This is a genomic window from Campylobacter sp. GB48 (assembly GCF_049221845.1).
Taxonomy (GTDB): Bacteria; Campylobacterota; Campylobacteria; order Campylobacterales; family Campylobacteraceae; genus Campylobacter_D; species Campylobacter_D lari_C.
On sequence record NZ_JBMJAR010000002.1, the window covers coordinates 57,672 to 113,939 of the forward strand.

At 28.7% G+C, this 56,268-nt stretch carries 67 protein-coding genes (2 of these 67 running past the window's edge); 20 read left to right on the forward strand and 47 right to left on the reverse strand.

Features of this window, described 5'->3' with window-relative positions:
• The 3 genes in view from ACOTVC_RS01645 to ACOTVC_RS01655 are tightly spaced (at most 10 nt apart) and all read left to right on the forward strand, a layout consistent with a single transcriptional unit that may run on beyond the window.
• Nucleotides 1–377, forward strand: the end of a protein-coding gene (locus ACOTVC_RS01645; protein WP_421627535.1) for a Ppx/GppA family phosphatase. It extends 583 nt beyond the left edge of the window; the window shows 377 of its 960 coding nt (coding positions 584–960); its start codon lies off the left edge, out of view; the stop codon is at nt 375–377.
• Between the two features lie 10 nt (nt 378–387).
• Entirely contained in the window at nt 388–831 is a 444-nt protein-coding gene (locus ACOTVC_RS01650; RefSeq protein WP_257929191.1) for a GatB/YqeY domain-containing protein, read from the forward strand.
• A complete protein-coding gene (locus ACOTVC_RS01655) occupies nt 828–1,481 on the forward strand; it encodes a DNA/RNA non-specific endonuclease (protein WP_421627537.1) in 654 nt (217 codons plus the stop codon). The genes ACOTVC_RS01650 and ACOTVC_RS01655 overlap by 4 nt, the downstream gene beginning before the upstream one ends.
• 30 nt (nt 1,482–1,511) lie before the next feature.
• Here the strand turns inward: ACOTVC_RS01655 and dnaK are convergent, their stop codons facing one another.
• Genes dnaK through ACOTVC_RS01670 form a run of 3 tightly spaced genes read right to left on the reverse strand, consistent with a single transcriptional unit; the run spans nt 1,512 to nt 4,685 of the window.
• Nucleotides 1,512–3,374: a molecular chaperone DnaK gene (gene dnaK / locus ACOTVC_RS01660; protein ID WP_039641669.1), complete on the reverse strand. Its 1,863-nt coding sequence runs from the start codon at nt 3,372–3,374 to the stop codon at nt 1,512–1,514.
• 22 nt (nt 3,375–3,396) lie between these two features.
• A complete protein-coding gene (grpE, locus tag ACOTVC_RS01665; protein WP_087690630.1) occupies nt 3,397–3,906 on the reverse strand; it encodes a nucleotide exchange factor GrpE in 510 nt (169 codons plus the stop codon).
• Nucleotides 3,903–4,685 (reverse strand): HrcA family transcriptional regulator, encoded by a 783-nt coding sequence (locus ACOTVC_RS01670; protein ID WP_087690632.1) that lies wholly within the window; start codon nt 4,683–4,685, stop codon nt 3,903–3,905. The genes grpE and ACOTVC_RS01670 overlap by 4 nt, the downstream gene beginning before the upstream one ends.
• A gap of 239 nt (nt 4,686–4,924) precedes the next feature.
• Here ACOTVC_RS01670 and ACOTVC_RS01675 point away from each other — a divergent pair, with 239 nt between their 5' ends.
• Complete coding sequence (locus ACOTVC_RS01675) at nt 4,925–5,056, forward strand: hypothetical protein (RefSeq protein WP_256374638.1); 132 nt, start codon at nt 4,925–4,927, stop codon at nt 5,054–5,056.
• Here the strand turns inward: ACOTVC_RS01675 and ACOTVC_RS01680 are convergent.
• The 5 genes from ACOTVC_RS01680 to ACOTVC_RS01700 are packed head-to-tail and all read right to left on the reverse strand — an operon-like array spanning nt 5,045 to nt 9,509.
• Nucleotides 5,045–5,674: a hypothetical protein gene (locus tag ACOTVC_RS01680; protein ID WP_214116630.1), complete on the reverse strand. Its 630-nt coding sequence runs from the start codon at nt 5,672–5,674 to the stop codon at nt 5,045–5,047. The genes ACOTVC_RS01675 and ACOTVC_RS01680 overlap by 12 nt on opposite strands.
• Complete coding sequence (locus tag ACOTVC_RS01685) at nt 5,671–5,907, reverse strand: hypothetical protein (protein ID WP_039626390.1); 237 nt, start codon at nt 5,905–5,907, stop codon at nt 5,671–5,673. Before ACOTVC_RS01685 ends, ACOTVC_RS01680 begins: the two co-directional genes overlap by 4 nt.
• The gene (locus tag ACOTVC_RS01690; RefSeq protein ID WP_039618500.1) at nt 5,891–6,943 is read right to left on the reverse strand and encodes a DHH family phosphoesterase; all 1,053 of its coding nucleotides are present in this window, start codon (nt 6,941–6,943) and stop codon (nt 5,891–5,893) included. The genes ACOTVC_RS01685 and ACOTVC_RS01690 overlap by 17 nt, the downstream gene beginning before the upstream one ends.
• A gap of 9 nt (nt 6,944–6,952) precedes the next feature.
• Complete coding sequence (flhA, locus tag ACOTVC_RS01695) at nt 6,953–9,112, reverse strand: flagellar biosynthesis protein FlhA (protein WP_214116626.1); 2,160 nt, start codon at nt 9,110–9,112, stop codon at nt 6,953–6,955.
• Nucleotides 9,105–9,509: an Rrf2 family transcriptional regulator gene (locus ACOTVC_RS01700; protein WP_214116624.1), complete on the reverse strand. Its 405-nt coding sequence runs from the start codon at nt 9,507–9,509 to the stop codon at nt 9,105–9,107. The genes flhA and ACOTVC_RS01700 overlap by 8 nt, the downstream gene beginning before the upstream one ends.
• 183 nt (nt 9,510–9,692) lie before the next feature.
• Between ACOTVC_RS01700 and rpsO the strand changes: the two genes are divergently transcribed.
• Nucleotides 9,693–9,965 carry a 30S ribosomal protein S15 gene (gene rpsO, locus ACOTVC_RS01705; protein ID WP_039618506.1) on the forward strand — a complete coding sequence of 91 codons (273 nt, stop codon included), beginning with the start codon at nt 9,693–9,695 and terminating at the stop codon, nt 9,963–9,965.
• Nucleotides 9,966–10,156: 191 nt separating this feature from the next.
• On the opposite strand, the gene ACOTVC_RS01710 is transcribed toward rpsO, so the two are convergent.
• From ACOTVC_RS01710 to ilvC, 5 genes are read right to left on the reverse strand one after another with little or no spacing between them, the layout of a single operon-like run.
• On the reverse strand, nt 10,157–11,050 hold the full coding sequence (locus ACOTVC_RS01710) for an RsmB/NOP family class I SAM-dependent RNA methyltransferase (protein WP_214116622.1): 894 nt from the start codon (nt 11,048–11,050) through the stop codon (nt 10,157–10,159).
• Nucleotides 11,037–11,423, reverse strand: coding sequence for a Holliday junction resolvase RuvX (ruvX, locus tag ACOTVC_RS01715; protein ID WP_214116620.1), 387 nt, complete (start codon nt 11,421–11,423; stop codon nt 11,037–11,039). Before ruvX ends, ACOTVC_RS01710 begins: the two co-directional genes overlap by 14 nt.
• Nucleotides 11,420–12,187 carry a DNA-processing protein DprA gene (locus ACOTVC_RS01720; RefSeq protein WP_214116619.1) on the reverse strand — a complete coding sequence of 256 codons (768 nt, stop codon included), beginning with the start codon at nt 12,185–12,187 and terminating at the stop codon, nt 11,420–11,422. The genes ruvX and ACOTVC_RS01720 overlap by 4 nt, the downstream gene beginning before the upstream one ends.
• Nucleotides 12,174–13,241: a divergent polysaccharide deacetylase family protein gene (locus ACOTVC_RS01725; protein WP_421627539.1), complete on the reverse strand. Its 1,068-nt coding sequence runs from the start codon at nt 13,239–13,241 to the stop codon at nt 12,174–12,176. The genes ACOTVC_RS01720 and ACOTVC_RS01725 overlap by 14 nt, the downstream gene beginning before the upstream one ends.
• 1 nt (nt 13,242) lies before the next feature.
• On the reverse strand, nt 13,243–14,265 hold the full coding sequence (gene ilvC / locus ACOTVC_RS01730; protein ID WP_421627541.1) for a ketol-acid reductoisomerase: 1,023 nt from the start codon (nt 14,263–14,265) through the stop codon (nt 13,243–13,245).
• A 107-nt stretch (nt 14,266–14,372) separates the two neighbouring features.
• On the opposite strand from ilvC, the gene ACOTVC_RS01735 reads away from it, so the two are divergent.
• The 6 genes from ACOTVC_RS01735 to ACOTVC_RS01760 all read left to right on the forward strand — a co-directional run bounded on the left by ACOTVC_RS01735 (nt 14,373) and on the right by ACOTVC_RS01760 (nt 19,232).
• Nucleotides 14,373–16,313, forward strand: a complete 1,941-nt coding sequence (locus ACOTVC_RS01735) for an RNB domain-containing ribonuclease (protein WP_087685036.1) — start codon at nt 14,373–14,375, stop codon at nt 16,311–16,313.
• Entirely contained in the window at nt 16,306–17,271 is a 966-nt protein-coding gene (gene holA, locus ACOTVC_RS01740; RefSeq protein ID WP_421627543.1) for a DNA polymerase III subunit delta, read from the forward strand. Before ACOTVC_RS01735 ends, holA begins: the two co-directional genes overlap by 8 nt.
• Nucleotides 17,272–17,361: 90 nt before the next feature.
• On the forward strand, nt 17,362–17,736 hold the full coding sequence (gene rpsF / locus ACOTVC_RS01745) for a 30S ribosomal protein S6 (protein WP_012661658.1): 375 nt from the start codon (nt 17,362–17,364) through the stop codon (nt 17,734–17,736).
• 3 nt (nt 17,737–17,739) lie between these two features.
• A complete protein-coding gene (locus tag ACOTVC_RS01750) occupies nt 17,740–18,267 on the forward strand; it encodes a single-stranded DNA-binding protein (protein WP_039641693.1) in 528 nt (175 codons plus the stop codon).
• An 11-nt stretch (nt 18,268–18,278) separates the two neighbouring features.
• Nucleotides 18,279–18,539: a 30S ribosomal protein S18 gene (rpsR, locus tag ACOTVC_RS01755; protein WP_039618521.1), complete on the forward strand. Its 261-nt coding sequence runs from the start codon at nt 18,279–18,281 to the stop codon at nt 18,537–18,539.
• 51 nt (nt 18,540–18,590) lie between these two features.
• Nucleotides 18,591–19,232 carry a MarC family protein gene (locus tag ACOTVC_RS01760; protein ID WP_039641695.1) on the forward strand — a complete coding sequence of 214 codons (642 nt, stop codon included), beginning with the start codon at nt 18,591–18,593 and terminating at the stop codon, nt 19,230–19,232.
• Here ACOTVC_RS01760 and ACOTVC_RS01765 read toward each other — a convergent pair.
• From ACOTVC_RS01765 to fliW, 5 genes are read right to left on the reverse strand one after another with little or no spacing between them, the layout of a single operon-like run.
• Nucleotides 19,208–19,636, reverse strand: a complete 429-nt coding sequence (locus ACOTVC_RS01765) for a hypothetical protein (RefSeq protein WP_039641697.1) — start codon at nt 19,634–19,636, stop codon at nt 19,208–19,210. The genes ACOTVC_RS01760 and ACOTVC_RS01765 overlap by 25 nt on opposite strands.
• Nucleotides 19,633–20,361 (reverse strand): type II secretion system protein, encoded by a 729-nt coding sequence (locus ACOTVC_RS01770; protein ID WP_421627546.1) that lies wholly within the window; start codon nt 20,359–20,361, stop codon nt 19,633–19,635. Before ACOTVC_RS01770 ends, ACOTVC_RS01765 begins: the two co-directional genes overlap by 4 nt.
• On the reverse strand, nt 20,345–20,641 hold the full coding sequence (locus tag ACOTVC_RS01775) for a hypothetical protein (protein WP_087685030.1): 297 nt from the start codon (nt 20,639–20,641) through the stop codon (nt 20,345–20,347). The genes ACOTVC_RS01770 and ACOTVC_RS01775 overlap by 17 nt, the downstream gene beginning before the upstream one ends.
• The gene (locus ACOTVC_RS01780; RefSeq protein ID WP_039641701.1) at nt 20,638–21,366 is read right to left on the reverse strand and encodes a pyrroline-5-carboxylate reductase; all 729 of its coding nucleotides are present in this window, start codon (nt 21,364–21,366) and stop codon (nt 20,638–20,640) included. Before ACOTVC_RS01780 ends, ACOTVC_RS01775 begins: the two co-directional genes overlap by 4 nt.
• Nucleotides 21,366–21,761 carry a flagellar assembly protein FliW gene (gene fliW, locus ACOTVC_RS01785; RefSeq protein ID WP_012661666.1) on the reverse strand — a complete coding sequence of 132 codons (396 nt, stop codon included), beginning with the start codon at nt 21,759–21,761 and terminating at the stop codon, nt 21,366–21,368. Before fliW ends, ACOTVC_RS01780 begins: the two co-directional genes overlap by 1 nt.
• Before the next feature lie 176 nt (nt 21,762–21,937).
• Between fliW and bamD the strand changes: the two genes are divergently transcribed.
• Nucleotides 21,938–22,594: an outer membrane protein assembly factor BamD gene (gene bamD / locus ACOTVC_RS01790; protein WP_039618532.1), complete on the forward strand. Its 657-nt coding sequence runs from the start codon at nt 21,938–21,940 to the stop codon at nt 22,592–22,594.
• Nucleotides 22,594–24,972 (forward strand): endopeptidase La, encoded by a 2,379-nt coding sequence (lon, locus tag ACOTVC_RS01795; protein WP_039641703.1) that lies wholly within the window; start codon nt 22,594–22,596, stop codon nt 24,970–24,972. The genes bamD and lon overlap by 1 nt, the downstream gene beginning before the upstream one ends.
• Nucleotides 24,973–24,986: 14 nt before the next feature.
• Here the strand turns inward: lon and ACOTVC_RS01800 are convergent, their stop codons facing one another.
• From ACOTVC_RS01800 to ACOTVC_RS01850, 11 genes are all read right to left on the reverse strand, one after another.
• The gene (locus tag ACOTVC_RS01800) at nt 24,987–26,366 is read right to left on the reverse strand and encodes a methyl-accepting chemotaxis protein (protein ID WP_421627550.1); all 1,380 of its coding nucleotides are present in this window, start codon (nt 26,364–26,366) and stop codon (nt 24,987–24,989) included.
• Nucleotides 26,367–26,370: 4 nt separating this feature from the next.
• Nucleotides 26,371–26,862 carry a PAS domain-containing protein gene (locus ACOTVC_RS01805; protein WP_039641706.1) on the reverse strand — a complete coding sequence of 164 codons (492 nt, stop codon included), beginning with the start codon at nt 26,860–26,862 and terminating at the stop codon, nt 26,371–26,373.
• Nucleotides 26,863–26,945: 83 nt separating this feature from the next.
• The gene (locus tag ACOTVC_RS01810; protein WP_039641708.1) at nt 26,946–27,437 is read right to left on the reverse strand and encodes a PAS domain-containing protein; all 492 of its coding nucleotides are present in this window, start codon (nt 27,435–27,437) and stop codon (nt 26,946–26,948) included.
• Nucleotides 27,438–27,483: 46 nt separating this feature from the next.
• Entirely contained in the window at nt 27,484–28,695 is a 1,212-nt protein-coding gene (ilvA, locus tag ACOTVC_RS01815) for a threonine ammonia-lyase (RefSeq protein WP_214116898.1), read from the reverse strand.
• Nucleotides 28,696–28,697: 2 nt separating this feature from the next.
• Nucleotides 28,698–29,057 carry a CoA-binding protein gene (locus ACOTVC_RS01820; RefSeq protein ID WP_052241448.1) on the reverse strand — a complete coding sequence of 120 codons (360 nt, stop codon included), beginning with the start codon at nt 29,055–29,057 and terminating at the stop codon, nt 28,698–28,700.
• Between the two features lie 68 nt (nt 29,058–29,125).
• Nucleotides 29,126–30,298: an MFS transporter gene (locus ACOTVC_RS01825; RefSeq protein WP_421627552.1), complete on the reverse strand. Its 1,173-nt coding sequence runs from the start codon at nt 30,296–30,298 to the stop codon at nt 29,126–29,128.
• A gap of 11 nt (nt 30,299–30,309) precedes the next feature.
• Nucleotides 30,310–30,732, reverse strand: a complete 423-nt coding sequence (locus ACOTVC_RS01830) for a winged helix DNA-binding protein (protein ID WP_214116784.1) — start codon at nt 30,730–30,732, stop codon at nt 30,310–30,312.
• A 54-nt stretch (nt 30,733–30,786) separates the two neighbouring features.
• A complete protein-coding gene (trmA, locus tag ACOTVC_RS01835) occupies nt 30,787–31,827 on the reverse strand; it encodes a tRNA (uridine(54)-C5)-methyltransferase TrmA (protein ID WP_214116782.1) in 1,041 nt (346 codons plus the stop codon).
• Nucleotides 31,828–33,540: a Na+/H+ antiporter NhaC family protein gene (locus tag ACOTVC_RS01840; protein WP_214116781.1), complete on the reverse strand. Its 1,713-nt coding sequence runs from the start codon at nt 33,538–33,540 to the stop codon at nt 31,828–31,830.
• 16 nt (nt 33,541–33,556) lie between these two features.
• Nucleotides 33,557–34,303 carry an SDR family NAD(P)-dependent oxidoreductase gene (locus ACOTVC_RS01845; protein ID WP_214116780.1) on the reverse strand — a complete coding sequence of 249 codons (747 nt, stop codon included), beginning with the start codon at nt 34,301–34,303 and terminating at the stop codon, nt 33,557–33,559.
• Nucleotides 34,300–35,547: an ankyrin repeat domain-containing protein gene (locus ACOTVC_RS01850; protein ID WP_214116779.1), complete on the reverse strand. Its 1,248-nt coding sequence runs from the start codon at nt 35,545–35,547 to the stop codon at nt 34,300–34,302. Before ACOTVC_RS01850 ends, ACOTVC_RS01845 begins: the two co-directional genes overlap by 4 nt.
• A 110-nt stretch (nt 35,548–35,657) precedes the next feature.
• On the opposite strand from ACOTVC_RS01850, the gene ACOTVC_RS01855 reads away from it, so the two are divergent.
• Together ACOTVC_RS01855 and ACOTVC_RS01860 are read left to right on the forward strand one after the other, a co-directional pair.
• Nucleotides 35,658–36,110: a methylated-DNA--[protein]-cysteine S-methyltransferase gene (locus ACOTVC_RS01855; protein WP_214116778.1), complete on the forward strand. Its 453-nt coding sequence runs from the start codon at nt 35,658–35,660 to the stop codon at nt 36,108–36,110.
• A 1-nt stretch (nt 36,111) separates the two neighbouring features.
• Nucleotides 36,112–36,990: an EamA family transporter gene (locus tag ACOTVC_RS01860; protein ID WP_214116777.1), complete on the forward strand. Its 879-nt coding sequence runs from the start codon at nt 36,112–36,114 to the stop codon at nt 36,988–36,990.
• Here the strand turns inward: ACOTVC_RS01860 and truA are convergent.
• From truA to ACOTVC_RS01900, 8 genes are all read right to left on the reverse strand, one after another.
• The gene (gene truA, locus ACOTVC_RS01865) at nt 36,944–37,678 is read right to left on the reverse strand and encodes a tRNA pseudouridine(38-40) synthase TruA (protein WP_421627556.1); all 735 of its coding nucleotides are present in this window, start codon (nt 37,676–37,678) and stop codon (nt 36,944–36,946) included. The two genes, ACOTVC_RS01860 and truA, sit on opposite strands and share 47 nt — an antisense overlap.
• Entirely contained in the window at nt 37,678–38,703 is a 1,026-nt protein-coding gene (locus ACOTVC_RS01870) for an LptF/LptG family permease (RefSeq protein ID WP_421627558.1), read from the reverse strand. Before ACOTVC_RS01870 ends, truA begins: the two co-directional genes overlap by 1 nt.
• Nucleotides 38,700–39,449 carry a prepilin peptidase gene (locus ACOTVC_RS01875; RefSeq protein WP_257929203.1) on the reverse strand — a complete coding sequence of 250 codons (750 nt, stop codon included), beginning with the start codon at nt 39,447–39,449 and terminating at the stop codon, nt 38,700–38,702. Before ACOTVC_RS01875 ends, ACOTVC_RS01870 begins: the two co-directional genes overlap by 4 nt.
• Nucleotides 39,446–40,114: a polyprenyl diphosphate synthase gene (uppS, locus tag ACOTVC_RS01880; protein WP_421627560.1), complete on the reverse strand. Its 669-nt coding sequence runs from the start codon at nt 40,112–40,114 to the stop codon at nt 39,446–39,448. Before uppS ends, ACOTVC_RS01875 begins: the two co-directional genes overlap by 4 nt.
• Before the next feature lies 1 nt (nt 40,115).
• Complete coding sequence (locus ACOTVC_RS01885) at nt 40,116–40,736, reverse strand: hypothetical protein (RefSeq protein ID WP_421627561.1); 621 nt, start codon at nt 40,734–40,736, stop codon at nt 40,116–40,118.
• On the reverse strand, nt 40,733–41,896 hold the full coding sequence (coaBC, locus tag ACOTVC_RS01890) for a bifunctional phosphopantothenoylcysteine decarboxylase/phosphopantothenate--cysteine ligase CoaBC (RefSeq protein WP_421627563.1): 1,164 nt from the start codon (nt 41,894–41,896) through the stop codon (nt 40,733–40,735). The genes ACOTVC_RS01885 and coaBC overlap by 4 nt, the downstream gene beginning before the upstream one ends.
• A complete protein-coding gene (gene glmU, locus ACOTVC_RS01895; protein ID WP_421627565.1) occupies nt 41,893–43,185 on the reverse strand; it encodes a bifunctional UDP-N-acetylglucosamine diphosphorylase/glucosamine-1-phosphate N-acetyltransferase GlmU in 1,293 nt (430 codons plus the stop codon). Before glmU ends, coaBC begins: the two co-directional genes overlap by 4 nt.
• Nucleotides 43,186–43,293: 108 nt before the next feature.
• Nucleotides 43,294–43,740, reverse strand: a complete 447-nt coding sequence (locus ACOTVC_RS01900) for a hypothetical protein (RefSeq protein WP_039641740.1) — start codon at nt 43,738–43,740, stop codon at nt 43,294–43,296.
• 95 nt (nt 43,741–43,835) lie between these two features.
• Between ACOTVC_RS01900 and fliP the strand changes: the two genes are divergently transcribed.
• The 5 genes from fliP to ACOTVC_RS01925 all read left to right on the forward strand — a co-directional run bounded on the left by fliP (nt 43,836) and on the right by ACOTVC_RS01925 (nt 50,134).
• Nucleotides 43,836–44,570 carry a flagellar type III secretion system pore protein FliP gene (gene fliP / locus ACOTVC_RS01905; protein ID WP_039641742.1) on the forward strand — a complete coding sequence of 245 codons (735 nt, stop codon included), beginning with the start codon at nt 43,836–43,838 and terminating at the stop codon, nt 44,568–44,570.
• Between the two features lie 9 nt (nt 44,571–44,579).
• Nucleotides 44,580–45,491, forward strand: coding sequence for an AEC family transporter (locus ACOTVC_RS01910; protein ID WP_214114791.1), 912 nt, complete (start codon nt 44,580–44,582; stop codon nt 45,489–45,491).
• 8 nt (nt 45,492–45,499) lie between these two features.
• Entirely contained in the window at nt 45,500–47,248 is a 1,749-nt protein-coding gene (locus ACOTVC_RS01915; RefSeq protein WP_214114792.1) for a bifunctional anthranilate synthase component I family protein/class IV aminotransferase, read from the forward strand.
• Nucleotides 47,245–47,811 (forward strand): anthranilate synthase component II, encoded by a 567-nt coding sequence (locus ACOTVC_RS01920; RefSeq protein WP_214097537.1) that lies wholly within the window; start codon nt 47,245–47,247, stop codon nt 47,809–47,811. The genes ACOTVC_RS01915 and ACOTVC_RS01920 overlap by 4 nt, the downstream gene beginning before the upstream one ends.
• A 94-nt stretch (nt 47,812–47,905) precedes the next feature.
• Complete coding sequence (locus ACOTVC_RS01925) at nt 47,906–50,134, forward strand: autotransporter outer membrane beta-barrel domain-containing protein (protein WP_421627569.1); 2,229 nt, start codon at nt 47,906–47,908, stop codon at nt 50,132–50,134.
• Nucleotides 50,135–50,186: 52 nt separating this feature from the next.
• On the opposite strand, the gene ACOTVC_RS01930 is transcribed toward ACOTVC_RS01925, so the two are convergent.
• The 10 genes from ACOTVC_RS01930 to ACOTVC_RS01975 form a co-directional block, all read right to left on the reverse strand.
• Nucleotides 50,187–50,513 (reverse strand): Spx/MgsR family RNA polymerase-binding regulatory protein, encoded by a 327-nt coding sequence (locus ACOTVC_RS01930; RefSeq protein ID WP_192865900.1) that lies wholly within the window; start codon nt 50,511–50,513, stop codon nt 50,187–50,189.
• On the reverse strand, nt 50,510–51,850 hold the full coding sequence (locus ACOTVC_RS01935; RefSeq protein ID WP_421627571.1) for a class II 3-deoxy-7-phosphoheptulonate synthase: 1,341 nt from the start codon (nt 51,848–51,850) through the stop codon (nt 50,510–50,512). The genes ACOTVC_RS01930 and ACOTVC_RS01935 overlap by 4 nt, the downstream gene beginning before the upstream one ends.
• 95 nt (nt 51,851–51,945) lie before the next feature.
• Nucleotides 51,946–52,113, reverse strand: a complete 168-nt coding sequence (locus ACOTVC_RS01940; RefSeq protein WP_214116411.1) for a hypothetical protein — start codon at nt 52,111–52,113, stop codon at nt 51,946–51,948.
• A 134-nt stretch (nt 52,114–52,247) separates the two neighbouring features.
• A complete protein-coding gene (rplS, locus tag ACOTVC_RS01945) occupies nt 52,248–52,604 on the reverse strand; it encodes a 50S ribosomal protein L19 (RefSeq protein ID WP_012661698.1) in 357 nt (118 codons plus the stop codon).
• A gap of 11 nt (nt 52,605–52,615) precedes the next feature.
• Nucleotides 52,616–53,320 carry a tRNA (guanosine(37)-N1)-methyltransferase TrmD gene (gene trmD, locus ACOTVC_RS01950; protein WP_087685007.1) on the reverse strand — a complete coding sequence of 235 codons (705 nt, stop codon included), beginning with the start codon at nt 53,318–53,320 and terminating at the stop codon, nt 52,616–52,618.
• The gene (gene rimM / locus ACOTVC_RS01955) at nt 53,317–53,841 is read right to left on the reverse strand and encodes a ribosome maturation factor RimM (protein ID WP_421627574.1); all 525 of its coding nucleotides are present in this window, start codon (nt 53,839–53,841) and stop codon (nt 53,317–53,319) included. The genes trmD and rimM overlap by 4 nt, the downstream gene beginning before the upstream one ends.
• Nucleotides 53,831–54,076 carry a KH domain-containing protein gene (locus ACOTVC_RS01960; RefSeq protein WP_012661701.1) on the reverse strand — a complete coding sequence of 82 codons (246 nt, stop codon included), beginning with the start codon at nt 54,074–54,076 and terminating at the stop codon, nt 53,831–53,833. The genes rimM and ACOTVC_RS01960 overlap by 11 nt, the downstream gene beginning before the upstream one ends.
• Before the next feature lie 2 nt (nt 54,077–54,078).
• The gene (rpsP, locus tag ACOTVC_RS01965) at nt 54,079–54,306 is read right to left on the reverse strand and encodes a 30S ribosomal protein S16 (RefSeq protein ID WP_012661702.1); all 228 of its coding nucleotides are present in this window, start codon (nt 54,304–54,306) and stop codon (nt 54,079–54,081) included.
• 71 nt (nt 54,307–54,377) lie between these two features.
• Nucleotides 54,378–55,715: a signal recognition particle protein gene (gene ffh, locus ACOTVC_RS01970; RefSeq protein ID WP_214116413.1), complete on the reverse strand. Its 1,338-nt coding sequence runs from the start codon at nt 55,713–55,715 to the stop codon at nt 54,378–54,380.
• A gap of 64 nt (nt 55,716–55,779) precedes the next feature.
• Nucleotides 55,780–56,268 carry the 3' portion of a pseudouridine synthase family protein gene (locus ACOTVC_RS01975; RefSeq protein ID WP_214116414.1) on the reverse strand. 264 nt of this gene lie beyond the right edge of the window, so only the last 489 of its 753 coding nucleotides appear in the window; its start codon lies beyond the right edge, outside the window; the stop codon is at nt 55,780–55,782.

The following is a 56,268-nucleotide window of genomic DNA, read 5'->3' on the forward strand; positions in this document are numbered from 1 at the left end:
CGCATTTAAAACAACTTGCCTTAAAAGCTTTTGATCTTAGTAAAGATATAAAATTAAAAGGAAAATTTTTCATACTAAATTCAGGAGTACCTACCACACTTTGTGCTTATAAACAAAACATAAAATACAAAGATTACCTAGAAGAAAGTGTAAATGGTAAAATATTCAAACGCAAAGATTTTTTTGATTTTGCATTAAAAATTTGGAATTTAGAACAAGAAAAAGCTAAAATTTATCTTGGAGAAAATAGAAAAAAATACCTCATAGCAGGCTCAATGATACTTTTTGCTTTATTTAATAAGCAAAAGCTCATTGTGATTGATGATGGTGTTAGAGAAGGTGTATGTATAGCACATTTTAAAAATATCAAATTTTAAAGGAGAAAAAATGAGTTTAAAAAATCGAATTTTAGAAGATATTAAAGAAGCTATGCGCAATAAAGATGACTTTAAAAGAAACACTTTAAGAACGCTTAATGCTAGCTTTAAACAAATAGAAGTTGATGAGAGAATTGCGCTTAGTGATGAAAGAATATACAAAATCATTGCGAGCGAGATTAAAAAACGAAATGAAGCAGCTTTAGCTTTTTCTAAAGGCTCTAGAGAGGATTTAGCACAAAAAGAACTCCAAGAAGTAGCTATTTTAAGTGCTTATTTACCAAAACAACTTAGCGATGAGGAATTAGAAAGTGAGCTAAAAAAACTTATAGAAAAATTACAAATTAACTCTTTAAAAGAACAAGGTATTTTGATGAAAGAAGCTAAAGCAGCTTTTGGCGCGAGCGTTGATGGTAAAAGACTTAATGAAATGGTAAGAAAGCTTTTAGCATGAAAAAAGTTTTGACACTTTGCGCCTTAGCTTTAAGCTCTTTTGCTTATACTCAATATGAATTGCATCCTAGCTTTAAAGCTTATTTTAAAGATTGCTCTTTATTGATGGATAAATATTATTATATTAATTGTTATGATTATAATTATAAAGGCACTAAGGCTATTGCTTATAAACTAGAAGCTAAAATTTTAAATCAAGGACACATCAAAAAACGCCCAAGATTTCAAGAAGATACCAATATACCTAAAAAATACAGAACTTATTGGGAAGATTATCTAAGAAGTGGCTATACAAGAGGGCATGTCGTGCCAAATCAATCTATGAATGCAACCCCACAAGCCCAACTTAGCACTTTTTTAATGAGCAACATAACTCCGCAAAAAAAAGATATTAATGCAGAAATTTGGAATGAAATCGAACAAAGAGAAAGATATTTGGCAAAGAAAAATAAAGAATTAGAAGTCTTAAATTTAGTACTTTATGATGATAACCCAAAACACATTAAAAACAATATAGCCATTCCTAGTTTTTATGTCAAAATTCTTAAGACTAAAAATTTCAGTGAATGCTATAAAGTTCCAAATAATGATAATTTTGCAAGATTTAATAGAAATTATTTTAAGGAAGATTGTAAAAAATATATTGATTAAACTAGAAGCACAAGGCTTCTAGTTTAGTTTTTACTCAACTTCAGCATCGATTACATCATCGTCTTTTTTCTTTTGAGCGTTTGGTTCTTCTTTTTTGTACATATTTTCTGCTAATTTATGAGAAACTTCGCTTAAAGCTTTCATTTTGCTTTCAATTTCTTCTTTAGAAGCATTGGCATTTTTCAATGTCTCTTTTAACTCATCTAAGGCTTTTTGAATATTTGCTTTATCATCATCGCCTACTTTATCTCCAAGCTCACTTAAAGATTTTTCTACTTGATGTACTAAGCTATCAGCAGCATTTCTAGCTTCTACCGCTTCTTTGCGTTTTCTATCTTCTTCTTTGTGAAGCTCTGCATCTTTTACCATGTTGTTGATTTCTTCTTCACTTAATCCACTTGAGCCTGTGATTTTAATCTCTTGAGCTTTACCCGTAGCTTTATCTTTTGCACTAACTGTTAAAATACCATTTGCATCTATATCAAAGGTTACTTCAATTTGTGGCATGCCGCGAGGTGCTGGTGGAATTCCTTCAAGATTGAAATTTCCTAAAGATTTATTATCACGGCTAAATTCTCTCTCACCTTGTAAAACATTGATAGTAACTGCGCTTTGATTATCTTCAGCAGTTGAGAAAACCTGTTCTTTTTTAGTTGGTATAGTTGTACCTTTTTCAATGATTTTAGTCATCACACCACCTAAAGTTTCAATACCCAAAGAAAGCGGAGTAACATCAAGCAATAATACATCTTTAACATCGCCTTTAATAACCGCACCTTGAATTGCCGCACCTATTGCAACAACTTCATCAGGATTTACTGATTTATTAAGCTCTTTTCCAAAAGCTTTTTTAACTTCTTCTTGTACTAGTGGAACACGAGTAGAACCACCCACCATAACGATTTCTTTTACTTCATTTTTGTCAAGTCCTGCATCTTTTACTACTTCGTTAATTTTACTAATAGTTTCAGCAACTAAACCATCAATCATACTTTCAAATTTAGCTCTTGTTAGAGTTTTAGTTAAGTGTTTTGGACCACTTGCATCAGCTGTGATAAATGGTAAATTAATATTAGTTTCATTAGCTGAACTTAATTCTTTTTTAGCATTTTCAGCTGCTTCTTTTAATCTTTGTAAAGCCATTACATCATTTTTAAGATCAATACCTGTTTCATCTTTAAACTCATTTGCTAAAAAGTCGATTAATTTATTATCAAAATCATCACCACCTAAAAATGCATTACCACCAGTTGCTAAAACTTCTACAACATTATCACCTGTTTCAAGTACGGTAACATCAAATGTACCACCACCTAAATCATAAACTACAATTTTTTCACTTTCTTTTTTATCAAGTCCATAAGCCAAAGCTGCTGCAGTTGGTTCATTAATAATTCTTAATACATTCAATCCTGCAATTTGCCCTGCTTCTTTTGTAGCTTTTCTTTGTGCATCATTAAAATACGCAGGAACGGTAATAACCGCATCTTCTACTTTTTCACCCAAGAAAGCCTCTGCATCTTCTTTTAATTTCATTAAAACTTTCGCTGAAATTTCTTGTGGAGTATAAATTTTACCTGCTATTTCAATCGCACAAGCCCCATTTCTTTCTGTGATATGATAAGGTAAGCGATTTTTAGCTTCTTTTGCTGCCTCTTCATTGATCATTAAGCCCATAATTCTTTTTATAGAATAAATAGTTTTTTCAGGATTAGTTACAGCTTGACGCTTAGCGCTATCTCCAACTAAAACTTCACCTTTATCTGTAAAAGCAACTACCGAAGGAGTAGTATTTTTACCTTCTTTATTTGGGATAACTTTACTCTCACCTCTTTCATACACACTCACACAAGAATTTGTTGTACCTAAATCTATACCTATAACTTTTGCCATTTTTAATCCTTTTTATTAAATTTTATTTTGCAACACTAACTTTTGCTGATCTAATTACCCTATCATTCATCATATAGCCCTTTTGTAAAAGTTGGACGATATGATTGCTTTCATAATCAGCGCTTTCAACATGAAACATCGCTTCATGTAAATTTGGATCAAACTCACCATTTGCTTCTATAACTTTAACCATATGTTTTTCAAGTTTTTTCAAAAGCAAGTCTAAAGTGTTTTGAACCCCTTCTTTGATTTTTAAACTTAATTCATCATTAGCTTCTACATTAATAGCCGCCTCTAATGCATCAACTACATCAAGCAAATCTTTAGCAAAACTTTCATTTGCATAAATTGTTGCTGAAATTTTTTCTTTTTCCATTCTTTTTTTGATATTTTCAAATTCAGCATTTGCTCTTAGATAAGTATCTTTTAACTCATTATACTCTGCTTGAAGTTTTTCTAATTCATTGTTTTGATTTTCTGAATTTTCCACTGCTTCTTCTTGCATTTGCTCATTTTGCTTTTCTTCACTCACGCAGCCTCCTTTATAATATTTAACATTGTTTTAAAATCAGAATACACACTACCAGCAAAAACCACATTAGATTCTTTACCTAAAAATGCACCCTTAAGCTTTAATCCCATAAAACCCTCTTCAAACAAAGGATCAAATTGCAATTTATCGTTAAAATAAAATCCAATTTGAGGAGATAAAAGCTTAGCAAATTCATCATTTTGATAAATTTGATAAGCTTTACTCTCATTATATCTATAATAAACCATAGCTTCTTTTAGCATAGCTATCTTCTCTAATAACTCTTTAAACTCAACTCTAAAAGCTAAATTTTCAATACTCTTTAGATCGAGCCCTACAAGTCTTTGCAAAAAAATAAAACTATCTTGACTAAATCTTAAAACCAACTCATTTTGTCCAAAATCAAGTATGATAAATTTATCATTAACCTTAGTAATATCTTGCAAAATAAGCTCATCACCACCATAAACTAAGGTATAAATTTCAAACTTATCAAGCAAAAACTCTAACAAGGCAAGATCATTAATCACAATCTCATTTTCGCAAAGTTGCTCATACCAATAAGCCTTCATAGCACTAAAAGTTGGTATGCGACCACTGCTAATATGAAGTTGTGTTAATACACCTTCATCACTTAATTTTTTAAAATAAACTCTTATAGTAGAAGCAGGTATGCTAACTTTATGATTTAATTCATTAGAACCAACAGGATTATTACCCTCTAAATAGGTCTCAATGATGGTTTTTAAAATTAAATCTTTTTTACTATAAGACTTCACTACAAAACCTTAGTTATTTATTTTAGCACTCAATGTTTTTAAGTGACAAAATAATTATACAACTTTAGTATAATAATGTCAAGTTATTTTTAAATAAAAATATTTAAAATTATTTAGTCTATATAACTAAAGTTTATTTAGCCATTTATATATAATATATAAAAACTTATTTTTCAGTTTTTTTAAAAGAAAAGATAATATAATTGCGTCTAGCAATATTTTTTAAAAGGTTTACAATAATGAAAAATCTTACTTTAAGAGAAAAGCAAGATCTTGAAGCTTATGTGTTTTCCAATATAGAAAGAAAAAAAATGGCTTTAAGTAGAATTTTAAAGTTGTATTATTTAAGATTTTTTAGATTAGTTTTTTAATTTATATTTTCTCATACCCTCTTTTGTGAAAGATAAGTCTTTAAAATCAGGGGATGAGATTAACTCCATACAAGTTTTATCCAAATTTTCCATTCCACTTACTTGCATACTAGCTTGCAAATTTTCATCTAAATATAAATTAAAAATTATACAAGCTTGATTATTAACCTTGTAAAGAATTTTTCCACCTTTTTTCTCATCTAGTTCATACGCTTGTAGTTTATCATTTTTACTCATTTTCTTAATTTCGTTTGCAAAAGATTGATGTAAGGTATAATAAATCATAAAATCACGCATTATATTTTTAATATCAATAATTTCTTTTCTTAATTTTGATAAATCTTTAGTGTATAAACTTATAAATTGCGCATTTAAGTATTCATTTAGACTTTTTTCGTTTAAATTTTCACACAATGGATAAATTTTAACCACAAAAGCCTTATTTTTAGCAAGCACTATATCCACACAAGCTTGTTTGTTTTGTTTGTATTCTAAAAATAAAGCTTGACTTGAGCTTAAATTTAGCGTGTTTTGTTTATTGTAAGCAAAATCACTTAAATCTTCATAGATATTTGCATAAGAAAAAATTCCCATAAAAAGCAATAATAAAATTTTCATTCAAATAAATCTTTATGATGATTTTTTAAGTACTCTACTACTTCTAAGATCTCATCAACTCCTTCTTTTTGAGTATTTTGACAAACCTCATCAATACAATCAATATAAAGTCCAATTGCTTTTTCTAATTTTGCTCTTTTTACCCCAGCAAACAAAAGCATTGCCTCTAAAACTATGCTTAATTCATATTGTAAATTTTCTATTTCTTCTTTAAAATCATGATTTGTTTTCATTATTTTCCTTTAATTCTTTGCTTTTAATCAAATCCACAAATTGTGCTTTTATGAAATCATAATTAGAGCTATCTTTATACGCAGCAAACAATCCACCGCTAGCATTTTTATGCCCTCCCCCATTGACCAAGCTTTTAGCCATCAAACTCACATCGATTTTATTATTTGCTCTAAAACTTAAGGTTTTTCTTGAACTAAGATCAACAAAAAAATCAAAATCAGGATTTTGCATTAAAAAATCATTTCCAATTACAGAAGTATTGCCTATATTTGAAGTTAATAAACCTTTACTTCCTTTATAAAATACACTAAATTTTTCCTTATTTACACTTAGTCTTTCTACCACAAATTTAGAAATTAAATTGCTTAAGGTGTCATCATTTTCTTTTTTAAAAAAAGATTTTTTTAAACCATGCAAATCATCATCTAAATTAATATGAGCATTTTTTTGGTGAATGTATTTTCTACAAACATCAAAAAGATAAAAAAGATATTTAATATTTTCTTGTGCAAACATTACTCTATTGATTTCTTTTGCTCCAGAAACCATACCAAGCAATACTTTTCCAAGTTCAAAATTCTCATCTTCACTCAACCAAATATCTACTGCATTTACTACATCTACAAATTCTGACAAAGCTTTATTTTCGCCATAACATTTACTAAAAAAATCATAAACAATCTTAGTAGCACATCTTTTATCATCTAAAAAATACCAAGGATATTTTTGCATACATTCTAAGCCACTTTGATGATGATCTAAAAGTAAAAGTTTGATTTTTTTACCTTCTATGGCTTTTTGAAAATCTTCACATTGACTTAAAGTTAAATTTAAATCCGTGATTAAAATCACAAATTCTTCATTAGGATTTTGCTTTAAATCTTCCTCTATATTTTTAAAAATCACATTAAAATTTTCATTAATCTCTTTACCATAATTAGAATTATAAAAATAACAATTCTTAAAATAAAAATCTAGCACATACTGACAAGCATAGCCATCTAAATCTGTATGTGAAAGATGATAAATTTTCATATTTTTCCTTTATAAATTATCAACTTTTATGATACCTTCTGTTTCAAATTTGGTATTTTCTGCAATCTCAGCAAAACTTAAAACCGTAATATTAATACCAAAATTAGAACAAATATCAGCAATGAATTTTCTAAGTTGTGGCTCAACACAAAGCAAGAAAGGTTTAATTCTTGTATTTGCCACACTTGCAAGTTCAGCTTTTAAAGCTTCTACTAAAGCGCCAGTTTGAGCTACATTTATCATTAAATGATACGAACCATCTTTAAACTGCACATGCTCCATTAATTTTGCAGCCGCAGCAGCATCAAAAATATAAAAGCTAATTTGTCCTTTTTCATCCACATATAAATTTGTAATCGCTCTTGCCAAAGAAGCCCTTACATGCTCAATAATCATATCCAAACTCTTACTTACTTCAGCTATATCACTAATTGATTCTAAAATTGTAAGCATATCTTTAATAGGAATATGCTCTTTAAGTAAAGCTTTTAAAACTTTTTGGATTAAACCTATACTAGCAACTCTTAAACAATCATCTACTACAATAGGATAATCATTTTTGATTTTATCTAATAGATTTTGAACCTCTTGTTTAGTTAAAAGTTCTGAAGCATTAGCTTTTATAAGCTCACTCATATGGGTTGAAATGACACTTGCTGGATCAATTACAATATAACCATTTAGCGTTGCCTCATCTTTTAAAGATGATTCTATCCATAAAGCATCAGAATTAAAGGCAGGTTCTTTAGTAGCTATACCCTCGATAGGTTCAGTGATAAATCCACTATCCATAGCCAGATATTTATCTGGATAAATTTCAGCACTAGCTATACCCACACCTTTGAGTTTAAAAGTATATTCATTTGGTTTTAATTGCAAATTATCTCTAATTCTAATTTTTGGCATTAAAAAGCCTAAGCTTTGAGCTATACTGCGTCTTGTTGATCTAATACGCTCTGTTAATTCACTTTCTGCTAATTTAATAAGTCCATAGCCTAATTCTAATTCTAAAATTTCTAATTTTAAAATATCTGTGATTTTATTTTCTTCTTCTTTTAAAATTTCTTCCTCACTGCGTTTTTGAGGCTTAGCTTGCTCTTGTTCATCAGCTTCTTGGGATTTTTTAGCCGAAATTGTATTGATTTGAATTTTACCTTCTTGTACTTGTTTTATCATATAACCAAGTCCCAAAAACACTAAAGCCATAAAACCCAAAGAAAAGTGTGGTAAACCAGGTACTAAAGCAAAAATAAATAAAACAAAACCTACAATTAATAGGGTTTTATATTCCCCTAAAAGCTGATTAATAGAACCTTCAGCAAAATTATCCTCATCTTTACTAGCACGCGTGATGATAATTGCAGTTGCTGTTGAAGTTATAAGTCCAGGAATTTGAGAAACAAGCCCATCACCTATTGTTAATATAGTATAAGTTGAAGCACATTCTCCAAGCTCCATATCATGCTGAAAATAACCTATCATAAACCCACCAATTAAATTTACAATGGTGATAATAATCCCAGCAACAGCATCCCCTTTTATAAATTTAGAAGAACCATCCATCGCTCCATAAAAATTTGCTTCAGCTATGATTTCTTGGCGTCTTGCGCGTGCAGTTTTTTCATCAATCAAACCCGCATTTAAATCCGCATCAATAGCCATTTGCTTACCTGGCATTGCATCAAGAGTAAATCTTGCTTGAACCTCAGAAACCCTTGTACTACCTTTGGTTACAACCATAAAATTAATCAAAACCAAAATACAAAAAACAACCATACCTATAACATAATTACCACCAACAACAAATTCTCCAAAACTTGCCACTATATCACTAACAGCAGTTGGACCTTGATGACCCTCACTCAAAATCATACGCGTTGTAGCAATATTAAGTGAAAGCCTAAAAAGCGTAATAATTAAAATCAATGTTGGAAAAGTTGTTAAATCCGTAGGCTTTGGTATATACAAAGAAATTAAAATAATTAAAACTGAAATTGCAATACTTAAAGCAAGAAAAAAGTCTAAAACTATACTTGGTAAAGGTACTATAATAATTGCTAAAATTGCAATAATTACAGCTACTATGGTTAAACTTTTTGCCTTTAAAATAGGTGCAACAAGCGGAGCAACCCAAGGCAATACTAAGCTAAAAATATCTCTTTTAGCCATTATTTTGAATAATATCCTCTAAAGTAATAGAAACTAAAAAATCATCGATTTTGTTTTGAAGTTTCACCAAAACTGGCATAATTTTACAATTATCCTCTTTTTGAGAAGGACAAATTCCATTACTACATTCAAAGACATTAATGGATTTTTTCTCTACGCTATTAATAATTTCTTTTAAAGTGTATTCACTTGGCTTTTTAACAAGCATAAATCCACCTTTAGCACCCTTATAAGATTTTAAAAGTGCGTCTTTAGCAAGAGCTTGTAAAATTTTTGCTAAAAAACTTTTAGGTATATTTAAGACATTTGACATAGTATCTACATCTTGTGGTTCTTGAGATTTTGCTATATGAATTAAAGACAATAAAGCATATTCGCTAGCTTTAGTAAATAACATTTGTTCCTTTCAAGTTATAAATATAATATTATTTTTGGTTATTAATAAAAATTTTTATTATATCAAAAATAAGTATCGATAAATATTAAATTTCATATTTTTTAAATTTCAGCATTTTTTTTGGTTTTTTAGTTATAATTACATCTTTTAATTTAAATATAAATACCGCTCAGGAGGTCTATTATGGCTTTAGATTCGGCTAAAAAAGCAGAAATAGTTGCAAAATTTGCTAGAAAAGAAGGAGATACGGGTTCTCCAGAAGTTCAAATCGCACTTTTAAGTGCAAGAATTTCAGATTTAACAGAACACTTAAAAATCTACAAAAAAGATTTCTCTTCTCGTTTAGGTCTTTTAAAGCTTGTTGGTCAAAGAAAAAGACTTTTATCTTATCTAAAAAGAAAAGATTATCAAGCTTACACTAAATTAATCAGCGAATTAAACCTAAGAGATAAATAAGCCTCGTGCTTATTTATCTTCTTTATATATTTTTTATTATATTTATTTACTACTATTTTAATTTAAGTTTTCAAAATTTTGATATTTTATTCACAAGAGTTTCACAATGTGATTTTAGCTTCTAAGCACCTAAAAATAGCACTTTAAGTTTTGTGAATAAAAATATTTTTCACATTTAATTTTATTGATTTTTAAAGTTTTTTCACTTTTGCTATAAAAAAACCATCCGCATAGTCATCCGGTAAAACTCTTTTGGCAAATGATAAATCAAATTCATCACTCTTTGCACATATAAAATCAACATTAGCTAGATTAAAATCAAGCAATTCTAATTTAAAATTTTCATTTCTTAATGCATTTTCTAAAACCGCTTCATTTTCTTCTCTTAGAAATGTACAAGTACTATACACTAATTCCCCACCATGTTTTAAAGCTAGCAATGCTGAGTGTAGAAGTTTTTTTTGTAAATTTGCAATTTGCTTAATTTCTTTTGTGTTTTTTTGGATTTCAAAACCCATTTTTGCAAAAGTTGAGCAAGGCGCATCAAGTAAAATTTTATCAAATTTCAAAGGACAAGCTTTACCTATAGTACGTGCATCTTTTAAGAAGCATTTTGCAATTTTAACTTGATAATTTTCCATAGTTTTTTTTAAGGTAAAAAAACGTGTTTTAGATAATTCACAACTTGCTAAATAACCCTCATTTTGCATGAAATTAGCTAAATTTAAGCTTTTTCCACCAGGAGCTGCACACATATCTAGCACATTCTCACCAGCTTTAACACTTAAAGTTTTAGCGCATAAGTACGAAGAGTAATTTTGTATATAAAACTTACCCTCATTAAAAGCTTTCATTGAGCTTAGTTTGCTTTTGAAGATACTTGGAATTTTATAACAATTCAGATCAATTTTTTCAAATTCTATATTTTCATTATTTAAAATTTCTTCTAATTCATCATTATCAATAAGCAAGGAATTTCTAAAAATATTAATATATTTTTCTTGACTAAAGCTTTGAAGGATTTGTTCTTTTTGCTCTTTTGTATAAATTTCATCTAAAGCTGTATTTAAATCAAGCAAGGCCATAAAAATCCTTTAAAAACAAATACGCAGCCAAAGAATCAAGTTTGCCATCTTTTTTCTTTAAATTCACCATGCCAAGTTCTTGTGCATTTTTAGAACTAAAACTCTCATCGACAAAAAAAACTTCTTTGTCAAAATCAAGTAAAGATATGAAATGCTCTATCCTTTTTCGCATTTCATCCTCGCTAGATCCACCTAAAGGAACTCCTACCACCAAAGTATTTACATCATACTCTTTGATGTACTTTTTTACCTCATTTGCTGCTTGATTGCGATTTTTTCTAATAATAGCTTCAAGTGGCATAGCTATACTTTTATTGATACACAAAGCAACACCAATACGCTTTAAGCCTATATCTAATGCTAAAGTTTTCACAAGCAAGCTCTTATTTTCACTCCAGATATTTCTACCAAACCCTCAAGTTCATATTCATAAACTCTATCACCAAATTTTTTTAAAACTTTTTCTAAATCATCTTCATGTTTTAAAAAACTTAATAAATTATCTTCGCTTTGCTCTTGATGAAACTCTCCAAACATTTTTACAAATTCATCAAAATCATGAATTAAATTTACCTTTTTTGTGGCTAAAAGCAAATTTGTTCCTTCGCTTTCATTTTTCCTATGAGGTAATACATATATAGGTTTATTCATACTTAAAGCAAGTCTTGCACTTTGCATAGAACCACTTTTTAAATCAGCCTGGGCTATTACAACAACCTCACTTAAAGCAATAATAAGTCTATTTCTTAATAAAAAATCATAAGGCTTTGCCTTATAATTTCCTTCATTTTCACTTAAAGCCAAAGCATTTTCATAAATATTTAAAATTTCATTTGTGTTTGCTTTTGGATAAATCTCATCAAGCCCATTAGCAAATATAGCTATGGTTTGAGGATAGGCTATTTTAGCTGCTTGGATATCCACCCCTAAAGCCCCGCCACTTACTACACAAACCTTAGCTTTTTTTAACAAAGTCACCAATTCAACAAGACAATTTTTAGTATAAACACTCATTTTTCTAGAACCTATAATAGCCACTTTTCTAGCATTTAAAAGCTCTAAATTGCCTTTATAATAAATCTTTGAAGGCGGATTTAAAAGATTTTTAAAATCTTCAATATTCTCAATAAATTTCATTTAAATACACAAGCTCAACTGAATTTAACAAATCTTTACTTTGCACCAAGGCCTTAAAAGTCTTTTCTCTTGGATGACCAATAGCGATAGCAAAACCTTTCTTTTTTGCCTCTTCTACTGCTTGTTTGAGTTGATTTTTAATATATGTTATATCATCTTCATTATCTAAAAAAACATCTCTAGCTATATAAGGCTGATTAAACTGACTTGTTAAGTTTTTGGCTTTAGAATTTCCTATGGTTCTTGAATCAACAAAAATAAAATCATTTTGCTTAAAGGCACTAAATAATTTTTCCATAGCCTGTTTATTTGCAGTAAATAAACTTCCTGTATGGTTGTTAATAAATTTTACTTTTGGAAATTGCTCTTTTACAAAAGCTACGCGTTTGCTTATTTTTTGTATATCATCACTAGGGTACAAGGTATTTAATTCTGCCTTGTCATATTTTATAGCAGCAAGGGGCAAATGCACCATAAAAAAGTCAAAATCCTTTGCAAACTCAGCTGTATAAGGATGGCGTTTATCAGGTGGAAAAAAAGATGGGATTAATTTTAAATTTGTTTTTTTAAGCATATCTACATGAGTGTGACTTGCCATATCATCTATAATAATTGCTAGACGAGGTTTGCTATTTTTTTGTACTAAGATTTGAGTTTTATTATCCTCATTTTTATCTGATATATTTTGCTTTTTATTGATTAATTCTTTGCTTGTATTTTGATCTATTACTTCTAAAATTAAAGTTTGATTATCCTCTTTAGTTTGATTTAACTCTGTATTTACAGGGTTTAAATTTAAAATTTCACTAATATTTTTATCTAAAAATTCTAATTTTTCATTTTCTAAAGTCAAATTTATATCATTAAAACTAAAATTATTTTCTTGTTCTTTTGTAGGTGGTAATGGTTCTTTTTTAACTATGATTTGATTATAGTCTAAGGTTTTATTTTCTTCTTTTTTTAAAAACAAAGCTCCAAATGCAAAAAGAAAAATTCCAAACACAATAAGACAAAGCGCTAGAAGCACTTTGTATTTTTTATTTATAGTTTTCAAATTAGTTTTTATCTTTATCAACTAATTTTTTAGCGCTAATCCAAGGCATCATAGCGCGAAGTTCGCGTCCTGTTTTTTCTATCAAAGAATCATTCATTAATTTACGCTCTGCGTGCATTCTTGCAAAATTTGCTCTTCTTTCTAAGATAAAATCTTTAGCAAAACTTCCATTTTGTATGTCTTTTAAAACACCTTTCATAGCCTCTTTGGTTTCTTTGGTAATAATCTTAGGTCCTGTGATATAATCTCCATATTCAGCTGTATTAGAAACAGAATATCTCATATCAGCAATACCACCTTGATAAATCAAATCTACAATTAATTTCATTTCATGCAAACACTCAAAATACGCCATTTCAGGCTCATACCCTGCTTCAACTAAGGTTTCAAAACCAGCTTGGATTAAAGCACTAAGTCCTCCGCAAAGCACTGCTTGCTCACCAAATAAATCTGTTTCGGTTTCAGCTTTAAAAGTCGTTTCTATAATACCTGTTCTACCACCGCCTATAGCACTAGCATAACTTAAAGCTAAATTTTTAGCATTTTTACTTTCATCTTGGTGGATAGCAATTAAACAAGGAGTACCCCCACCTATACTAAATTCATGTCTTACAGTATGACCAGGAGCTTTAGGAGCTATCATAATCACATCTATACCTTTTGGAGCAACAATTTGTCCATAGTGGATATTAAATCCATGTGCAAATGCTAGAGTTTTACCTGCCTTTAATTCAGGTTTAATCTCCTCATTAAAAATTTCACTTTGAATTTCATCAGGAGCTAAAATCATAATCAAATCTGCTTCTTTAGTAGCTTCTTTTACACTTTTTACTATAAAATTTGCTTTTTGAGCTTTTGCCCAACTTTGTCCACCCTCTTTTAAGCCTATGATCACTTCTACGCCACTATCTCTTAAATTCATAGCATGAGCATGACCTTGAGAGCCAAAACCTATAACAGCTACTTTTTTTGATTTTATTATATTAATATCACAATCTTTATCATAATAAATTGATACAGCCATTATGCACTCCTAAAATTAAAATTAAAGCAAAGATTATAACTAAAAAATATAAATTTAATCCTTTTATGATAAAATTTAAGTTTTGAAAAATTACTATAAAGAGTCTTATGAAAGAATTATTTAATCAACTAAGTTATGGTCTCAATGCTGATGAAATTACCAATAAAAACAAGCAAATAATTAGAGAATTATTAACTTGTGATATTATTAAATTTTATAAAAACAAATACTATTTAAAAGATGGCTTTACTTTTGGTAAGATTGATATTTCTGTTAATGGAACGGGATTTTTAGAAAGTTTTGATCCTGCTTTTAAGCGTGATTTGCTCATAGAAAATAAAAATTTAAAAGGAGCAAATTATGCTGATATAGTTGTGGCAAAATTACTCCCTCTTAAAAAAAAGCGTCCAAGTGCTAAAGTTATTTTAATACTTAAAAGAGCCCATGAAACTTCTTTGGTTATGACTAAAAAATACGGCGAAGCAGTCCTTGGAGTAAATATTCAAACAGGACTTACATGTGCCTTAAAAGCCTCTCAAAAATCCTTAAAAGCTCTGCCTTTAGGAACTATTTTAAAAATAGAAAATCATGATAATAATATCACTGAAGTGATAGGGCATATTGATGATGATTTTGTGGATGAAAAAATTTCCTTAGCACTTTTTAATAAAAATGCAATTTTTGATAATTTATGTGAAAATGAAGCAAAAGCTTATGGAGATAAAGTTGATGCAAGTATGTATCCATCAAGAAAAGATCTTAGAAATTTAAATTTTTGCACCATTGATCCAATTGATGCGAAAGATTTTGATGATGCAATTTATTATGATAAAAATGAACATGCCATTTATATAGCCATAGCTGATGTAAGCGCTTATGTGCATGCTTATAGTGCTATTGATAAAGAAGCAAGATCAAGAGGTTTTTCGATTTATTTTCCTCATATTGCTATACCTATGTTGCCAAGAGCTTTGAGTGAAAATATTTGCTCACTAAAACCTAATGAAGATAGGTTAGCATTTTGTTTTAAAATAAGTTTAGATCAAAACAATGAAGTGATTAAAGAAGAGCTTTTTGAGGCTATTATTAACTCAAAACGCTGTTTTAATTATGATGAAGTTGATGAGTATTTACAAACGCAAGAAGATTTAGGTACGATTAACTGGCTTTATGAAGTTTTTAAAATCACTCAAAATTTACGTAAAAAACGTCTAAAAAATGCTTGTGAGTTTAAAACCCAAGAACTAAGAATGACTTTAGATGAAAATAACAAACTCATAAAAACACGCCTTGAAAATGACACTGCTTCGCATAATTTAATCGAAGATTGCATGCTTTTAGCCAATAAAGCTGCAGCAAAACTCATTGATATAGGAGTTTTTAGAAATCACTTAAGTCCTGATTATAAAAAAATAGATCAATTACTAGCTGATCTTTCAACACTTAGTATAGATATTAATCCTAAAAATAATGTCATAGAATTATTTAAAAACATTCAAGTCTTAGCAAATGAGCTAGATATAAGAGAAGAAGTAGATAGGCTCATCATCAAAGCTCAAAAAAAGGCAGAATATTCTAGTGAAAATGCGGGACATTTTGGCTTAGGTTTTGATAAATATACACATTTTACAAGCCCTATTAGAAGATATTCTGATCTTATTTTACATAGACTTTTAAAGGCTAAAATCAACAATGACGAAAAAATGTTTAATTATTTGCTTTTAAACATACAAAGCACTTGCGAGGAATTAAGCTTATTAGAAAGAGAAGCAGATAAAGTTGCTTGGCATTTCATGGATAGAAAATTTGCAAGATGGGCAAAGGAAAATATAGGAAAAAGATTTAAGGCTTTAGTAGTAGAAAATCAAAGTTCATTGCAAGTAAAATTAAATGATGAAATTAAAGGAGCTTTGATCACCACCATAGGCTCAAGGGCAAATTTATTAGAAAATGTAGAAGTAGAAATCGCTGAAGTGGATATTGTCAGTGCTAAAATTGTTGGCAAAATCACCAAGCATTTTAGTTTAGAAAGAAACCAAAATGTATAAAAATCAACTCCAAAGCTTGCTTAATGGCAATAGTTTTCCTAATTATTTCTTGCTTTATGGAGCGGATAATTTCCAAATAGAACTTTATGCTAAATTTATTAAAGACAAATACTCTTTTGATGAGAGTTTAAGATTTTATTTTGAAGAATATGATTTTAAGCAAGCCTATGATTATTTATCTAATGCTTCTTTATTTAGCGAGAGAAAACTATTAGAAATCAAAACTCAAAAGAAAATCCCAAGTAAAGAACTCAAACAGCTTTTACAGCTTTGTCAAAATTCACAAGATAATTATTTTTTACTTGAAATTTATGATGAAAGCTCCAAACAAAGTGAAGTGGAGAAAATTTTTTCTAATAATTTTTGTAGATTTTATAAAGTAAATTCGGCCAAAGAAGGTATGGAATTACTAGCTTTAAAAGCTAAAGAGTTAAATATTAACATCACTCAAAATGCCCTTTATACTCTTTTTTATAATTTTAATGAGAATTTATATTTAGCAGCTAATGAGTTAAATAAATTTAGTGGTTTAAATATCGATGAAAAAATTATTCAAGAGCATTGTTATAGCTTAAGTACTATTAGCTTTGAAAGTTTTTTTGATAAATTAATGCAAAAACAAGATTTAAGAAACGAACTTGAAAATATTTTAGAAAATTATAATGAAATAGCATTGATTAATGCCTTATATGCAAATTTTTCTAGACTTTTTAAAATTGCATTACATGTTAAAATTTATGGAAATTTAGACTTAAAAGAAATTTTAGGCTATGCCCCGCCTATTTCTGTGGCACAAAATCTTCAAAAACAAGCTCTTATGATCAAAATATCACAATATAAAAATATCTTTTTAATACTTTGTAATTGCGAATATGAATTAAAAAAGAATTCTAAAATAGAAAAAAAAGAGTTTTTAATCGCAACTCTTTTACAACTTAGCTCCATATTAAAAAGTTAAATTAAGAAAACTTATGGTAAAATAAAATTTGCATTTTATGCAAATCCTTGCCTAAAAATTTTAGGCTTTATATCCATAAGGAGAAATTAAATGAGACATTATGAAGTTTTATTCATATTAAAACCGACACTTACAGAAGAAGAAGTAAGTGCTAAGTTGGAATTCGTAAAAGAAGTCCTTACAAAAAATGGCGCAGAAATTGAAAGCGTAGTTCCAATGGGAACAAGAAAACTTGCGTACAAAATTAAAAAATACGAAAGAGGAACTTATTTTGTGATTTATTTCAAAGCTCCTACAAATTTAATAGCAGAGCTTGAAAGGGTATTAAGAATCACTGAAGAAGTAATTAGATTTTTAATCGTAAAATATGAAAATAAAAAAGAAATTGCGGCTTGGGAAAAACTAAGCAAAGGTATCAAACAAAATAAAAAAGAAATCAAAGCTAGTGAAAGTACAGAAGGCTAATTAATGTTTAATAAAGTCGTTTTAGTAGGTAATCTTACAAGGGATATAGAGATGCGCTATGCTCCATCAGGTAGTGCGATAGGCTCTTCTGCTATAGCTGTAACAAGAAGATTTAGTACAAATACAGGAGAAAAAAGAGAAGAAACCTGCTTTATCGACATTAGTTTTTTTGGTAGAACAGCAGAGATTGCTAATCAATACCTTAACAAAGGTAGTAAAGTTTTAATTGAAGGTCGTTTGAGATTTGAGCAGTGGAGTGATCAAAATGGACAAAATAGATCAAAACACAGTATTCAAGTTGAGAATTTAGAAATGTTAGGTTCAACTGTACAAAATAACCAACAAAACAATTTTGACAATCAAAATTATGGTTATAATCAAAATTTTAACCAACAACAAAGTTTTGATCCTTATGCTCAAGTGCAAACTAGAACAAACCCATCTAATACTTATCAAAATCCTCAAAAAGAACCCTCTATGAAGGAAATTGATATTGATAAATATGATGATGATACAGAATTACCATTTTAAAGGAAAAAATCATGGCAGAAAAAAGAAAATATTCACGTAAATATTGCAAATATACTGAAGCTAAAGTTGATTTTATCGACTATAAAGATACAGCATTATTAAAACATGCTTTATCAGAAAGATTTAAAATCATGCCACGTCGTTTAACAGGCACTAGCAAAAAACACCAAGAAATGGTTGAAGTTGCTATTAAACGTGCAAGACATGTAGCACTTATCCCTTATATCGTAGATAGAAAAGAAGTTGTTACTAATCCTTTTGAGGGACTATAATTATCAAATCAATCCCAAGCTTTTAAGCTTGGGAAAATAAAAGGTTGTTTTATGTTTTCAGATATAGAATCTGAAATTTATATTATCTTGCTTGCTTCTGTTGCTATTATAGCAGTCTTAAATCCTTTTGGAAATCTTCCTCAATTTCTTGCAATGACTGAGGGCTTAGATGCTGATACGAGAAAAAAACTTTTTAGAAATATCATTTATACTGCATTTTGTATTGTTTTAGTTTTTTTACTTTCTGGACCATTTATCATGAAATATTTATTTAAAATAGATATTAATGATTTAAGAGTTGCGGGTGGTTTGATTTTAATCATTATGAGCACTAAAAACTTACTTTTTACTCCATCAAGTTCTCAATTTCAACATTATCAAGGATTAAGTCATAAAGAATTATTGAAAAAAAGTATAGTCCCAATGGCATTTCCTATGCTAGTAGGCCCTGGAACACTTTCTACTATAGTGGTTATTTCAGAAGATCAAAATTTAGCTATAGCTATAGCTTCTGTATTGCTTACCTTTGCTTTTATTTTTGCTTTATTCCACTTTTCAGCTACCATTGAAAAAGTCATAGGAAAGCTCGTGCTTTATGTTTTTTCACGTATTGCTTTAGTTTTTATTATGGCTATGGGAGTAAAAATGATAGCTATTGGAGTTCAAACTTACATCCAATCTAATTTAGGATAAACAAAAAAACTTTTTTGTAAAAACACTTCTTCATTTACTGCTTTATTGTCATTTAATAACACGCTAATATTTACCGCTATAATGCTTTTTGCATTAGCATCATTTGCTATCAATTTATATCCTTTACACTCACCCAAAGGATAAGCATAATCAATTCGTATTTTTATATTATTATATTCAAAATTATATTCATTTAAGCATTCTTTACCCTCTAAATAGGCTTGATGTAAAAAATATTTAGAAAGCTCTTTTGCATCATGAAGTAAAATCTTCCCTTGGGTATAAAGAGTTAAATCTTTCATAATTCTTGGAGAATATGAAGAAATTTTTATTACAAATGCCATAACAAAAGAGATAAATAAAATAAAAGATATTGCATAAACCATAGCAAACGATTTTTTCATAAAAACATCCACTTAGATAAGCATTCATTTTTGTTTTTATCACATATTAAAACTTTTAGCGCCTTATCATCTTGCTTGAAAATAAGCTTTGAAATATTTTGAGCTAGTAAAAAAGATCGTTTGTTATGATTTAAATCATCTATTTGCATATAAATATTCTCATTTTCCAAATACACCCTAATATAAGAATATAAAATAGTATAAAATCCGCTAAATTTCTCATTAAGAAAATGTATTTTCTCCCTATCATTCACCAATGCTTTATAAATTTTTGAATTTTGTATATCAAAAAAATACATATAATCATTAGCATATATTTTTAACTTTTTTTCACTATGCATATCTTTATAATTACTTAAAATTCCTTTAGAACTTCCATTTTCTATAAAATGTAAATTGCTTTTTGGACTAAAAAAACTTTCATTGTTTTCTAAAATAATGCCACTAAAGTTTAATTTTTTCAATGATAAATCATAAAAAATATCATCATTTGCACTCATATAGCACTCAAAAGAACTACTTGTCAATGTCGCATTTAAACAAGAATGATAAATTTTTTCCATACTAAGCAAAGTTTGGTTTAAATTTAAAAATACTGTGTTGGAATTTTTAATTTTATAACTATGATTATAAAGATATATGGCCGGATTGCTTAAGATAGCAATCAATACACCCAAGATAACAATGCTTAGTGCAAGCTCTAATAAACTAAAAGCTTTTTTCATCTATAAAAGCTTCTTTGTAGGATAAATCTTTTATTTTTAAAGATTTGAGTTTAAACTCATCACTAGTGTATTCTAAAAAGTTATAAGTATTTATATTTATTTCTTTTGCCTTATATGAAGGATTTTGCATGAATAATTCTTTTTCTTCATTAAAAAGGATTTGATTTTGCCATATAATATTTAAAGATTTATTTGCAAATATAAGATAATAAGATCCAAAAACAAAAGATAAAATTACAATACAAAAAGCAAGCTCTAGGAGACTAAAAGCTTGCTTCATTTGTTTAAACTTGCATTAAAAGCTTCAAAAAAAGCACCGCGCAAAGCTCTTTTTTCTAAAGCCTCAACTCCTCTTATAGTTACCCCTGCTGGAGAACAAATTTTTTCTTTGATAATAGCAGGATGTGTATGGTTAAACAAAGCACTAAAGCTTTCAAAACAAGCGCGAGTAAGCTCATAACTAAGCTCATTTTTTAAACCATTTTTAACACCTGCATTTACTAAACTTTCTGCTACCAAAGCCAAAAACGCAGGAGCGCACCCACTTAAAACCATAGCCACATCAAATTCTTTTTCATTTTGCAAACTTATGGCTTTACCAAAAGTATTTAACAAAGATAAAATTTCATCTTTATATGAATCATTTTCCATCAAATACGCAGTCGCTGAGGCTTTAAATTCAGCTGCTGTATTTGGCATGATTTTTATATAATTTTGCGCATTAACACAATGAAGTTGCTCAAAAGTAGTATTTGCTAAAACTGAAATAAGCCATCTTGCCTTGCCTTTTAATTTAACAGCTACTTCTTCTAAAGCATAAGGTTTAAATGCTAAAATAACATTTTTATCTTCTAAATCAAATTCTTCATAAGATAAAACTTCTAAATTTAAGCTACTAGCTTTTTTTAAATCCCTAGCAACAATAACTACTTTATAAGTATCTTTCAAACCTTTAGCTATAGCACTTGCCATAGCACCATTTCCTAAAATATAAATTTCAGACATTATTTTGTTTGTTTAATAAAAGCTGAAATCTTTTCAGATTGAAAATAATTAGGATATTTACTTGTATCTAAAATCACTTGCACTAAAGAATTATTATCATAATTCATCACAACAGGTGCTAAAAAATTCACAGTAGATTCTTCTAATGGCTCATTAATAGCCACTATAACAAATACACCAAAATTAGTTTGTTCATTTAAAGCTAATAATTCTTGATAATAATCAGGTACTTCAAAATCATAATCAGGACGGATCATATAAGGATCAATCATTACAAAAGAAAAATCTTTACCATCAAGGCTTTTAAGTCTATAAAAAACCTCATCTATTTTGTAAAAGTTCATATTTTTGGTATCTTCAAACCCCAAAATAGGACATTTAACTTCTAAGTTCATTTTGCCTCCTAAAATCTATTGACTAAGAAATTACAACTCATAAAGCAATTTTAGTTCCAACTTTTTCAATTGTGCTAATTAAAACTTTTTGATTATAATTTTAATTTAAAAATTAACATTTTCATAAACATAAAAACACTATAATTATAAACTATATAAATTTATAAGGTAACATCATGAAAAAACTTTTTATTTTTTCGCTTATTATTGCAGGTTTATTTTTAGGAGCATGCAGCTCAAAAAAGGCTGAAGATTTATATAATCTAAGTTCAATGGAATGGTATCAACAAATTATAAAAGATTTACAAGAAAAAAATCTTGAAGCAGCTGATAAACATTATACATCAATGGCAGCTGAGCATATTGCTGATCCATTATTAGAACAAACTTTACTTATATTAGCCCAAGCTCACATTAGTGAAGAAGAATACGAAATGGCAAATTTTTATCTTGATGAATATTTAAACAAATTTGGTGACTCAAAAAATGTAGCTTATATAAGATATTTAAAAATCAAAGCCAAATTTGACTCTTTTGCTGTACCAAATCGCAACCAAGCGCTAATGCTAAAAACAATAGAAGAAATCAATGAATATAATCAAAATTACCCTAATGTGCAATATAATGATTTAATTGATACCATGCTTACCAAATTTAATCTTGCAGTTTTTTACCTTGATACAAGCATAGCAGAGTTATATGAGAAAAAAAATAGAGAGCAAAGCTATGAGATTTATAAGCAAAAAATAGAAAATTCCGATTTTAATAAAATCGATATGATTAAACCAGAACTTCCATGGTATAGAAAAATATTTGAAGAAGGTATAATGTAATGAAATTAGAAAACACTCAAAACTATCCAACAAAACTTCCCGTTCTTGTGGAAGATGAACTTTTTTTATACCCTTTTATGATAACACCGATTTTTTTAAATGATATGCAAAATATTAAAGCCTTAGATACTGCTTTGCAAAATGAAAGCATGATTTTTGTAGCACCATCTAAGATTGAAGGCGGACGTGGTTTTGATGATATTTATAACTGCGGGGTAATAGGAACTATAATGAGAAAAGTTCCATTGCCTGATGGTAGAATTAAAATTTTATTTCAAGGTTATGCTAAAGCTAAGATTGTTGAAAGAATTTCAGATGATCCCTTACTTGCTCTAGTTGATTTAATCCACCAAGAACCATTATGCAGTACAAAAAAAGAAGCAATCATAGAAGTAGTAAGAGAAAAAGCTAAAGCTTTGTCTACTGTAAGTCATTATTTTCCACCCGATCTTTTAAGAACCATAGAAGAAGATGTCGAGCCTAGTAGAATTTGTGATTTAATACTTAATTCTATTAAAATCAAAAAGCAACAAGCGTATGAATTTTTCATCGAAACTAATTTAGAAACCAAACTTTTAAATTTAATTGATTATTTAGCTAAAGAAATTGAAGCAAACAAAATTCAAAAAGAAATCAAAAACAAAGTTCATTCTAAAATAGATAAAGTTAATAAAGAATATTTCCTAAAAGAACAACTCAAGCAAATTCAAAGAGAGCTTGGAAGTGATATACAAAAAGAAAGCGAAGTAGAAGAATATAATAAAAAATTAGAAAAGAAAAAAACTTTTATGTATGAAGAAGCTTATAAAGAAATCAAAAAACAAATTCAAAAATATGAAAGAATTCATCAGGACAATTCAGAAGCTTCTATGGTGCAAACTTACATAGAAACAGTTTTAGACATACCTTTTGAGTGCTCTTCAAAGAAAAAGCTTAATCTAAAAGATGTGTCTTTACAGCTTAACAGTGATCATTATGCATTAGAAAAACCAAAAGAACGTATTGAAGAATATTTTGCAGTTAAAGAACTTTTAGAAAAACGCAAAATTAAAGATAGAGACGGTGCTAAAGTTATCTTGTGTTTGGTTGGACCTCCAGGTGTTGGCAAGACTTCTTTAGCAAATTCAGTCGCAAAAGCATTAAAAAGAGAATTAGTACGCATAGCTTTAGGCGGTTTAGAAGATGTAAACGAATTAAGAGGGCATAGAAGAACCTATATAGGAGCTATGCCTGGACGCATTATACAAGGACTTATAGAGGCAAAACAAAGCAATCCTGTGGTAGTGCTTGATGAAATTGATAAATTAAGTCGTAATCACAGAGGAGATCCAAGTGCAGTTTTGCTTGAAATCTTAGATCCTGAACAAAATACTAAATTTAGAGATTATTATCTAAATTTCAACATCGATTTAAGTAAAATCATTTTCATAGCCACAGCAAATGACACAAGTTTAATTCCACCTGCTTTAAAAGATAGAATGGAATTTATAGAGCTTAGCTCTTACACTCCTCAAGAAAAATTCCAAATAGCAAAAAATTATCTCATACCTGATGAAATAAAAAAACATGGGCTCAAAGAAAAAGAAATTAGCTTTGATGATGAAGCTATAGAATTGATAGTCAATGAATATACTAGAGAGTCAGGTGTAAGAAATTTAAGAAGAAAGATCGCTGAAGTTTGCAGAAAATGTGTTAAAAAACTTCTTTTAGAGGAAAACACTAGACACATCCAAATCAATACTAAAAATTTAAAAGATTTTTTAAGTAAGAAAGTTTTTGAGATAGAAAAACATGAAAAAGAAAATAAAATCGGTCAAGTAAATGGACTTGCATGGACTGCAGTGGGTGGAGATGTATTAAAAATAGAAGCTATTAAAATTAAAGGTAAAGGTGAATTAACTCTTACAGGAAGCTTAGGCGATGTAATGAAAGAATCAGCAAAAATTGCTCAAAGTCTTATTAAAAATTTAATTGATGAAAATCAAATTAAAACACCAAAAAATCTTTCTTATAAAGAAGATGAAAGCATTTACAACCAATATAATCTTCACATTCATGTTCCAGATGGCGCAACACCAAAAGATGGACCAAGCGCAGGTATAACAATCACCACAGCCATTGCATCTATTTTTAGTGACAAAAAAGTAAGATCTGATGTTGCGATGACAGGAGAGATTGACCTAATGGGTAATGTTTTACCAATAGGTGGCTTAAAGGAAAAATTAATTGCTGCTTATAAAGCTGATATTAAAACAGCAATCATCCCACATAAAAACTACGAAAGAGATTTAAAAGATATCCCAGAAGAAGTAGTAAAAAATATGAAAATAATTGGGGTAAAAACTTTAAATGAGGTGCTAAAAATAGCTCTTGCTTAAAAACTAGAAGCTTATTAAGCTTCTAGTTTATCCATAATTAATTTACTATCTTTTTCCAACTCTCTTATATCACTAATGATTGAATCATAATCTTCTTTTGATATATTTTCTTTTTTAGCTACTTCTATAGCTTTATTTGCAGATTTTTGTATTTTTTCACTTTTAGAGTCCATTTCGCTTTGAGAAATTAAAGGACAGAAAATACTTTTTGCATCTTCATCCTTACATAAAGTAGAAATAGGATCTAAATTTTGAAGTTTTTCTTGAGAACCATTAAGTGTTAAATACACATCGGATTTATACAAAATATGATCTATTTTCATAGCTGATAAAGTTAAATCGGAAGCAAATTTAATAAATTCTTTTCCTAAATGAGAACTTTTATCTTCTAATTCTCTAAATGCTTCACTAAAATCAGCAATTTTACTATTAGAAGAATTTGCAATATCAAATACCTTTTCACTATTTTCTTGTATTGAACTAATTTCTTGATTCATTACTTGAATTGCTAATGTAATCTCACCTGTTGCTTTTTGTGTTTTTTCAGCAAGTTGTCTTACTTCATCTGCAACCACAGCAAAACCCCTTCCATGCTCACCCGCACGAGCAGCTTCAATAGCTGCATTTAGTGCAAGAAGATTAGTTTGATCTGCTATATCTCTAATAACTTCTACAATTGCATTAATACTTTGAGCATTTGAAGCAAAAGTATCAACAGCATTTTTACTTTCATCGGCCACTTGCATCATAGAAGAAATCGAATCTTGTAAATTACCCACTTCTAAACCATTCTTTTGAGCAGTATCTGAAATAACCTTAATATCACCAAAAACTTCCCTCATTAACTTAATAATACCATTTAAAGCAGAAGATAAATCATTTAAATTTTTATTTTGACTATTCAAACTCAAATCCATCAATTCTCTTGATAAAGCATTTTTAAAAACAGATTTTCCTGTTTTTTTAATATCATCTAAAGCTTTATTGATAAAATTAATATTATGAACAAAAATTCCCTTTAAACCTTCAGGGATAGCCCTTCTAAAATACTCACCCTTTTGAGAACAAGCAATAGAAGTGTTAATTTCTCTCAAATATGCTTCTAAACCATCTATAGTATTGTTAAGATTATCTGCAATTTCTTTAAGCTTTTTGTTACTATATTTAATATATACAATTCTTGAATCAAAATTACCATTTTTTAATTCTCTACTAAGATCCAAGATTTTATCACTAAATTGATCTTCTTTTTTTAAAAGAATAAAAGTAAAAACAAACAATAAAAATAAAGACAAAGAAAATCCAAAAGAAATAATATCCATAAAATATATAGAATTTGCGCAAGACAAAATACTCAGACCAATACCAACTAATACAATATTTTTCATCAACATCCTTTCATTTTTGAATTTGCGTTATTAATTCATTGTAGCTCATTCCATAGGATTTTACTACAGCATTTAGTTCTTCAAGTCCTGCTTTTATACCACCTTCCTTTTCTTTTCTTATGAGAACTTTATAAATTTCTTCTATTGTTTTAATAGCTTCTGCTTTAGGTTTTCTTCTTACTGAATAATAATTTAAAATATTTTCATTGGTATCACAAGAAGCTGTAACATTAGCAAAAACCCAATAATAATCATCAAATTTGGTTTTATTTTTTACAAAAGCAAAGACCTCTCTTTTTAATTGGATATTATCCCATAAGTATTTAAAAACCGTTCTTGGCATATCAGGATGACGCATAATACTGTGAGGTTTGTATAAAATTTCATTAATTTCATAATCAGAATATTTCAAAAAATCCTCATTAGCATAGATAATTTCACCTTTTAAATTTGTTTTTGATGTTATCAAAACATCCGAAGTTAAAATTTTTTCTAATGACACAACTCAACTCCTTAATTTGAAAATTAAAAAGAGTAATATTATCTTATTTAAGAGTAATATTTTTTAAATATAAATTCCAACTTTCATTTTTGAAGCTCTAAAATTAACTGATTATAGCTCATGCCATAAGAATTAACTATTTTAATAAGTTCTTCCATACCTGCTTTTATACCTCCAGTTTTTTCAGCTTCTAACAAAATCTTATAAACTTGTTCTATGGTTGATATAGCTTCTCTTTTAGGTTTTCTTCTAACTGAATAATAATTTATAATATTTCCTTGATTATCAAATGAAGCTGTAACATTAGTAAAAACCCAATAATAATCATTTTGTTTGGTTTTATTTTTTACAAAGGCAAAAATTTCTTTTCCATCTTGTATATAATCCCATAAACATTTAAAAACAGTTTTTGGCATATCAGGATGACGCACAATATTATGTGGCTTATACAAAATCTCATTCATTTTATAACCAGCATATTTTAAAAAATCATCATTAGCATAAATGATATCTCCTTTTAAATCTGTTTTAGAAGTTATCAATGTATCTGGTTCTAAAATTTTTTCTTGTGACATTTTCATCCTTTTTAAATTTCATTTATAAATTATTATATTTAATGTATCATAAAATTTCATTAAAATTAAAACCTTTGTCATAAAGTATTCTTCTAACTAATTCTTGATGCTCCTTTCCTTTAGTTTCTAAAGTGATTGAAATCATCGCATCACCATAATCAAGCTTAGTTGAAAATCTATCATAATCAATTTTAACTATGTTGGCTTGAGCTTCTTTAATCGCATCACTCAAAGCACTCAAAGCTCCTGGTTTATCAACCAAAGTAACATTAATAAGCATTTTTCTAAAAGCTTTAAACAAACCTTTTTCTATAATAATATTTAACATTTGTACATCAATGTTTCCACCACTTAAAATCACACCAATTTTCTTATGGTTTTTTAAATCTATTTTTTTATGCAAAAGCGCGGCAACTGCTGATGCTCCAGCTCCTTCAACTGTTATTTTGTGTTTTTCAAGCAAATACAATACCGCATTAGCTATTTCCTCATCATCAACTTGAATAAAATCATCAACGCATTCAAGAATAATGTCAAAATTAATTTTATTCACATCACGTACTGCTATACCATCAGCTATAGTTCTAACAGCTTTTGAATTGATTATTTTTTTACTTTTAAAACTCTCATACATCGCAGGAGCTCCCTTAGCACTCACTCCAATGACTTTTATAGCAGGATTAATTTGCTTAGCAGCACTTGCCACTCCACTAATCAAACCTCCTCCACCAACTGGAGCCAAAATCATATCTAAATCACTTATTTCATCAAGCATTTCAAGCATTAAAGTTCCCTGCCCTGCTATAATACTTTCATTTTCAAAAGGATGAATGAAATTTAAATGATGTTCTTTAGCATAATTTAGTGCATAAGCATAAGCCTCATCGAAATTATCTCCTTTTAAGATCACTTTTGCACCTAAATTTTTAGTCGCACTTACTTTTAGTAAAGGCGTAGCTTCAGGCATAACAATCACAGCCTCTATACCAAATTTTTTAGCACTAATTGCTACTCCTTGTGCGTGATTTCCTGCACTTGCAGCTATTACACCTGCTTGTTTTTGTTCTTTAGTTAAATTAGCTATTGTGTTATAAGCTCCTCTGATTTTATAAGCACCTGTTTTTTGCAAATTTTCACATTTTAAAAAAACATCAGTTTCTAAAAACTCACTCAAAAAAGAAGAATGCACAAAAGGGGTTTTTAATACAAAATCTGCGATTTTTTGTTTTGCTTGATAAATTTTATTTAATTCAACCATGATTATCCTTTTTGTAGTTCTATTTTAATACAACGATCTTGAACGCAATTTATACCATATTTTTTACATTTTTGCATTATTTCTTCATTGATAATGTCAAGTTGCATCCAAAAATTTTTAATCTTTTTACTCAAAAGATCTTCAAAAATTTCATTTGCAAAACTTGCTTTTCTAAACATTACAACCGTATCAACTTCAAAAGGGATTTCTTTTAAGTTTCTATAAACTCTTTCATTTAAAATAAAATCTTCTTTAGGATAGATGGGATAAATTTTATAACCTAAATCTTGTAAATATTTACTTACAAAATGAGAAGGTTTGTTTTGATTAGGGCTAAGTCCTATGATGGCTATATTTTTCATAGTACTTAGTATTTTATAACTATCACACAATGCTTTTTCCTTTTTAAAGCATTGTATCTAAAATCAAATTAATAAGAAGCTTTTTTTACAACCAATAAACAATACAAAATCAAAGCCATTGCAACTAATAAAGCACAAAAAGCATAAACATTAGCAAACCCTATACTTGGCTCTATAATGCCTAGCAAATAAGGACTTACTCCTATACCAAAATCTAAGGCTATAAAAAACGTAGAATTAGCCAAGCCCATTTTTTCTTTAGGTGCAAGTTTTATAGCTAAAGCTTGAGCGCTTGAAGTAGCATTAGCATAACCTAACGCACAAAAAACTCCAGCTAAAATAATCATATAAAAATTTAATGCAAAAGTAAGTAAAAGCAAACACACTATAAAACTCAAAAAGGAAAAAATCATCACAATGTTAGCACCATATTTATCAAACACTTTACCAGCAAGTGGCCTAAAAACCATAGAAAATCCAGCATATATTACAAAAAACATAGATCCAGCAAAAGCTAAATTTAAACTTTGGGTATAAGCACTCATATAAGCTATAATAGCACCAAAAGGACATGCAAGCAAAAAGGTTACCAAGGCTAAATTTAAAACTGATTTTTCAAAATAATTATAAATACTAAATTTTCTTTTTATATGATGATGTTTTTTAAATCTTCTTACTTTTAAAAAAATAGATAAGATTAATGCAAAGACAATACTCAAACAAGCTATTAAAAAACTGATCCAAAATTGATTGATAGAGTCAAGTTTTATGGCCAAAAAAGGCCCTAAAGCCGAAGTTAAAACAACGCTTGTAGCATAATATCCTATGCCAACTCCTCTTTTATTGCTAGGTATTATCCTAGCAATAGCTGCCCCGCACGCACAAGAACAAATTCCATAACAAACCCCTGCTAAAAAGCGTATCAAAATCAAAAAATATACATTATAAAATTTCAAATACATTAAATTAATAAAAAGATAAAACAAAAGTGAAAATACTATAACCTTTTTTATATTAACATCATCGATTATAGAACCAAAATAAAGTCTAGAAAGCAAAGCGCCTATAACAAAAGCTCCCATAATAAGACCTGCGGTGCTAGTTTGAAGGTTTAAAACACCTAAAACATAATCTGTACTAGAAATAGTACTCATATAAAAAACAAGACAAATAGCAAAATTTATCCCAAAAATACAGAAAAAATTTATATTAAATAAATTATATTTTTTACTTAATCCCATGAAAAAACCTTTTAAATTTTCTCATTGATATAATCAAGCAATTTTAAAAGTCTTTCTTGATCTTTTACATCTAAGATATCTAAAATCTTTCTTTCATATTTTCTTATATAAGCATTTGCATCTAAAAAAATTTCTTTACCTTTAGCGCTTAAAGTAATGATTTTTTCTCTTTTATCATCTGCTTTTAAAAACTCTATATATTCAAGTTTTGCTAATTTAGAAACAACTCTAGAAAGTATAGCTTTATCCATCTGATAAAACTCACATATTGGAGCTAAAGTGCTACAACCATGCTGATTTAAATATACAAAAACCCTCCAATCACTTGATTTTAATCCAAAGGGTTTTAAAATTTCATTGACTTGATAGAGTATTTTTCTATTTGTATAAGTAATTTTTTGAAATAAAATAAAAAATCCTTTATAAAAATTAATTGATTAAATCAACTATTTTTATAATAACAAAGCTTGTATAAATTCTAACTTATACTAAGCTTTTTTTCTTAAATGCACCCCACATTCAAGATGAGGAGTATTGGCAAATTGATCAAAAAAGGCCAAATTTAAAATTTCATGACTTTGACATAAGATTTCAAGATTTTCTTTTAAAGTGATAGGATTGCATGAAATATAAATGATATTTTCATAATTCTTAATAAGTTCAATCACGCTTAGATCAAGCCCTGCTCTTGGAGGATCAACCAAGACATGAGATATTTTAAAGCTATCTAAATCTATACCTTTTAAACGGTTAAATTCTCTTTCTTTTTTCAAAGCTTGGCTTAACTCTTCGCTAGAAAGCCTTGTAAAAGCTATATTTTCAATAGAATTTAAAACACAATTTTTTAAAGCAAATTCTATATTTTTTTTAGAAATTTCAGTTGCTAAAACTTTGTTAAAGTTTCTTGCTAAAGCTATGGTAAAATTTCCATAACCACAATAAAGCTCTAATAAATCTTGTTTAAAATCACTTCCAATACAAGATACAACCCATTCAATCATCTTTTCATTGATAAAAGTATTAGGCTGGATAAAACAATCATTGTTAAACTCATACAAAAATTCATTTGTATTGATTTTTAAAGCTTGTCTTAAATTTTCCCCGTTAAATACAAGTTTTTTACCCCTGCTTCTTGCTATGAGTTTGAGATTTAATTTTTCTGCTAATTGTTGCAAATCTTGTGCAATTAGCTCTATATTTTTATGGAAAAGTAAAGTTACACTTAAATCTAATTTTGTAGCTAAAAACTCTACTCCAAAAAGCTTATGTTTTAAATTTTCGCTTAGATTATTTAATAAAATAGGCATATGTTTTTGAATTTTTTCATCTGCTATATCAAATTTTTCAATAGGAATTTTTTTCTTATTTTCAAACATTGCATAAGAAATTTCCCCATTTTCATGATGATATATAGAAAATTCTGCTCTAGTTCTATAAGCTTTTATAGGTGATTTAAAACACTGAATTTCTTCATTATATAAAGAAGAAAACAATGCTTTATTTAAAGCAATCTTTTCTTCAAAATGCATCTACGCATCTACCTTTTTGCCAACTACAAAGAGCAAAGCTATCATAGCTAAGATTCCAAAAACAAGTCCAAGCCATACATTAAGTCCTAGTGCTACCGGTAAATAACCACAAAGTATACTAATAGCACAAACACTCAAAGCATAAGGCATTTGCGTGCTAACATGAGCTAAAAGATCGCACTTACTTCCCATAGATGAAAGTATCGTGGTATCAGAAATTGGCGAGCAATGATCTCCAAAAATAGCTCCTGTTAAAACCCCTGAAATATTAATAATCATATATTGATGCAACTCTACTCCACTTAATTCATTATGAACACCAACAGCCATAGCTAAAGGAATAGCCAAAGGCATTAAAATACCCATAGTCCCATAACTAGTTCCTGTTGAAAAAGAAATAATAGAAGCAAAAATAAAAATTGCCGTAGGAAGTAAGTAAATAGGTGTTTTATCTGAAAATAGATCAATTAAATATTTAGAAGTTCCTAAATCCTTAATCACAGAAGCTAACGACCATGCGCAAAGTAAAATAATCACAGTCATAATCATAGTTCTCCAACCATGAGTCCAAACTGCAATAGCTTCTTTTAAAGTAAATATTTTTCTATACATTCCTAAAATAATAGCTACTATGGTAGCTAAAAGTGCTGCTTGAAATAATACTACAGAAGCATCAGCTGCGCCAAAAGTTTCTCTAAAAGCAAATAAACTAAGCGGTGCTGCATTAATTTGTGCTTTAATACTCGCATCATCTAGGGCATTATAACCACTAAAATAAAAACCTATAAATGAAAATACAATCAAAACAGCCAAAGGTATAATGGCATTAGAAGCTTGCAGTTTTACATGCTCTTTTGGCTCTAAAACCTTATCTTCTATATTATCAATTTGCTCATGACCATGAGAAAATTTACCCGCTCTAGCTCTAAGCTCAGCTTTTAACATAGGTCCAAATTCTCTACCTGTATAAATAGTCAAAACAACAAAAATCAACATAAAAAGATTATAAAATCTATAAGGTAAGGTTTGTACAAAGATTTCAAAAGCATTGATTTCTTCTTTTACTATACCTAAATGCGCAAAAGTGGCATTATCGATTAAATCATATCCGCTACGAATTAAAGAAATTTCAAGTCCTATCCAAGTAGAAATGATAGCAAGACCGGTAATTGGCGCTGCAGTTGCATCCATGATAAAAGCAAGTTTTTCACGGCTTACTCTAAATTTATCTGTCACTGGACGCATGATAGGACCTACAATTAATGAATTAGCATAATCATCAAAGAAAATAAAAATCCCCATACACCAAGTAGCAAATTGTGAGCTTTTTGCTTGCTTAGCTTTAGTAGAAAGCCAAACAGCCACAGCTTTAGTACCACCTGTTTTGGTAATAAGAGCTACAACACCACCTATAGTTAAAACTTGTAGTAAAATTCCTGCATTACCAGGACTTGCCATAGCATTTACTACTTTAGAAATAAAACCTGTAAAAGAAGCTATGATAGCATGATAAATACTATTTTCGATAAGTCCTAGCATAAAAGTGCCACTTAATGCACCAATAAACAACGAAAGCACTACATCTTTAGTAATAAAAGCCAAAATAATAGCCGTCACCGGTGGCAAAAGCGTCCAAACTCCAAAAAGTTCTGCATTTGCTTGTGCATCGGCAAATAACAATAAAGGAGCCAATAATAAATAAAAAATTTTCATATTTTTCCTTAAGTTTTTATATTTTTTCGCTAAAAGTTCCCGCCCATGTTTGAGTTACAGGCATAAGTTCAATTTCGTTAATATTAATATGCTCAGGCAAGCTAATAATAAAAGTAATAATTTTTGCTATATCTTCAGCTTTAATATATTTAGTATTTTCATAAACCTCATCAGCTTTTTTAATATCACCTTTAAATCTCACTTCACTAAATTCAGTTTTACAAAGCCCTGGAGCGATATTTGTTACTTTTATATTGCTTCCGCGCAAATCCGTTCTTAAAGCTTTAGAAAATTGTGCCACAAAAGCTTTCGTACCACAATAAACATTACCTCCATAATAAGGCACATTTGCTGCAATTGAACCAAGATTAATCACATGAGCATTTTTTGCCTTTCTAAGTAAAGGTAAAGTAGCTCTTGCTATGTATAAAAAACCTTTAATATTAGTGTCCACCATGGCTTCAATATCTTCAATATCTAAAGAATCAAACTCATTTAAACCCAAAGCAAGACCTGCATTGTTAACAAGCAAAGAAATATTTTGTAAATCTTGAGGTAAATTTTCAATTGCTGCAAAAACTGCTTGTTTATCCCTAACATCAAGCACAATAGGATAAATTTTATCCCTATAAAGCTCTTGTAGTTTTTCTAATCTTTCTTTACGTCTTGCTATGGCTATAACCTTATAATCAAGCTCTATCAAAGCTTTTAAACTCTCTAGTCCAAAACCTGAGCTTACCCCTGTTATTAAAGCAATTTTCATGGTTGCGCCTCTTCATATAACATCAAATTTTCATTTTCTTTTAAACCAAGTTTTTTTAAAAATTTAATATTTTCTTCTTTTTTTGCAATGATGGCAAAATCAAGAGCATTAAATCCTAAATCATCTATTTCTTTATAATTAGCTTTGTAATCTATAAGCAACTTAAGCATTTTTACATCTGCATAATTTGCTCCATGCATAAAAATATTTTTAGAAGTATGCTCAAGCGCACATAAGGTGATAAAATATGGTGTATTGCTTCCCATACTGGCAATAGAAAGTTTTTCATTATCATTAATGTATTTTTGATTTACATTTGCACCATTTTCAAGCAAAAGCTTGGCAACTTTATAGTTGCTATATTCAACAGCATAAAACAAAGGTGTTTTCCCAAAAGAATTTTTATAATCAACCACCGCTTCATTTTCAAGCAAAAGCTTAACGTTTTCTGCATTATCTAGTGCAAAAAATAAAGCAGATTCATAACCTTCATTTATTTTTACACCTAATTTAATAAATTCTCTTATAATCTCACTTTCTCTATTATTTAACAAGGCTGATTTAAAACCATTGTTTAATTCTAAATTACTAATTTTTTTAGTATAAATATACTCTTTAATTTGCTCCAAAGAGTTATTTTTATTAGCTACAAATTTTTCAAAATCTGAAATATCTTTAAAAATTTTAGTCTCGCCAACTGCCCAATTTAAAAATTCATTCAAAGCATTACTAGCAAAATAAATCGCACTTGCTTTATCTAGGTTAAATTCCTTTTGAAAATATCTTGTTAAAGGATTAATCGCATTATTATATTCTTTCCAAAATTCCTTAAAAAGTTTAAAATTTCCAATACTTTGATAAGCCCAAAATCTAAAATACGCTTTTAATTTTGCAAATTTTTCTTCAAGTATTATAGGATCTTGTAAAGTCTTTTGATAGCCTTGTGGATCAAGTGCAATTTCTAATAATTTAAAATCAAATTTTCTCAAATCACTAAAATATTCTCCGCCCATACAAGCACTATTACTTCCTCTAATTTCATTAGCAAGTTCATATAACCTTTTTGTGATTTGATGGTTTTTTAAAGAAAAAGCACAATTTAAATCCACTTGAGCAAAATCTTGTGTATTTTTTGGCTCAAACTCTTTAAAAAAATCAGCCTTATTTTCCTTAACATACTCACAACTATAATCCAAAGCTAAAGCATTTAAACTTATAATCAAACTAAATAATAAAATCTTCAAATATTTTCCTTGAATATAAATTAAATCACTATTTTAACTAAATTTTTGCTTTAATAACAATTAATTAATTTAAAATTCATACAATGCTTGCTTTTAAAATAAGGAAAAATATGTATCAAAGTTTTTATAAAGCTAGTTTTGCTTATATTCTTTTACAAAGTGATAAAGATAAGCTTATTAATGTTGATTTTACTATATACAAGCCTGATTTTACCAAAGATAAACACCCTGTTTTAGAACAAGCCTTAGAAGAACTAGACCTTTATTTTAATAAAAAGCTTTTTGCTTTTAACACTCCTCTAGCTCTTTGGGGAAGCGAATTTGAACAAAAGGTATATAAAGCTTTGATAAAAATTCCTTATGGACAAACTAAAACTTATCAAGAAATTGCTTCTTTTATCAATCACCCAAAAGCTTTTAGAGCAGTAGGTAATGCAAATTCTAAAAATAAACTTGCAATTTTTATACCTTGCCATAGAGTGGTAGCTAAAAACCACTTAGGTGGATATAATGGTGGTTTATTTATCAAAGAAGCTTTACTTAAATTAGAAGGCGTACTTTAAAATGCCAAGTTTATTACTAGCAAGTTTTATTTGGGCTTTTTCTTTTCCATTAATTGGGCATTTTATCACCCTAGAAATGGATAGTTTTTTTGCAGCATTTGCAAAAATTTTTTTGTCTTTATTAGTATTTTTACCTTTTTTAAATTTCAAGCTAAATTTGCATTTAAAACTAAAACTCATAAGCATTGGAGCTTTACAACTTGGTATAATGAATTTATTTTATTACCATTCTTTTTTATATTTAAGTGTAAGTGAAGTAGCACTTTTCACCATCTTTACGCCTTTTTATGTTGTGCTTTTTTATGGGTTTTTTTCAAAAAATCTTAGATATTTATATTTTATAAGTATTTTTATATGTATTATGGGTGCTTTTGTGGTTAAATTTGATAATATTAACTCTAATTTTTTATATGGCTTTTTACTTATTCAAGGGGCTAATTTAGTATTTGGAGCTGGACAAAGTTTTTATAAAATTTTATTAGAAAAAAATACAAAATTAAGTCAAAAAGAAGCTTTTTCTTATTTTTATTTAGGTGCAACCAGTATAACCTTACCTGCTTTTTTATTTTTTGGAGATTATAATAATTTACCATCCAATTTAAGTTCTTGGATAGCTTTGATTTATCTTGGGACTATTGCTTCAGGACTTGGATATTTTTTATGGAATAAAGGCTCTACTGAAGTAGATAGTGGAGTTTTAGCCTTGATGAATAATGCCATTATACCTATAAGTATTTTTATCAATATGAGTATTTTTGGAGTAGATGTAGAGCTGTTACCTTTTTGTATGGGGACTTTAATCATTCTTTTTTCATTTTTTATACATAAAAAAATCATGCATTATTATAATAAGAAATCTTACTCAAATACAAACCACTAGCAGGAGCTAAAAATCTACAATGAGCTTTTTTAGCATTAATTTGTTCTAAAAGCTCATTTTGGCTCATTTTTCCTTCTAATACTTTTAAAATACTTGCCATCATCATTCTAATTTGTGATCTTAAAAAACCATTTGCTTCAAAATAAAACACAGTGTAATTATTATAAGCATAAACTCTAGTTTTATACATTTTTCTTATACTTGTTTTATTATCAGAACCTTCTTTTTGAAAGAGTTTAAAATCATGCTCTCCTTCAAATAAAAAAGCAATTTCCTTGGCTAGTTTAATATTTATTTTTGGATAAAAATGCACATAAGATGCTAAAAAAGGATTATATTTTTCATGACTTATAATATAGCGATATGCTCTTTTTTGCACATCAAAACGCACTTGGAAATTTTCTTGTATTCTTTGAATATGCTTTATATGTATAAATGGGTGCGCAAAATGATTGATTTTATTTTTTAAATACACAAAATCTTTAAAATGTTCCCCTACTTTTACACAAGCGACTGCATTAAATGCATGCACACCTTTATCAGTTCTTGAAGCAAATAAAGGCTTTTCATAAATACCCAAATGCGACAAGGCCTGTGCTAAGGTATCTTGGATACTAAGCTTATGTGGCTGGGTGGCTGAACCTTGAAATTTAGAACCATCATAAGAAAAAGTTAATTTTAAAAGCATTAATACTTACTTGCAATTTTTGCTTTAAAATAAAACAAAGAAGTAATTAAAAAGCTTGAAAAAATCACAGCAATAGCTACAAAAGGAGGATTATAAAAACTAATCAAAAGCGTAAAATAAGCAAAAATAATCACAAAAATTCCAAAATAAGCAAAACCTTTTTCATAACGATAAGTTACTATACCAAAAGAAAGCGCAAAAAGCACGCTAGCCAAAGGAAATAAAGCTATAAGAATATAAATAACAAATTCTTTTGCTTTTTCTTTATTGCTTGTTACATCAGACCAATACCCATAAAAACTTTGAGTATTTAATTCTTTAGAAGAAAGCTTGCTTTTAATTAATAAATTTTTAAAACTAGAAATATGCCAATCTTCTTCTTTAATCTCATAAGCCTTTCCTTCATCTAGCTTAAAAGTAATAATCCCATCATTGGTTTCTAACTTTCCTTCTTTAGCTAAAATCACTTGTTCTTTATCTTGTAGGTTTTTCTTTGGATGATACATTATGATATTTTTATAAGTTTCATCAGAATTTTTAGCATCAATAAAAACAAGCCATTCTCCATATCTTTGTCCAAATTCCCCTGTTTTTATGCTTACTTTAGCGCTAATTTTTTTATAATCTACAAAATTATCAAAAAGTTCAAAAGATATAGGTATAAAAACCGAAACCACCAAAAGCATAAAAGCACTTACTAAAGCTGCAATTTTTGCAAAAAAACTTGCTATCATGCTTGGAGCTATACTCAAAGCAAACAACACCGTGCTTTCATTTTCCCTAGAAAGTCTATAAAAAGCTAAAGTCAAAGCAATGAAAAAAGATATAGGTAGAGTAAAAATCAATATCTTTGGTAAAAGAAAAATATACAATTTGATTAATTCAAAAAAAGTAATTTCAATATAAGCAGTAATTTTAGCAAGTTGTATAAAAAATATAATCGAAACAATAATAAATAAAGTAAAAAATAAAGATAACATTGTGCTTAAAAACTGATTAAGCAAATACTTATAAACTAGTTTCATAATATACTTTCTACACTTAGATTAATCAAAATTCCGCAAAATAAAAAAGGAACCATAGGTATTTGATAATCTTTCTTGGCTATTTTTATAAACATCAAAAGACTTAAAAAACTTGCAATAAATAAAATTAAAAAGCCTTTTTCATAGCCAAAAATTCCAAAAATCAAAGCTATTATTATAACATCACCTTCCCCTAAACTTTCTAAAATTTCATCTCTTTTTTTAAAATTTTTAATAAAATTAATCACACTTTTTAGTATGAAAATTAACCCCGCCCCAAAACACACTCGAAATAAAAAGCTATCTTGAAAATCCTCTAAATTTAAGCCATTTTGTAAAAAATCAAAACAAAAAGCTAAAATAAATAAAATCCAAAGCCAAAGCTCACTCACTGCTTTTAGATAATAATCCATCCAAGAAAGTGCTAAAAATATAGCTAGCATACAAGCAAAAATTAAAATTTGAAAAACATCTTCGATTAAATAAAAAGCAAAGACAAACAAACACGCACAAATAAATTCATTAAAAGGATAAATCAAAGAAATTTTTTCCTTACAAAAAGCACATTTGCCTTTTAAAAATACAAAAGATAACAAAGGAAAAAGATGATAAAATTTCAAAGTTTTAAGACACTTAGGACATTTTGATCTTGGACTTATTATGCTTTCTTTATTAATCGTTCTTAAAATCAAAACATTGACAAAAGAACCCACGCAAAATCCTAGTAATAAAAAGAAAAATATCATTTACCAAAGGTTCTTTTGCGTTTTTTAAACTCAGTAATAATATTTGTGATTTCTTTTTTAGTAAGTGCAGGAAATAAGGTTTGACTAAAATAAATTTCTGCATAACTTGACTGCCATAATAAAAAATTTGAAATTCTTTTAGCACTCCCTACCCTTAAAAACAAATCCACATCCTCGCTTAAGTCAAGATTTGCTCGTATATTTGCTTCATTAATTTCAAGATTTTTTTCAATCACCTTTTTAACTGCTCTAACTATTTCATCCTTGCCTCCGTAAGAAATAGCTAAATTAACGCGTAATTTTGTGTAATTTTTAGTTTGTTCTTGAAAATTTTGTATTTTTTTTAAGGTTAATTCATCTAAAAGATTTAAATTTCCTATGGCTTTAAAACGCACTTCATTGGCTATAAATTTATTCAAAGACTCATCGAGATATTTATTTAATAGCTTAAAAAGAAACTCCACTTCTTCTTTTGGTCTTTGCCAATTTTCTGTACTAAAAGCATAAAGGGTTAGATTTTGAATTTTTTCATCTATACACACTTCTATGATTTTTTCAACAACTTTAGCACCTTGACTATAGCCAATTTTTTCTAAAAGTCCATTTTTTCTAGCCCATCTCCTATTGCCATCCATTACCACAGCAAGATGTTTTAACTCATTCATTCTATCCCTTTATATCCATCAATCTTTTAAAAACAAACATAGGATTGAGTGTATTAACTACTTCAAATTTAAAATACTCGTTTAAAAAATGTGCTACTTTGGCAAAAGGTGTTTGTATATGTGTGATTTTACCATTATCAATTATAATTTTTAAAGCACCAAAAATTTCAAAATACAAATACACTTCTAAAATATTTCCATTTTTCTTAGCTTCAAACAAAGCCCTATTTCCCTCATAAACAAAAGGTATATGATAAATTCCTTCAAAAAATGCAAAAAACATTTCCTTATAAATTTCAAACTCATACGCACTTTTACTTTCCATAAGTCTTTGAATAATGAATTTTTTATACCAAGCTTTTTCATCACCTTCTTGCAAAAGCTTTTCTATGAGTTCAGCTCCCTCTTCAAAAAGTCTAATTTTAGGCTTTTTCAAAAGATTTTTAAAAGAAACCACGCCTTTATCTTCATAAACTTCAGCTAAATACTCCTCCCCTACTTCAAGCTCTATCAAACTTTTTGTTTCAAGCTTTTTAGTGTTTAAAAGCAATACATAGCGATTATATGCGCGTTTTTCTAAAATTTGCATTCTTACAGGTAAGGTTGAGTTGATGATATTCACCAAAGCTTCCTTAATTCTTGTGCTAAAATAAAGCCAAGTTTTTCTTTGCTTTGTTTAGAACTTTGAGAGATACTATCTTTAGTGATAAAACAAATGCTATTTTCATCACTTCCAAAATTCATTTGCTCATTTAAGACATTTAAACACACCATATCTAAATTTTTACTAACTAAAGATTTTTTAGCATTTTCTAAAGCATTTTGCTCATCAAATTCCATTTTAAAGCCTATTTTTTTACCTTTAAAATCTAAATTTTTTAAGATGTCTTTATTTAGCTTTAATTTTAAATCAAGTCCGTTTAAATGCTCATCTTTTTTAATCTTACCCTTGTAAGCCTCAAGAGTAAAATCACTCACAGCAGCAGCCATAATTAAAGCATCAAAATCTTTATATTTTTGCAATTTTTCTTTTAATTCTAAAGAAGATTCAAATTTTTCTAATTTATAAGGTGTTTTAAACTCTACTGAGCTAACTAGTACCACCTTAGCACCTAGAAAATACAAAGCATCAGCAACCGCCTTTGCCATTTTTCCACTTGAAAAATTACTAATACATCTTACATCATCAATTTTTTCTTTAGTTCCACCACCGCTTATAACAAAACTTTTATCTTTAAAAAAATCTTCTTGCATTAGACTTCTTTTTAAAGCATTTATAATGCTATCAAGCTCAGCCAAAGCTCCCAAACCCTCATCTTTACAAGCTAGGGTTTTAACTATAGAATCAATGATAATATAGCCTTGCTCTTTTAAATTTTTTAAAGAATTTTGAGTACTAAAATGTAAATACATGTTTGTATTTGCAGCAGGTGCGATTAAAAATGGTTTATTTTTATCTACTGCTATTAAAGTTTGAATAAATAAATTATCCGCTATACCATAGTTTAATTTATTGATAGAGTTTATACTAGCAGGTGCAAAAAGCACACAATCACAAGTCTTACTAAAGGCTATATGATTATTAGCATTTTGCCAACTTTCATTATCTTCACATAAAATTTCATCTGCTAAAGCTTCAAAGCTAAGCTTAGTACCAAATTTCAAAGCTCCCTGACTTAGCAAAACTTTAACCCTAAAACCTTCTTTTTTTAATAAAGAAATAAGCTCATAAGCTTTATAAAAAGCTATGCTTCCACTTACTGCTAGTAAGATTGTTTTCATTTTTTACCTAGTTTTTTATAGTAAAAATCTTCTATGATTTGCGTCTTTGCTCTATTGATATATAAAGAACCTTTTTCTACATCCTTACACACGGTGCTTCCTGCTGCGATGATTACCTCATCTTTTATCTCAACCGGAGCAATAAACTGCGTATCTGAACCCACAAAAACATTTTTACCTATTTTGGTTTTATGCTTTTTAACCCCATCATAATTACAAGTGATAGTTCCACAACCTATATTAGTTCCCTCATCTATCTCACAATCACCCAAATAACTCAAATGTCCTGCTTTAACTCCATTTAATAAAGCGTTTTTACATTCTACAAAATTTCCTATATGGGTATTTTTAAGCTGACATTTTGGGCGCAAATGCGCTAAAGGCCCTACATCGCTATTTTCTACTATACTATCTTCAATCACACTTGAGCTTTTAATGATAGAATTAATGATTTTTGATTTTCCTTCTATACGCACATTTTCATACACTTCACACTCGCCTACAAACTCAACCTCATCTGAAATAAAAGTCGTCGCAGGCATGTGAAAAATTACCCCTTGCTTCATCCATTCTTTTTTAATCGCTTCTTGCATAAGATCTTGAGCTAGGCAAAGCTCTACTTTATCATTTACTCCCATAAAATCTTGCTCATTTACAAACACCGCATCGATTTCATAGCCCTTTTCTTTCGCTAAATAAACCGCATCGGTTAAATAATACTCTTTAGCTTTATTATCATTTTTTATCAAAGGCAATACTTCTTTTAAAATTTGTGCTTTTATAGCATAAACGCCACTATTACAAATGTTTATAGCAAGTTCTTCTTTGCTTGCATCTTTTGTTTCAACTATTTTTTGAATTTTATTTTCTTTTAATACTATTCTTCCATAACTTTTTGGATCTTTTGCCTCAAAAACCGCCACATTAAAATCACTCTCATTTAAAGCTATTTTTTCTAAATCATCTGCTTTAACTAAAGGCATATCACCACATAAAATCAATACTTTTTCATGCTTACTCTCATAACCCCTTAAAGCCCCTGCAGTACCTGGAAAATTTTGCAAGTCTTGTTCCAAAAAACGTGTATTTGGAAAATGCTCTAAAACAACTTGTTCAACCTTTTCTTTTTGATGAGAAAGCACCACACATACATCATCACTAATTTTATATGCTTGTTTTAAAATATGTAAAATCATTGCTTTTGAGCAAATTTTTTGAAGCACTTTTGGATTTTGTGATTTCATACGCGTGCCAAGTCCAGCAGCCAAAATAAGCACAGAAATTTTCATAATTTACCTTTGTTTTAAAAATTATTGCTTATTTTAACAAGCTAAAGTAAAAAAATATATTTAATTCAAACAAACTAAATATAATTTTAATTATTTTTGACATATTTTTTAATTCATTTTTAATTCATCAAACCAATTTTGTACTATATGTTGTGGTAATTTTATTAATTCTTCTGACCATATATTTTGATATGCATAATTAATATTTAATTCATTTGTTTTTAGATTATAAATAATTTTCATTTCAGTTGGAATTTTTTGATTACATCTTTTACATAATCTTTCTATTGCTTCAATATTAGTAAGCAACACATCTAAAACAATACCTTGACTATCAGAGGATACATCAAAAGAATAATCATTAAAAGCTTCATTAATTTTATGCTTCATATACATTTTATTATTTATTTTATAAAAATAATCCCCCAACAAAGTACCATCCTCGTTACAACAATATATATAAACAACATCCACTTGATAATTGACATATTTTAAACAAGCTTTTAACATATTTGCTTGTAAAATACTTATTTCTTCTTCGAATATTTTTTTCATAGCAATAACCTAGTGTAATTTATGAAGACATATTATACTGTAATTTAAGAGTAATTTTGATATAGTAACATTATATTTATAATCAAGGGGATATTTTGAGGGTTTTGTTAGTTTTATTTTTATTAAGTTTAACTCTTTTTGGTGCTGAAGCAACCATACCAACTGTAAATTTAAGTCTTAGCGCTCCAAATAGCCCACAGCAACTTGTAACAACCCTAAACATAGTCATAGTTTTAACTATATTAGCTCTTGCTCCTACTATTATTTTTGTAATGACTTCATTTTTAAGACTTGTAGTAGTGTTTTCTTTTTTAAGAACAGCCCTTGGTACTCAAACTATGCCACCAAATACTATTTTAGTTACCTTAGCTTTGATTTTAACTTTTTTCATTATGGAGCCTGTGGCTACAAAATCATACAATGAAGGTATAAAACCTTATATCGCTGAACAAATAGGCTACGAAGAAGCTTTTGCCAAAAGCGTGAAACCTTTTAAGGATTTTATGCTAAAAAACACCAGAGAAAAAGATTTAGCGCTTTTTTATAGGATTAGAAATTTAGAAAATCCAAAAACCATAAATGATGTGCCTTTAACAGTTTTAGTGCCAGCCTTTATGATAAGTGAGCTTAAAACTGCTTTTGAAATAGGCTTTTTACTTTTCTTGCCATTTTTGGTTATTGATATGGTAGTAAGCTCGGTATTGATGGCTATGGGTATGATGATGTTACCTCCTGTTATGATTTCTATGCCTTTTAAGCTTTTGATATTTGTGCTTGTAGATGGATGGAATTTACTCATACAAAATTTAGTCAAAAGCTTTTTAACTTAGCAGAATAAAATGTATATTTTTTCTTCCTTATTTAGTATATTTTGCTTACTTTTTGGTGGATACTTTGCTAAAAAAATCAAAATTTTAAAACAAAAACAAGCGCGTGCTTTTTTAGATTTTGCTATTATTTTTGCCTTGCCTTGCTTGATTTTTGAGCGCGCTTATCATTTAAATTTTGATTTTTCTTTAATTATTATTATATTGCTTGGGTTGGGTTGTGCTATTGTTTCAGCATTATGTTGTGTATTTTTAGCTCTTTGCTTTAAATTTAGCAAAAGCACTCTTGTAAGTATTTTTTTACTTTCTAGCTTTGGAAATACTTTGTTTGTAGGTATACCTATTATTAGTGGAATTTATCAAGATCCTCATTTTTTGAGCGAGATTATCCTTTATGATGCTCTTGCTACTTCTTTACCTGTAGCTTTGCTTGCTCCCTTTATCATATCTTTAGCTAGCGAGCAAAAAATAAGCTTTTTACAAAATCTTAAAAAAGTTTTTACTTTTCCACCTTTTGTTGCTTTGATTTTAGGACTTTGTTTTAAGCTTACTACACTTCCTGATTTTATCTTTGAACCTTTGCGTATGCTTGGAGCTAGCGCTACACCTATAGCGCTTTTTGCCATAGGTTTAAATTTAGGCTTTTTAAGTATAAAAACTTCTTATAAAGCAACCATAATAGTCATTTTTGGCAAAATGATACTCACACCTTTAATCTTTTTAGTGCTTTTAAAGCTTTTAAATTTCAAATTAAATCCTAGCTCTATCATCGCTTTACTTGAATCAGCTATGCCTACTATGACAATGGTTGCAGCTATGATTATGAAAGCAAAACTTGATACGAATTTAGCAGTTAGTTCTGTGGCTTTTGGTATAGTTTTTGCCTTTATTTCTTTACCCATTTGGGTATATTTTCTAAGCTAAGGATATAAATGGCATTTGCTATATTTGGAAAATATCTTTACGATGATCTTGCTTTCGCTCTTAAGGCCTATACCCAAAAAGAAAGCAAAAAAGCTTTTAAAACCATAGAAAAGTATAAAAATCAATATTATTTTTTAGGTTATATTCAATATGAATTTTATAAATATTTAGAAGATAAAAATTATAAAAGCAAAGAACCTTTTTTGTATTTTTTTGCTTTTAAAACAAGAAAATTTTTTACAAATGAAGAAAAAAATTTAGACTTTTATCCAAGCTTTTCATCCAATTTAAACCAAGAAAAGTATTTTGAAAACTTTGACAAAGTTAAAGATGCTATAGCTAAAGGTCAAAGTTATCAAGTTAATCTTACTCAAGAACTACATTTACAATCAAATCTTAATGTGTATGAGAGTTTTTTAAGCCTTTATCCTAAGCAAAATACCCCTTATAAAGCTTATATGAAAAATGAATTTTTAGAACTAGCTTCATTTTCACCTGAGCTTTTTTTTAAAATCAAAAATAAAAAAATCATCACAAAACCCATGAAAGGTACAATCAAACGCTCAAATGATCCAAAAGAAGATGAAAATCTAAAAAACTTTTTAAAATGCGATGAAAAAACCATTAGCGAAAATGTAATGATAGTTGATTTATTACGCAATGATATTTCAAAACTCATCAAAAAACATTCTTTAAAATGCGAACTTTTTAAGGTTAAAACCTATCCTACCTTACACCAACTCATTTCAAAAATAAGCGGAAAATTAAAGCAAAAAAATGATTATTTTAAAATTTTCAAAGCCCTTTTTCCATGTGGATCCATCACAGGTGCACCCAAAATAGAAACTATTAAACTCATAGAAAATTTAGAGCAAAGAAAACGCGGGATTTATTGTGGAGCGATAGGTTTAATCCATAAAAACAAAGCAAAATTTAGCGTAGCCATACGCACTTTAGAGAAAAAAAGTGATGATAATGTTTTAAGATATGGTGTAGGAAGCGGGCTTGTATGGGACTCACAAAAGCAAGATGAATTTGAAGAATTAAAACTAAAAAGCAAAATTTTAAAACCTAACTTTTATTTATTTGAAACAATGTATTATAAAAATCATTCTATTTTATTTTTCAAAGAACATTTACAAAGAATTTTAAGCTCAGCTAAATTTTTTGGCTTTGATACTCAAAGATTAATACATGATTTTAAAAATATACTAGAGAGTAAAGATAAAAAATTCCATTTTAAATCTTTACAAAATTTTAATAATTTTGTTTTTAATCATCATCATTTTTTTACAAAAAGTAATTTTACTCAAAAAGGTTCAAAAGCTATTAAACTAAAACTTTTCAAAAATGGTCTTTATGAGTTTGATTTTAGCAATATACAAGAAAATTCAAGTAAAAAACTACTCATAAGTAAAGACATTGTAAAAGTAAATCTTTTAACGCACCATAAAACTTCTCTGCGTAGTTTATATGAAGCAAATTCTCATCTATGGAAAGAAAACATTTGTTATGATATAGTTTTTTTTGATGAAAAAGGCATACTTTGTGAGGGTTCAAGAACTAATATTATCATAAATTTAAATGATGAGTATTATACTCCTTATGCTAAAAACTGCCTCAATGGTATTTATAGACAAGCACTCTTAAAACACAAGCTCATCAAAGAAAAAGATATCACTAAAGATGAGCTTTTAAATGCTAAAGAAATTTATGCTATTAATTCTTTAAGAGGCTTAAAAAGGGTGTTTTTATGAGAGTTTTGATTATAGATAATTATGATTCTTTTACCTACACCATAGCCTTTTATTTAAAAGAATTAAATATTGCTTATAAAATCATCAAAAACGATAAATTTAAAAACCCAAAAAAACTTAAAAAATACGATTTTACCCATCTTTTAATCTCCCCTGGACCAAATTCTCCAAAAGAATCAAAGTTAAGCTTAAAAGCTATAAAATATTTTAAAAAAGATAAAAAAATACTTGGAATTTGTTTAGGACACCAATGTATAGCACATGTTTTTGGTGGTAAAATTTCTAAACTTCCAAACCCAACTCATGGTAAGGTAAAAACTATAAATTTTAAACCAAATCCACTTTTTAAAAATCTTGAGCAAAATTTTAAAATCTGCTTATATCATTCTCTTTATGTTAGCCATATAGGTAAAAAATGTGAAATTTTAGCCCACAGTGAAGATAATATTACCATGGCTTTAAAGCATAAAAAATACGACATTTATGGAGTTCAATTCCACCCTGAAGCCATACTAAGTCAAAATGGCAAAAAGCTACTTAAAAATTTTCTTACTTTACAATAAGCTAATATTTATATTTTTTTCATTTACTTTAAACTTAAATTTATGGGGGGGGGTATAATGCTTTTTTCAATTTAAATTTACAAGGAGCAATCAAATGAAACTTTCTTATCACACAAGTAAAGTCTTAATGGGAATTAGTATTAGTGCTTTGTTAAGCAGTGCTATCTTAGCACAAGAAATTACCATAACAGATGACACTATGAAAAATTATTTTGAAACTAGCGATGGTCAAAATTTCAATCTAAAACAAGAACATATTAATCAAGACTTAACTATAAATCTCACAATGACAGATCTAGCTAATGCTATAACTAACGATGAATTTAAAGATTTTTCAAGAGTAAATATTAACTTAAATTCTAATAATCTTACTTTTAAAAATGCTTCTGAAGGTGCTAGTTATGTAACAAACTATACCATTAATTCTAAAAAAACTGAGGCAATAGATGTGATATTTCAAAGCTTAGATGGAAAATCTATCGTAAATGGAGATTTTAGCATAAAAGGTTCATCTAATCCTACAGAAGGTGTTTTAGATGATACAAAATCTTCAGCTATTTTAATCACTGATGGACATGGCCTACAAGGCTCCCTTGAAGTAAATGGAAATTTTACAGCAGATCAATCTACTCTATTTACCATAGGTGACAATAAAAGTCAAAATCACATACAAGTAAATGGTAAAGCAAATATCACAAATTCAAACTTTTCTATAGGAACAACAAGCTTTGGTGATTTAGCTTTAAATAATTATATTTTCATGAGTGCAAGCGGAGGATTTAATGAAGACATAACAAGCTCAAACAAAGCTAGTGCAAACATAAGTAAAAATTTTGAAAGCATTGTAGGTATGAGTAGCAAAGATTTAGGACTTGATTATGAAATTGCAAGAGCTATAGATGTAAAAGATTTTGTTGATTATAAACTTTCTACAAAAGATAATAAGCTTTTAATTAGCGGTGGTGCAAATGAAAATGTAAATAACAATAAGATGGTTTTAGAAAGTGATAAAAAATATCTAGAATTAATTAAAACTGATTTAGAAGATGCTAAAGATGAAGAAGGTGTTAATATAGAAAAAATAGATGAAGTCATTGCAAAAATTGATGAGCAAATAAAACAAATTCAAGATATGATTAGCAATGCTGGAAGTGGAGAAATCTCCAATGATGATTACATTAAAAACGATTCTAGTGTTTCAGCTTCTAACAAAGATTTTGTTTCTAAAATTTTAGATGGACTTGCACTCGGTAAAGATTTTAATGCAATAGGTAGTATTAAATTTGATAAAGCCGGAGAACAAGTTGCAAATGATATAAAAGATTCAGCTAAATCTATCTCAAATGTAAATCAAGCCTCATCAGGTATAAACTCAACAATAAATGTATCAAACGATGTATCTATAGGTTCTCGTGTAGCTATGTTAAATAATCCTTATGGAAATTATGCTACAAAATTATCTCAAATAAGATTTGCTACTAATGATTATAGAGGAAATTATGTTGATAATTATAATAACAGCATTTGGGGTAATGTAATAGGCGGTGCAAACATCATAGATGGAGATAGTGGTGCTTTATATGGAGCCACTATAGGTATGGATAGAAAAATTAACGATGATGTTATTATTGGTGCTTATTTTACTTATGCAAACGCTGAAATAAAAGATAATCTTTTAACCCAAAAATCAGATAATTTCCAATTTGGTGCTTATTCTAATATCCATATAAGTCCAAAAGTAGAAGTTAATGTTAAGGCTTATACTCAAATTTCTCCAACAGATCAAGATATTGTAAATAGAGGATTTAACACTACAAATAGTGCTGACTTTAATAGAAAATTCCTTGGTTTGAGTGCTAATATGGGATATATTTTTGATTTTAGTAATAATACCTTATTTATCAAACCTTTCGCTGGAGCAAACTACTACTATGCACATACTCCAAGCTATAAAGAAAACGGAATTGCAGGAAAAGATGTCAATAGCGCTAGCAACAATTCTATCTCATTAGAACTTGGCGCTGAATTTAGAAAATATATGAGCGAAACATCATACTTATTTATCACTCCAAAAATAGAACAATATGTAATGAATAATGGAGATGATTTTGTAGCAAGTTTAAACGGTGTAGCATTACCTAGTGTAAAAAGTGATAATAAGAAAAAAACTTATGGACAAATCATCATAGGCGGAAATGTAGATATTAACGAGCAATTTAGCCTAAATGCAGGTGTTGGAGCTAAACAAATACTAGCTGGTAAAACAGATGGTAAAAATGAAACTTATGTAAGTGGTCAAGTAGGTTTTAAATACAAATTCTAAAAAATATTTTTTTGAGAAACTCCTAAATGCTAGAGTTTTTCACTCTAGCATTTTAAAAACTCTCATACTCTTTAGCTATAAAAACTTCATCATTTTTTACAATCAACGGGCGTTTTATAAGCGTTGGATTTTGCAAAATCATCGCTTTAGTCTCATCTTGGTTTAAATTTTGGAGTTTTTCTTTATTTAACCCTAATTTTCTAGCGCTCATACCCGCTGTATTTACAAGCTCTAAAACACTTCTTTTACTAAGCCAAAAATCTAAAGTTTGTTCATCTAATTTTTTAATATCTAAAAACTCAAATTCAATTTGCTTAGAATTCAAATAATCTATAGCTTTTTTAACACTATTACAATTTTTAATACCATAAAATTTCAACATTTTCTTGCCTTTTTAACTAAATCTGCTATAATAAATGCCAACTCCAAAGCTTGATCAGCATTTAATCTTGGATCACATTGTGTTTCATAACGCTTTGAAAGCTCTTCTTGAGTAACCTTTAAAGATCCTCCTATGCACTCAGTTACATTTTGTCCTGTCATTTCTAAATGTACTCCACCAGGATAAACTCCCTCGCTCATAGCTATCTCAAAAAATGCACGCACCTCTTGAATGATTTTATCAAATTCTCTTGTTTTAAAATTGCCTGATTTAACCGTATTTGCATGCATAGGATCTATACTATAAAGTATATTAAACCCTTCTTGTTTTAACTCTTTAAATAATTTTGGCAAGGCATTTTCTATCTTATCACATCCCATACGAATGATAAAATTTAATCTTCCTGCTTCATTATTTGGGTTTAAAATATTTACCAGTTTTTTTATCTCATCTAAGTCATAATTGGCACTAAGTTTTACACCTAAAGGATTTTTTACACCACTGAGAAAATGAACATGTGCCTCATCTGCTTTTCTAGTGCGTTCACCTATCCAAAGCATATGTGCCGAACAATCATAAATTTCTCCGCTTAAGCTATCTACCCTAGTTAAAGCTTCTTCATAAGGCAAAAGCAAAGCTTCATGAGAAGTATAAAAGGCTGTTTGGGAAAGATTTGGAGTATCGGTGATGCCGCAAGCTTGCATAAAGGCTAAGGCTTGAGTGATTTTTTCACTAAGTTCATCATATTTTCTCCCAAGCTCTGCTTTTTTTAAAAAACCCAAATTCCACTTATGCACTACTCTTAAATCCGCTAAACCACCTCTTGAAAAAGCTCTTAATAAATTTAAAGTTGTAGCACTTTGATAATATGCTTCTAACATTCTTTTAGGATCAGCTATTCTTGATTTTTCATTAAATTCAAAACCATTGATAATATCCCCACGATAACTTGGAAGCTTTACCCCATCTACTTCTTCAAAATCACTACTTCTTGGCTTTGCAAATTGCCCTGCAACGCGCCCTACTTTAACGATAGGACAAGATCCTGCAAAAGTAAGTACTATAGCCATTTGAAGCATAACTTTGAACATATCTCTTATATTATCAGCGCCAAAATTTACAAAACTCTCCGCACAATCTCCTCCTTGGAGTAAAAATGCTTGAGAATTTACAACCTTAGCAAGGGATTTTTTTAATTTATCCACCTCGCCTGCAAAAACAAGCGGTGGTAATTTTTCTAATTTTTTAACAACATCTTGTAATTCATTTTCATCGGGATATTGTGGTTGTTGCTGAATTTTATAATTTTTCCAAGAATCTTTAGTCCATTTCATAGCTTAACTTCCTCATTTTAGTAAGCTAAAATTATACAAAATGAGGCTTAAATTAAGATTTTAAAACACTTTCAACGCGTTCAAGACTATCTTGCTTATATAACTATAGAATCTTCTAGCGCTAAAAGATTATGGATTTCATGAGCTTTTAAACTTATACTATCTAGTGCTTTAAGTACAATTTTTTGGTTTAAAACTCCAAAATCAATGGAGCCTTTTAATACTTGTATGGTAATATCAAAAGGTGCTTTATGATCTTTCATAAAGCTATCTTTTGACATAGTTATGCAGATTTCTTTAGCATAAGCACTTTCTATTTTCTTAGATATATTTATGCCATTTTGAATTTCTTGCTCCCAAGAAATTACTTCATATATTTAAGTTCTAAATTTCACTTTTATTTTTTAAGTTCTTTAATACGAGCAGCCTTACCTCTTCTATCTCTTAGATAGAATAATCTAGCACGGCGTACACGACCTCTTCTTAATACTGTAATACTTTCTAAACTTTCACTATAAATAGGGAAAATTCTTTCAACGCCTACATTATTAGCGCCGATTTTACGTACGATGAAAGTTTCATCTACACCATTTCCTCTACGTGCTATACAAATACCTTCAAAGTTTTGAATTCTTGTTTTATCGCCTTCTTTAATGCGAATAGCAAGTCTTAAAGTATCTCCAGCACGAAATTCTGGAACATTTTTACCTTCAATTTGTTTTTGTTCAAATTGCTCAATGTATTTATTTTTCATAACGATATTCCTTAAAATTTGCGTTCATGCTTTTGATACAAATCAGGACGAAAATATTTCGTTTTGCAAGACGCCAAAGTAGTTTTTAAAGCTGTAATTTTAGCGTGATTTCCCTTTAAAAACTCTGAAGGCACATAAAATTTTTTATTTTCCTTTTCAAAAACAAATGGCTTAGAAAAGGATGGGGCTTCTAATAAGTCATTCTCAAAACTTTCCTCACTTAAACTTTCACTATTTCCAAGAACATCTTGAATATTTCTGCTAATAGCATCACACAACACCAAAGATGCTAACTCTCCACCTGTAAGTATAAAATCCCCTATAGAAAACACCTCATTAGCAAATTCTTCCACAATGCGCTCATCCAAACCCTCATATCTACTACTTACAAAACAAATATGATCTTTCTTGCTTAATCTTTTAGCATCAGCTTGCTTAAAAGTCTTAGCACAGGGTAAAAGAAAAACAAAATGAACATTTTTATCTTGCTTTTTAATATACTTTAAACAATCATACAAAGGCTGAGCTTGTAGCAAAAGTCCTGCGCCTCCTCCTATTTTATAATCATCTACTTTAAAGTGCTTGTTTGTGGTAAAATTTCTAGGATTAACAAAAGCAAATTCTAATATCCCTTTTTCTTTTGCCCTTGCTAAAATAGAAGTTTGAAAATAAGGTTCAATAAGCTCTGGGAATAAACTTACAAAAGTATATTTCATGAATTTTCTAAAATATCTAAAGCAGATTGTGTGAATATCTTTTTATTTTCTACATCAACTTTTCGAATATATTTATCAACATAGGGAATATAAAAGTTTTTAACCTTTGTTTGTAGTTTTTCATCGCATTTTATACAAAATAAAAATCCTGCTCCATTTTCTAAAATGTCTTCAACTACACCTAGTTTTTGCTCATTTTCAATAACATCACATCCAATTATGTCAAAATAAAAATACTCATCTTTTTTTAATTTACAAGTTTCTTTTGTGGCTTCAATAGTTTGAAAAAGAGTAATATTAGTTAAGGTTTTAGCAGTCTCGACACTCTCAAAGCCTTCAAATAAAACCAAAGATCTAGTTTTATCAAAAGCTTTTATGGTGTAAATTTTTTGATTAATATCAAAAAATTTAGCACCTATTTTAAACTGCTCATAAAAATCACTAAGATTATGTAATTTTACATAACCTTTTAAACCAACACTTTTCCCAAGTTTGGCAACTTGGACTAAATCATTCTTCAATGGCTTTTACCGTTATACGATATGAAGTTGCATCTTTAACTTTATAAGCCATAATGACTGTTTTTATTGCGTTGATTAATTTTCCATTTTTTCCGATCAACTTACCAGTATCAGATGGATCGACATAAATGATAATTTCAGCAAAATTGTTTTCTAAATTTTGTCTTTGTATATCAACTTTTTCAGGAAAATCAACAATTAATTTTGCATATTCTCTTAAAAAATTTTCAACCATTTTTATTTGCTTGTAATAGCTGCTACTCTATCGCTTAATTTAGCACCTACACTTTTCCAATAAGCTAAACGTTCAGCATCAAATTTTACCACTTCAGGCTCAACCATAGGATTATAATATCCAATGCTTTCTATCCAGCTACCATCACGTCTTTTTCTACTATCAGTTACAACTATACGATAAAATGGTCTTTTTTTACGTCCCATTTTTGTAAGTCTGATTACTGTCATTTTAATACTCCTAAAAAAATTAAAATTTTGTTATAGATATTTTAACTCATATATCCATAAAAAAGCTTTAATTATTGTGGTCTTTTAGCTTGCTGCAACATATTCATAAAGTTTTCCATTCCTTTTTTGTTTGAAAATTTCTTTGCCAACTTAGCTGCATTGCTAAATTGTTTTAAAAAGCGATTTACTTCCATTTGAGACAAACCAGCACCCTCTGCAATACGACGCTTTCTTGCGTTGTTTAACAAATCAGGATTTTCTCTTTCTTTTGGTGTCATTGATGAAATCATTGCCTTAATATGAATAATTTCTTTAGAATTATCCAAATCAATATCTTTAATATTTGCTGCCATAGATGATAAACCAGGTATCATACCAATGATTGATTTCATACTACCAAGTTTTTTAACACTTTCCATTTGATTTAAAAAATCATTAAAATTAAATTCACCTTTTTTAATTTTCTTATTAAGTTTTTTTGCTTCTTTTTCATCAATAATAGCGGCAGTTTTTTCAGCCAAAGTCGCTAAATCACCCTCGCCCATGATACGATTAACAATTCTATCAGGGATAAACACTTCTAAATCAGCTACTTTCTCGCCAACACCAATAAATCTTAAAGGCACACCAATTTGTTTTGCTATACCTAGTGCAACACCACCTTTGGTATCTGCATCAAATTTACTTAAAATAACCCCTGTAATTTCTAAAGCTTCATTAAAGCTACTTGCTGTTTTAACACCATCTTGACCACTCATAGCATCAGCTACATAAAACACTTCATCAGGATTTAAAATAGCTTTTACTTCTTTAAGCTCATTCATCAAAGCTGTATCGATCGCTAAACGACCAGCAGTATCTACAAGCAAAACATCATACATAGAATTTTTTGCTTTTTCTAAAGCTTGTTTAGCTACATTTAAAGGATTGCTTTCATTTTCTATAAAAAACAAATCAAGCTCATTAGCTTGAGTGAGTTGTCTTAACTGCTCTACCGCAGCTAATCTTTGCAAGTCACATGCAGCAATTAATACTTTTTTATTTCTTAGCTTTAAGTAATTAGCAATTTTTACCGTGGTAGTAGTTTTACCACCACCTTGTAAACCACACATCAAAACAACCGTAGGTGGCTTACTAGCAAATACAAAACCTTGATTTTTACCTTTAACACTAAGAATTTCTTCTAAATTTTTCTTAATTGAATCTAAAAATTGTTTTTGACCTATACCATTAGTTTTTACATCATTTTCTACTAAAATAAGTAATTCTTTAGCAACTTTATGATGTACATCTGCTTTTAAAAGGGCTTTTTTTAAAGTGTCAAGAGCGTTTTTTAAAGCTTTTTCATCATCAACAAAACGAAGTTTATTAACTGCGGATTTAAACGACTCACTAACTATTTCAAACACTTTATTTTCCCTTTATTAAAATTTTAAAAAGCTAAATTATAAACCCTTTTAGCTTTAAACGCCTTTAAAAATTTAAATTTTTTATTTCAAAACCATATGCATTAAAGCTCTCATCAAGCAAAGCTTTAAATTGATAATCAAAAATATGCGTTTCATAAGAGTGCAAATACATTCTTGATGAATTGATTTTTGCATATTTTTCATCACCTATAATACCATGTTTTATGTGGTTTAAATGCACTCTGATTTGATGTGTTCTACCTGTTTTAATGATCGCTTTTATTAAGGTTTTTTTAGCATTTACCATTAAAGGTATAACTTGGGTATGAGCTTCTAAGCCAAATTTATCGATTTTACTAAAGGCTCCAGATTTATTTTTTATAGTAGTTATTTTTTCATAAATTTCAAGCTCTTCAGCAATCACCCCATCAACAATAGCCAAATAACTTTTATAAACATTTTGCTTTTTATATTCTTGAATACATTTTAGTCTAAATTCCTCATCTTTGCTTAAAAGCAAAACCCCGCTTGTTTCTTTATCAAGCCTGTTAAT

Excerpts from the sequence above, each read along its gene's own strand:
- lon (WP_039641703.1), top strand. The coding sequence starts at position 22,594 with ATGAAATTAGAAAACACTCAAAACTATCCAACAAAACTTCCCGTTCTT.
- ACOTVC_RS01900 (WP_039641740.1), bottom strand. The coding sequence starts at position 43,740 with ATGAAAAAAATATTCGAAGAAGAAATAAGTATTTTACAAGCAAATATG.
- rpsR (WP_039618521.1), top strand. The coding sequence starts at position 18,279 with ATGGCAGAAAAAAGAAAATATTCACGTAAATATTGCAAATATACTGAA.
- trmA (WP_214116782.1), bottom strand. The coding sequence starts at position 31,827 with ATGCATTTTGAAGAAAAGATTGCTTTAAATAAAGCATTGTTTTCTTCT.
- ACOTVC_RS01735 (WP_087685036.1), top strand. The coding sequence starts at position 14,373 with ATGAAAGAATTATTTAATCAACTAAGTTATGGTCTCAATGCTGATGAA.
- bamD (WP_039618532.1), top strand. The coding sequence starts at position 21,938 with ATGAAAAAACTTTTTATTTTTTCGCTTATTATTGCAGGTTTATTTTTA.
- ACOTVC_RS01680 (WP_214116630.1), bottom strand. The coding sequence starts at position 5,674 with ATGAAAATTTTATTATTGCTTTTTATGGGAATTTTTTCTTATGCAAAT.
- ACOTVC_RS01920 (WP_214097537.1), top strand. The coding sequence starts at position 47,245 with ATGAGAGTTTTGATTATAGATAATTATGATTCTTTTACCTACACCATA.
- ACOTVC_RS01845 (WP_214116780.1), bottom strand. The coding sequence starts at position 34,303 with ATGAAAATTGCTTTAATAACAGGGGTAAGCTCAGGTTTTGGACTAGAG.
- ACOTVC_RS01710 (WP_214116622.1), bottom strand. The coding sequence starts at position 11,050 with ATGGCCTTGCTTGATTTAAATACAGCTTTAGATGAAATTTATACAAAA.
- rpsO (WP_039618506.1), top strand. The coding sequence starts at position 9,693 with ATGGCTTTAGATTCGGCTAAAAAAGCAGAAATAGTTGCAAAATTTGCT.
- ACOTVC_RS01760 (WP_039641695.1), top strand. The coding sequence starts at position 18,591 with ATGTTTTCAGATATAGAATCTGAAATTTATATTATCTTGCTTGCTTCT.
- ACOTVC_RS01860 (WP_214116777.1), top strand. The coding sequence starts at position 36,112 with ATGCCAAGTTTATTACTAGCAAGTTTTATTTGGGCTTTTTCTTTTCCA.
- ACOTVC_RS01720 (WP_214116619.1), bottom strand. The coding sequence starts at position 12,187 with ATGAAATTTATTGAGAATATTGAAGATTTTAAAAATCTTTTAAATCCG.
- holA (WP_421627543.1), top strand. The coding sequence starts at position 16,306 with ATGTATAAAAATCAACTCCAAAGCTTGCTTAATGGCAATAGTTTTCCT.
- ACOTVC_RS01840 (WP_214116781.1), bottom strand. The coding sequence starts at position 33,540 with ATGAAAATTTTTTATTTATTATTGGCTCCTTTATTGTTATTTGCCGAT.
- ACOTVC_RS01655 (WP_421627537.1), top strand. The coding sequence starts at position 828 with ATGAAAAAAGTTTTGACACTTTGCGCCTTAGCTTTAAGCTCTTTTGCT.
- rpsP (WP_012661702.1), bottom strand. The coding sequence starts at position 54,306 with ATGACAGTAATCAGACTTACAAAAATGGGACGTAAAAAAAGACCATTT.
- dnaK (WP_039641669.1), bottom strand. The coding sequence starts at position 3,374 with ATGGCAAAAGTTATAGGTATAGATTTAGGTACAACAAATTCTTGTGTG.
- ACOTVC_RS01775 (WP_087685030.1), bottom strand. The coding sequence starts at position 20,641 with ATGAAGCAAGCTTTTAGTCTCCTAGAGCTTGCTTTTTGTATTGTAATT.
- ACOTVC_RS01810 (WP_039641708.1), bottom strand. The coding sequence starts at position 27,437 with ATGTCACAAGAAAAAATTTTAGAACCAGATACATTGATAACTTCTAAA.
- ACOTVC_RS01925 (WP_421627569.1), top strand. The coding sequence starts at position 47,906 with ATGAAACTTTCTTATCACACAAGTAAAGTCTTAATGGGAATTAGTATT.
- ACOTVC_RS01765 (WP_039641697.1), bottom strand. The coding sequence starts at position 19,636 with ATGAAAAAATCGTTTGCTATGGTTTATGCAATATCTTTTATTTTATTT.
- coaBC (WP_421627563.1), bottom strand. The coding sequence starts at position 41,896 with ATGAAAACAATCTTACTAGCAGTAAGTGGAAGCATAGCTTTTTATAAA.
- ACOTVC_RS01875 (WP_257929203.1), bottom strand. The coding sequence starts at position 39,449 with ATGATATTTTTCTTTTTATTACTAGGATTTTGCGTGGGTTCTTTTGTC.
- ACOTVC_RS01770 (WP_421627546.1), bottom strand. The coding sequence starts at position 20,361 with ATGAAAAAAGCTTTTAGTTTATTAGAGCTTGCACTAAGCATTGTTATC.
- ACOTVC_RS01700 (WP_214116624.1), bottom strand. The coding sequence starts at position 9,509 with ATGTTATTTACTAAAGCTAGCGAATATGCTTTATTGTCTTTAATTCAT.
- rpsF (WP_012661658.1), top strand. The coding sequence starts at position 17,362 with ATGAGACATTATGAAGTTTTATTCATATTAAAACCGACACTTACAGAA.
- ilvA (WP_214116898.1), bottom strand. The coding sequence starts at position 28,695 with ATGGTTGAATTAAATAAAATTTATCAAGCAAAACAAAAAATCGCAGAT.
- ACOTVC_RS01870 (WP_421627558.1), bottom strand. The coding sequence starts at position 38,703 with ATGAAACTAGTTTATAAGTATTTGCTTAATCAGTTTTTAAGCACAATG.
- ACOTVC_RS01675 (WP_256374638.1), top strand. The coding sequence starts at position 4,925 with ATGAAAAATCTTACTTTAAGAGAAAAGCAAGATCTTGAAGCTTATGTG.
- ACOTVC_RS01800 (WP_421627550.1), bottom strand. The coding sequence starts at position 26,366 with ATGTTGATGAAAAATATTGTATTAGTTGGTATTGGTCTGAGTATTTTG.
- ACOTVC_RS01650 (WP_257929191.1), top strand. The coding sequence starts at position 388 with ATGAGTTTAAAAAATCGAATTTTAGAAGATATTAAAGAAGCTATGCGC.
- ACOTVC_RS01855 (WP_214116778.1), top strand. The coding sequence starts at position 35,658 with ATGTATCAAAGTTTTTATAAAGCTAGTTTTGCTTATATTCTTTTACAA.
- ACOTVC_RS01825 (WP_421627552.1), bottom strand. The coding sequence starts at position 30,298 with ATGGGATTAAGTAAAAAATATAATTTATTTAATATAAATTTTTTCTGT.
- ACOTVC_RS01780 (WP_039641701.1), bottom strand. The coding sequence starts at position 21,366 with ATGTCTGAAATTTATATTTTAGGAAATGGTGCTATGGCAAGTGCTATA.
- fliW (WP_012661666.1), bottom strand. The coding sequence starts at position 21,761 with ATGAACTTAGAAGTTAAATGTCCTATTTTGGGGTTTGAAGATACCAAA.
- flhA (WP_214116626.1), bottom strand. The coding sequence starts at position 9,112 with ATGGCTAAAAGAGATATTTTTAGCTTAGTATTGCCTTGGGTTGCTCCG.
- ACOTVC_RS01685 (WP_039626390.1), bottom strand. The coding sequence starts at position 5,907 with ATGAAAACAAATCATGATTTTAAAGAAGAAATAGAAAATTTACAATAT.
- ACOTVC_RS01690 (WP_039618500.1), bottom strand. The coding sequence starts at position 6,943 with ATGAAAATTTATCATCTTTCACATACAGATTTAGATGGCTATGCTTGT.
- ACOTVC_RS01940 (WP_214116411.1), bottom strand. The coding sequence starts at position 52,113 with ATGAAAGATCATAAAGCACCTTTTGATATTACCATACAAGTATTAAAA.
- uppS (WP_421627560.1), bottom strand. The coding sequence starts at position 40,114 with ATGAATGAGTTAAAACATCTTGCTGTGGTAATGGATGGCAATAGGAGA.
- ilvC (WP_421627541.1), bottom strand. The coding sequence starts at position 14,265 with ATGGCTGTATCAATTTATTATGATAAAGATTGTGATATTAATATAATA.
- trmD (WP_087685007.1), bottom strand. The coding sequence starts at position 53,320 with ATGAAATATACTTTTGTAAGTTTATTCCCAGAGCTTATTGAACCTTAT.
- truA (WP_421627556.1), bottom strand. The coding sequence starts at position 37,678 with ATGCTTTTAAAATTAACTTTTTCTTATGATGGTTCTAAATTTCAAGGT.
- ACOTVC_RS01960 (WP_012661701.1), bottom strand. The coding sequence starts at position 54,076 with ATGGTTGAAAATTTTTTAAGAGAATATGCAAAATTAATTGTTGATTTT.
- rplS (WP_012661698.1), bottom strand. The coding sequence starts at position 52,604 with ATGAAAAATAAATACATTGAGCAATTTGAACAAAAACAAATTGAAGGT.
- glmU (WP_421627565.1), bottom strand. The coding sequence starts at position 43,185 with ATGAAAATTTCTGTGCTTATTTTGGCTGCTGGACTTGGCACGCGTATG.
- ACOTVC_RS01910 (WP_214114791.1), top strand. The coding sequence starts at position 44,580 with ATGTATATTTTTTCTTCCTTATTTAGTATATTTTGCTTACTTTTTGGT.
- ACOTVC_RS01750 (WP_039641693.1), top strand. The coding sequence starts at position 17,740 with ATGTTTAATAAAGTCGTTTTAGTAGGTAATCTTACAAGGGATATAGAG.
- ACOTVC_RS01820 (WP_052241448.1), bottom strand. The coding sequence starts at position 29,057 with ATGAAAAATATAGCCATCATAGGACTTAGCCCTAATCAAAACAAACCT.
- ACOTVC_RS01935 (WP_421627571.1), bottom strand. The coding sequence starts at position 51,850 with ATGAAATGGACTAAAGATTCTTGGAAAAATTATAAAATTCAGCAACAA.
- ACOTVC_RS01915 (WP_214114792.1), top strand. The coding sequence starts at position 45,500 with ATGGCATTTGCTATATTTGGAAAATATCTTTACGATGATCTTGCTTTC.